47 protein-coding genes and 1 riboswitch (2 of these 48 cut by a window edge) are annotated in these 57671 nt (G+C 46.9%); of the genes, 40 read left to right on the top strand and 7 right to left on the bottom strand.

Features of this window, described 5'->3' with window-relative positions; translation table 11 throughout:
• Positions 1-612: the 3' portion of an aldo/keto reductase gene (locus E5329_RS03520; protein WP_135988217.1), read on the top strand. 516 nt of this gene lie to the left of the window's left edge; 612 of the gene's 1128 nt are visible here — the last part of the coding sequence; the start codon falls outside the window, past its left edge; its stop codon occupies positions 610-612.
• A 63-nt stretch (positions 613-675) separates the two neighbouring features.
• On the opposite strand, the gene E5329_RS03525 is transcribed toward E5329_RS03520, so the two are convergent.
• Together E5329_RS03525 and E5329_RS03530 are read right to left on the bottom strand one after the other, a co-directional pair.
• A complete protein-coding gene (locus tag E5329_RS03525) occupies positions 676-2214 on the bottom strand; it encodes a nitrite/sulfite reductase (protein WP_135988218.1) in 1539 nt (512 codons plus the stop codon).
• A gap of 141 nt (positions 2215-2355) precedes the next feature.
• Positions 2356-3234: a LysR family transcriptional regulator gene (locus E5329_RS03530; RefSeq protein ID WP_135988219.1), complete on the bottom strand. Its 879-nt coding sequence runs from the start codon at positions 3232-3234 to the stop codon at positions 2356-2358.
• A 219-nt stretch (positions 3235-3453) separates the two neighbouring features.
• On the opposite strand from E5329_RS03530, the gene E5329_RS03535 reads away from it, so the two are divergent.
• The 9 genes from E5329_RS03535 (at position 3454) to E5329_RS03575 (ending at position 16608) form a co-directional block, all read left to right on the top strand.
• Positions 3454-5076, top strand: a complete 1623-nt coding sequence (locus tag E5329_RS03535) for an FAD-dependent oxidoreductase (protein WP_135988220.1) — start codon at positions 3454-3456, stop codon at positions 5074-5076.
• Between the two features lie 169 nt (positions 5077-5245).
• Positions 5246-6196, top strand: a complete 951-nt coding sequence (locus tag E5329_RS03540; protein WP_135988221.1) for a 4Fe-4S dicluster domain-containing protein — start codon at positions 5246-5248, stop codon at positions 6194-6196.
• A gap of 20 nt (positions 6197-6216) precedes the next feature.
• On the top strand, positions 6217-7266 hold the full coding sequence (locus E5329_RS03545; RefSeq protein WP_135988222.1) for a YeiH family protein: 1050 nt from the start codon (positions 6217-6219) through the stop codon (positions 7264-7266).
• A gap of 150 nt (positions 7267-7416) precedes the next feature.
• Positions 7417-8643 (top strand): glutamyl-tRNA reductase, encoded by a 1227-nt coding sequence (hemA, locus tag E5329_RS03550; RefSeq protein WP_135988223.1) that lies wholly within the window; start codon positions 7417-7419, stop codon positions 8641-8643.
• 53 nt (positions 8644-8696) lie between these two features.
• Entirely contained in the window at positions 8697-11123 is a 2427-nt protein-coding gene (hemC, locus tag E5329_RS03555; protein WP_135988224.1) for a hydroxymethylbilane synthase, read from the top strand.
• 1 nt (position 11124) lies between these two features.
• Positions 11125-11916, top strand: a complete 792-nt coding sequence (locus E5329_RS03560) for a Cof-type HAD-IIB family hydrolase (RefSeq protein WP_168356503.1) — start codon at positions 11125-11127, stop codon at positions 11914-11916.
• A gap of 155 nt (positions 11917-12071) precedes the next feature.
• Entirely contained in the window at positions 12072-12572 is a 501-nt protein-coding gene (locus E5329_RS03565; RefSeq protein ID WP_135988226.1) for a MarR family winged helix-turn-helix transcriptional regulator, read from the top strand.
• A 24-nt stretch (positions 12573-12596) separates the two neighbouring features.
• Entirely contained in the window at positions 12597-14768 is a 2172-nt protein-coding gene (locus tag E5329_RS03570) for an ABC transporter ATP-binding protein (RefSeq protein ID WP_135988227.1), read from the top strand.
• On the top strand, positions 14761-16608 hold the full coding sequence (locus tag E5329_RS03575) for an ABC transporter ATP-binding protein (protein ID WP_135988228.1): 1848 nt from the start codon (positions 14761-14763) through the stop codon (positions 16606-16608). The genes E5329_RS03570 and E5329_RS03575 overlap by 8 nt, the downstream gene beginning before the upstream one ends.
• A 28-nt stretch (positions 16609-16636) precedes the next feature.
• On the opposite strand, the gene E5329_RS03580 is transcribed toward E5329_RS03575, so the two are convergent.
• The gene (locus E5329_RS03580; RefSeq protein ID WP_135988288.1) at positions 16637-17605 is read right to left on the bottom strand and encodes a beta-ketoacyl-ACP synthase III; all 969 of its coding nucleotides are present in this window, start codon (positions 17603-17605) and stop codon (positions 16637-16639) included.
• A gap of 230 nt (positions 17606-17835) precedes the next feature.
• Between E5329_RS03580 and E5329_RS03585 the strand changes: the two genes are divergently transcribed.
• The 6 genes from E5329_RS03585 to E5329_RS03610 all read left to right on the top strand — a co-directional run bounded on the left by E5329_RS03585 (position 17836) and on the right by E5329_RS03610 (position 30532).
• The gene (locus E5329_RS03585) at positions 17836-25392 is read left to right on the top strand and encodes an RHS repeat domain-containing protein (protein ID WP_168356504.1); all 7557 of its coding nucleotides are present in this window, start codon (positions 17836-17838) and stop codon (positions 25390-25392) included.
• Between the two features lie 90 nt (positions 25393-25482).
• A complete protein-coding gene (locus tag E5329_RS03590) occupies positions 25483-26229 on the top strand; it encodes a hypothetical protein (RefSeq protein WP_135988230.1) in 747 nt (248 codons plus the stop codon).
• An 89-nt stretch (positions 26230-26318) separates the two neighbouring features.
• On the top strand, positions 26319-28019 hold the full coding sequence (locus tag E5329_RS03595; RefSeq protein WP_135988231.1) for a Hint domain-containing protein: 1701 nt from the start codon (positions 26319-26321) through the stop codon (positions 28017-28019).
• A 231-nt stretch (positions 28020-28250) separates the two neighbouring features.
• Positions 28251-28505: a hypothetical protein gene (locus E5329_RS03600; RefSeq protein ID WP_135988232.1), complete on the top strand. Its 255-nt coding sequence runs from the start codon at positions 28251-28253 to the stop codon at positions 28503-28505.
• 116 nt (positions 28506-28621) lie between these two features.
• Positions 28622-29380 (top strand): N-acetylmuramoyl-L-alanine amidase, encoded by a 759-nt coding sequence (locus tag E5329_RS03605; RefSeq protein WP_135988233.1) that lies wholly within the window; start codon positions 28622-28624, stop codon positions 29378-29380.
• Positions 29381-29596: 216 nt separating this feature from the next.
• A complete protein-coding gene (locus tag E5329_RS03610; RefSeq protein WP_135988234.1) occupies positions 29597-30532 on the top strand; it encodes an ATP-dependent acyl-CoA ligase in 936 nt (311 codons plus the stop codon).
• Between the two features lie 53 nt (positions 30533-30585).
• Here the strand turns inward: E5329_RS03610 and E5329_RS03615 are convergent, their stop codons facing one another.
• Positions 30586-31107, bottom strand: coding sequence for a peptidylprolyl isomerase (locus E5329_RS03615; RefSeq protein ID WP_135988235.1), 522 nt, complete (start codon positions 31105-31107; stop codon positions 30586-30588).
• A gap of 251 nt (positions 31108-31358) precedes the next feature.
• Between E5329_RS03615 and E5329_RS03620 the strand changes: the two genes are divergently transcribed.
• From E5329_RS03620 to E5329_RS03690, 15 genes are all read left to right on the top strand, one after another.
• The gene (locus tag E5329_RS03620) at positions 31359-31985 is read left to right on the top strand and encodes a single-stranded DNA-binding protein (protein WP_135988236.1); all 627 of its coding nucleotides are present in this window, start codon (positions 31359-31361) and stop codon (positions 31983-31985) included.
• Positions 31986-32130: 145 nt separating this feature from the next.
• The gene (locus E5329_RS03625) at positions 32131-32613 is read left to right on the top strand and encodes a cob(I)yrinic acid a,c-diamide adenosyltransferase (RefSeq protein ID WP_135988237.1); all 483 of its coding nucleotides are present in this window, start codon (positions 32131-32133) and stop codon (positions 32611-32613) included.
• A gap of 57 nt (positions 32614-32670) precedes the next feature.
• Positions 32671-32842, top strand: a riboswitch (Lysine riboswitch).
• A gap of 93 nt (positions 32843-32935) precedes the next feature.
• On the top strand, positions 32936-33829 hold the full coding sequence (dapA, locus tag E5329_RS03630; protein WP_135988238.1) for a 4-hydroxy-tetrahydrodipicolinate synthase: 894 nt from the start codon (positions 32936-32938) through the stop codon (positions 33827-33829).
• A gap of 260 nt (positions 33830-34089) precedes the next feature.
• Positions 34090-34854, top strand: coding sequence for a 4-hydroxy-tetrahydrodipicolinate reductase (dapB, locus tag E5329_RS03635; protein WP_135988239.1), 765 nt, complete (start codon positions 34090-34092; stop codon positions 34852-34854).
• A 74-nt stretch (positions 34855-34928) separates the two neighbouring features.
• A complete protein-coding gene (locus E5329_RS03640; protein WP_135988240.1) occupies positions 34929-36884 on the top strand; it encodes a fructose-1,6-bisphosphatase in 1956 nt (651 codons plus the stop codon).
• Between the two features lie 231 nt (positions 36885-37115).
• Complete coding sequence (locus E5329_RS03645; protein WP_135988241.1) at positions 37116-38003, top strand: sulfide/dihydroorotate dehydrogenase-like FAD/NAD-binding protein; 888 nt, start codon at positions 37116-37118, stop codon at positions 38001-38003.
• Positions 38003-39388 (top strand): NADPH-dependent glutamate synthase, encoded by a 1386-nt coding sequence (gltA, locus tag E5329_RS03650; RefSeq protein ID WP_135988242.1) that lies wholly within the window; start codon positions 38003-38005, stop codon positions 39386-39388. The genes E5329_RS03645 and gltA overlap by 1 nt, the downstream gene beginning before the upstream one ends.
• A gap of 172 nt (positions 39389-39560) precedes the next feature.
• Complete coding sequence (locus tag E5329_RS03655) at positions 39561-40727, top strand: FprA family A-type flavoprotein (RefSeq protein WP_135988243.1); 1167 nt, start codon at positions 39561-39563, stop codon at positions 40725-40727.
• An 86-nt stretch (positions 40728-40813) separates the two neighbouring features.
• Positions 40814-41476 carry an L-serine ammonia-lyase, iron-sulfur-dependent subunit beta gene (sdaAB, locus tag E5329_RS03660; protein ID WP_135988244.1) on the top strand — a complete coding sequence of 221 codons (663 nt, stop codon included), beginning with the start codon at positions 40814-40816 and terminating at the stop codon, positions 41474-41476.
• A gap of 69 nt (positions 41477-41545) precedes the next feature.
• On the top strand, positions 41546-42421 hold the full coding sequence (gene sdaAA / locus E5329_RS03665) for an L-serine ammonia-lyase, iron-sulfur-dependent, subunit alpha (protein ID WP_135988245.1): 876 nt from the start codon (positions 41546-41548) through the stop codon (positions 42419-42421).
• A gap of 18 nt (positions 42422-42439) precedes the next feature.
• On the top strand, positions 42440-42877 hold the full coding sequence (locus E5329_RS03670; protein WP_135988246.1) for an Rrf2 family transcriptional regulator: 438 nt from the start codon (positions 42440-42442) through the stop codon (positions 42875-42877).
• A gap of 299 nt (positions 42878-43176) precedes the next feature.
• Complete coding sequence (locus E5329_RS03675; protein WP_135988247.1) at positions 43177-43713, top strand: RNA polymerase sigma factor; 537 nt, start codon at positions 43177-43179, stop codon at positions 43711-43713.
• Positions 43710-44393: a hypothetical protein gene (locus E5329_RS03680; RefSeq protein ID WP_135988248.1), complete on the top strand. Its 684-nt coding sequence runs from the start codon at positions 43710-43712 to the stop codon at positions 44391-44393. Before E5329_RS03675 ends, E5329_RS03680 begins: the two co-directional genes overlap by 4 nt.
• The gene (locus E5329_RS03685; protein WP_135988249.1) at positions 44390-44926 is read left to right on the top strand and encodes a hypothetical protein; all 537 of its coding nucleotides are present in this window, start codon (positions 44390-44392) and stop codon (positions 44924-44926) included. The genes E5329_RS03680 and E5329_RS03685 overlap by 4 nt, the downstream gene beginning before the upstream one ends.
• Complete coding sequence (locus E5329_RS03690) at positions 44923-45234, top strand: LiaI-LiaF-like domain-containing protein (RefSeq protein WP_135988250.1); 312 nt, start codon at positions 44923-44925, stop codon at positions 45232-45234. The genes E5329_RS03685 and E5329_RS03690 overlap by 4 nt, the downstream gene beginning before the upstream one ends.
• Before the next feature lie 108 nt (positions 45235-45342).
• Here E5329_RS03690 and E5329_RS03695 read toward each other — a convergent pair whose 3' ends face one another.
• Positions 45343-46194: an AraC family transcriptional regulator gene (locus E5329_RS03695; protein ID WP_135988251.1), complete on the bottom strand. Its 852-nt coding sequence runs from the start codon at positions 46192-46194 to the stop codon at positions 45343-45345.
• A 189-nt stretch (positions 46195-46383) separates the two neighbouring features.
• On the opposite strand from E5329_RS03695, the gene uxuA reads away from it, so the two are divergent.
• From uxuA to E5329_RS03740, 9 genes are all read left to right on the top strand, one after another.
• Positions 46384-47460 carry a mannonate dehydratase gene (uxuA, locus tag E5329_RS03700; protein ID WP_135988252.1) on the top strand — a complete coding sequence of 359 codons (1077 nt, stop codon included), beginning with the start codon at positions 46384-46386 and terminating at the stop codon, positions 47458-47460.
• A 1-nt stretch (position 47461) separates the two neighbouring features.
• Positions 47462-48862: a glucuronate isomerase gene (gene uxaC, locus E5329_RS03705; RefSeq protein ID WP_135988253.1), complete on the top strand. Its 1401-nt coding sequence runs from the start codon at positions 47462-47464 to the stop codon at positions 48860-48862.
• A gap of 57 nt (positions 48863-48919) precedes the next feature.
• Complete coding sequence (locus E5329_RS03710) at positions 48920-49762, top strand: SDR family oxidoreductase (RefSeq protein ID WP_135988254.1); 843 nt, start codon at positions 48920-48922, stop codon at positions 49760-49762.
• Positions 49763-50131: 369 nt separating this feature from the next.
• On the top strand, positions 50132-51544 hold the full coding sequence (locus tag E5329_RS03715) for an ABC transporter substrate-binding protein (protein ID WP_135988255.1): 1413 nt from the start codon (positions 50132-50134) through the stop codon (positions 51542-51544).
• A gap of 118 nt (positions 51545-51662) precedes the next feature.
• Positions 51663-52505, top strand: a complete 843-nt coding sequence (locus E5329_RS03720) for a carbohydrate ABC transporter permease (RefSeq protein ID WP_135988256.1) — start codon at positions 51663-51665, stop codon at positions 52503-52505.
• Positions 52505-53344, top strand: coding sequence for a carbohydrate ABC transporter permease (locus E5329_RS03725; RefSeq protein ID WP_135988257.1), 840 nt, complete (start codon positions 52505-52507; stop codon positions 53342-53344). The genes E5329_RS03720 and E5329_RS03725 overlap by 1 nt, the downstream gene beginning before the upstream one ends.
• A gap of 24 nt (positions 53345-53368) precedes the next feature.
• Positions 53369-54397 carry a LacI family DNA-binding transcriptional regulator gene (locus E5329_RS03730; RefSeq protein ID WP_135988258.1) on the top strand — a complete coding sequence of 343 codons (1029 nt, stop codon included), beginning with the start codon at positions 53369-53371 and terminating at the stop codon, positions 54395-54397.
• A 132-nt stretch (positions 54398-54529) separates the two neighbouring features.
• Positions 54530-56017: a 4-alpha-glucanotransferase gene (gene malQ, locus E5329_RS03735; RefSeq protein ID WP_135988259.1), complete on the top strand. Its 1488-nt coding sequence runs from the start codon at positions 54530-54532 to the stop codon at positions 56015-56017.
• Entirely contained in the window at positions 56014-56952 is a 939-nt protein-coding gene (locus tag E5329_RS03740) for a diacylglycerol/lipid kinase family protein (protein WP_135988260.1), read from the top strand. The genes malQ and E5329_RS03740 overlap by 4 nt, the downstream gene beginning before the upstream one ends.
• A gap of 77 nt (positions 56953-57029) precedes the next feature.
• On the opposite strand, the gene E5329_RS03745 is transcribed toward E5329_RS03740, so the two are convergent.
• Both E5329_RS03745 and E5329_RS03750 read right to left on the bottom strand, forming a co-directional pair.
• On the bottom strand, positions 57030-57503 hold the full coding sequence (locus E5329_RS03745) for a hypothetical protein (RefSeq protein WP_135988261.1): 474 nt from the start codon (positions 57501-57503) through the stop codon (positions 57030-57032).
• 26 nt (positions 57504-57529) lie between these two features.
• Positions 57530-57671: the end of a DUF6120 family protein gene (locus E5329_RS03750; RefSeq protein ID WP_135988262.1), read on the bottom strand. 239 nt of this gene lie beyond the right edge of the window; the window shows 142 of its 381 coding nt (coding positions 240-381); the start codon falls outside the window, past its right edge; its stop codon occupies positions 57530-57532.

Below are 57671 nucleotides of genomic sequence, written 5' to 3' on the forward strand. Positions count from 1 at the left end.
GAATTCTGCCAGATTCAGATGAATTATCTGGACTGGTCCTTCCAGAATGCAAAAGGCAAGGTGGAGCTTTTGGAGGAATATCATATCCCAGTGTGGGTGATGGAACCGCTGCGGGGCGGCCGGCTGGCAAAGCTTCCGGAGCAGGCAGAAGAAACCTTGAAGGCAATACGGCCAAAGGAAAAGATCCCTGCATGGGCGTTCCGGTTCCTGCAGTCTGTTCCGCAGGTAACTGTTGTGCTTTCCGGCATGTCTGATATGGAGCAGTTACAGGAAAATATCAGGACATTTGAGACGGAAGAGCCTTTGAAACAGGAAGAAATGGACACACTGCTGTCTGTGGCGGACGGCATGTTAAATGGGACGCTTCCCTGCACAGCCTGCCGTTACTGTGTCAGTCATTGTCCCAGGGATCTGGATATCCCGGCTTTGCTGGAACTTTATAATGAACATAATTTTACCGGAGGAGGGTTTATCGCGCCGATGGCGCTGATGGCAGTGCCGAAAGAGAAACATCCGGATTCCTGTATCGGATGCAGAAGCTGCGAGGCAGTCTGTCCCCAGCAGATTAAAATTTCAGAAGCTATGAAAGATTTTGCAGGAAAATTGAAATAAAACAGCCAAACCGATGGATGCGGCCCCAACAGCCGCCGCCGTCGGTTTCTGTTTTTTGGATAATCATAGAAAGGGGGCTGCGATTTCCAGGAAATCTTCATGACAGTCCCTTACAAATTCTGAATAAGTCATTTTCCGGGAAGTAATTTCTCTGCCAAGCGTAACAAGAAATTCAGGAATCTCAGATTCTGCCATTATCCCTAATTCGGATGCGAATTTTTCCTCTCCCTCAATGGGACAGCCCATTTCATAGACAGCAAAGGCGGGTTTAGGCCCTTCTGGAGTCTGTTTTACGCCGCCTCGGAATCCAAGGGAAGCCACCGGATGACCGGAGCAGGAAGAGGGGCAGCCGGAGATATGGATTTTAGGCAGGGTATCATCCGGAAATTGTTCCTTTCGGACTCTGTCAATACAGGCTTTTAAAAGGGCCTGAGAATCCCTGGCTCCTACCTGGCAGATGGAGGCGCCGATGCAGGAGACGGAAGTTTCAAAACAGGTCTGAGCGCCGTCCCCGGTCAGGGCCAGGATAGCTTTTGCTTCTTCGGCGGTCAGGTTGATCAGGTACAGACTTTCATCTGGAGAAACCCGCAGCAGAACTTCTTCCATAGGGAGGATTGCCTGGTACAGGCGCCGGAAAAAATCCGGTTTGGGGCAGCCGCCAATGGGATGGTAGCACACGGCGTACAGACCCTCCTGTTTTTGCGAAATGACCCGGGGATGGCGTAATGGCTGTCCGCCGCCCCGTTTTTTGACTGTGGGCACAGCAAGAGACAGGTCAAGAGTTTCAGAGTCAAACGCCTGGTTCAGCTTTTCTTGGTACGCCTTGATATATCCCTCGCTTCCCAGGGTATCCTGCATAAAGCGGGTGCGGGATTTTGCGCGGTTTTCATAGTTGCCGTAGGTAACGAAAACGTCAATCATGGCTTTGATGTAATACAAAGTTTTAGAAGGATCAATCTCAGAGGCCACCAGAACGCCCATTTTGGGTTCCCGTCCTAGTCCGCCGGCGCTGTATACATCAAAGGTTCCCCGCTCTGTGGCAGCGAAGCCCAGATCTCGAAAGGTTACATGGGTAATATTTTCTTTGGAATTGGAAAATCCCACTTTTAATTTCCGGGGCAGTTTGACTTTGTGGATAAAACCAAGCAAATAACCGGCGGCCTCTTTGGCATAGGGAAGCACATCGAAAAATTCTCCCTGCTGTACGCCGGAAAGCGGGGAGCACATCACGTTTCTGGGATAATTTCCCCCGCCGCCCCGGGTAATAATGCCGTGGTTGAAGGATTCTTCGATTAAAGCGCACACCTGTGCCTCTGATAGATTGTGGAGCTGGACGCTTTGGCAGGTGGAAAAGTGAACCAGGGAAATGTTATATTTTTCAATGCTTTCTGCGATAAACAGTAATTGTTCTTTTGTGATTTCTCCGCCGGCAAAGCGCAGGCGCAGCATACTGGCAGCGCCGCCCCTTTGGGCATAGCTGCCGAAGCCTCCGGAAAATTTTTTATATTGGGCAACGTTGATGTCTTTTTGGTAGAATTTTTTTGTCATTTCATGAAATTCTTTCAGGTCTCCCCGAAATTCTTCAATATAATTCTGCGGCATAATAACCTCCTGTGTCAAAAGCAGATCTGAATTGGCGCTGTAGCATGGCGGTTACAGCGCCTGATGTCTGTGGCATGATACAAGTATTCCCAAAAGGAAGAAAAATACTCTCCATGGCTTATGACGCAGTAAAATATTTTATCATTCCATATTTTTTATTAAATCAGAAAATTCCTGCATTTGTGAGGTGACAGGACGGCAGTGATTGTAACAGAGATAGAAATAGCGTTTCATGGATACATTTTCGATTTGGCAGACGAAAATGTCGCCTTTTTCTTCATATTCGGCGGCACAGCGACGGGATAAAACCCCCAGGCCAAGATTATGGCGCACAGCGTCCACAATGCCGCAGCGGCCGCTGCATTCCCATTTTATCGCAAAAGGAATGTGGGAATGCAGCATAATATTTTCGAAGATAGCCCGAGTGCCGTTTCCCTTTTCCCAGATTATAAAATCCTGATGCCGCAGTTCTTCTATGGCAATAGAGCTCCGTCCGGCAAAGGGATGGCCTTTTCCGCAGATGATGCACAAGGTGTCTTCCAGGACAGGTTCAGTCATAATTTCCTGATGGACGATAATCCCCTCCACCAGCGCAATATCCAGTTCATTGTGAATCATCCGGTGCTCAATGAGCTGTGTATTGTCTATAAATACCTTTACGTCAATGTCGGGGGACTGGAGCGTAAGGGTTTCCACCAGAGAGCCCATCAGGGTGTTTCCCACGGTAAGGGTGGCGCCGATGCGCAGGGGGCGCAGGGAGTTTGCATGCTTCATAGACTGCTCTAAATGCTCATGGCTGGCGGCAATCTCCCTGGCGCTTTCTAACAGCATCTGTCCAGAGGGAGTGATTTTCAGTTCTTTGGGAAAACGTTCAAAGAGCCTGGTCTGATATTCATTTTCCAGATCTGAAATAATCTGGCTTACGGTAGGCTGGGAAATGTACAGGCGCTTGGCTGCCTCGCTCATTTTTTTGTATTCGGCTACGGCAATAAAGGTTTTTAATTGTTTTAAGGTTGCCACTTGGAATCCTCCTGCTATTTGATAAAAATAGTGATGTTTTGTCCATGCTTTTCATAGATTAAAAATATTTATGAGAAAGTACAGGCGGTATTATAGGAAAATACCTATAGATTAGTTTATATTTTACTATTTTACGTCCAATTTAACAAGTGCTATCATAAAAACATAGAGAAAATTGTCGAATTTTTATCAATCTTTTTCAATTTAAGGAGGTAGGATATGAAAGTAGTGGTACTTGGCGGGGTTGCTGCCGGCACGAAGATCGCAGCGAAGCTGATGCGGGAGAACCGGGGGAATGAGGTTCTCGTACTGAATAAAGGGAAGAATATTTCCTATGCAGGCTGCGGGCTTCCCTATTATGTTGGGCATGTCATTGAGGACAGAGAGCAGCTGATTGTGAATACGCCGGAGAAATACGCCAAACTCACCGGCGTAACCGTGATGACTGAAACTGAGGCAACCAAGGTGGATCCTGAGGCAAAGAAAGTAACGGCAGTGAATCTGGCCACAGGTCAGGAGCAGACCTATGATTATGACAAGCTGGTAATTTCCGTAGGCGCAAGCCCCATCAAGCCGCCCATTGAAGGCTGTGATTTGGAAAACGTATTCTTTGTGAGAACGCCGGAGGACGCCATTAGAATCCGTGAAGCAGTAGATGCAGGCAATGTGAAGCGGGCCGTAGTGGTAGGCGCAGGTTATATCGGATTGGAGATTGCCGAGAACTTGAAATTACAGGGCGTCCGTCCTTTCGTGCTGGATATGGCAGAGCATGCGCTTCCAGGATTTGATGCTGAGATGGCCGAATATGTGGAAGGAAAATTACAGGAAAGCGGAATCCCGGTGGTAACGAAAGTTGCAGTAACCGGAATCGAGGGAGACGGCAAGGTTGAGAAGGTTCTGACCAGTAAGAAGGCTTATAAGGCTGATTTAGTGGTGCTAAGCGCCGGAATCCGCCCCAACACATCCTTCCTGGATGGAATCGGACTGGAAATGTTCAAAGGAACTATTCTGACCAACGGAAAGGGAGAGACAAACCTTCCGGATATCTATGCGGCAGGTGACTGCGCAATGGTACATAACGCGCTGACTGAGAAGGCAGCATGGTCTCCCATGGGATCTACTGCGAATATCAGCGGCCGTCTGATTGCCCAGAACATGATGGGCGCAGACTTTGGCTACCGTGGCGTACTGGGAACGGCAGTATGTAAGTTACCGGGCTTAAATGTAGGAAGAACTGGATTGACAGAAGCCCAGGCTGAAGCAGAAGGGTTCCATCCTGTCAGCGTGATTACAGTTGTGGACGACAAGGCGCATTATTTCCCGGGCGCAGGAGCCTTTGTAATTAAGATGATTGCAGACAAGGATTCCTTAAGACTGCTGGGCGTGCAGGTCATCGGCGCAGGAGCAGTGGATAAAGTAGTGGATATTGCAGTGACAGGCATTATGCTGAAAGGAACCCTTACCGATCTGGCAGATATGGATTTGGCCTATGCACCGCCGTTCTCTACTGCAATTCATCCTTTTGAGCACACATTGAATGTGCTGATGAATAAAATTAATGGCAAATTTGAGACATTTACTCCGGCAGAGTATGCAGCGGGCGCAGCAGAAGGCTATAAGGTAGTGGACGCATGTCTTGCGCCGTCCATTGAAGGCGCGCCTTATGTAGAGCTTACCACAGTGGAAGGCCCGGTAGAGGGACTGGATCCGGAAGAGAAGCTTCTTCTTGTCTGCAACAAAGGAAAGAGAGCTTATCTGCTTCAGAACCGGTTGAAATTCTATGGATACAAGAATACGAAAGTATTGGAAGGCGGAATTACTTTCAGCGATGTGGAAGCGTAAGAGATTGTCGTTATTTCCAGAATGGCGCGAATGTGCCCTGTATCATTCAGAGTAATGGTTCAGCGCCTGCAGAAATATGGAATCATATGTTTCAGCCAAAGGCAAATCCAAGACGCCTTTGGCGCAGGAGCTGCTGTTAAATAGAAAAAAGAAAAGGAGATTGAGGGTTATGGGATGTACAATTAAACCTGAAGAAATCAAAAGAGTGAAAGGACTTGGATTTCTGAATAACAAAGGAACAGATTTATTTAACGGACGTGTGATTACGGTAAATGGTAAAATCACGGCAGAGCAGACAAAAGTAATTGCAGAAGCAGCAGAAAAATTCGGAAATGGAGATGTGGAATTTACCACACGCCTTACTGTGGAAGTACGGGGCATCCATTTTGACAATATTGAGCCCTTCCGTGAGTATATTGCAAAAGCAGGCCTTGAGACCGGCGGTACAGGCTCTTTGGTTCGCCCAGTGGTATCCTGCAAAGGAACCACCTGCCAGTATGGACTTTATGACACCTTTGATTTGTCTGAGAAAATCCATGAGCGTTTCTACAAAGGATATCATACGGTAAAGCTTCCTCACAAATTTAAAATTGCAACCGGCGGATGTCCCAATAACTGCGTGAAGCCTGATTTGAACGATTTGGGTATCGTAGGCCAGCTTGTGCCAAACGTGGACGATGATATGTGCAACGGATGCAAGAAATGCCAGGTGGAAACAGCCTGTCCGATGAAGGCTGCAAAAGTGGAAGACGGCGAGCTTGTCATTGACAAGGAGGCGTGCAACAACTGCGGACGCTGCGTAGAACAGTGCCCATTTGACGTAATTGAAGACGGAACTCCGGGATACAAGATTTATATCGGCGGAAGATGGGGCAAGAAGGTTGCCCACGGACAGCCCTTATCTAAGGTATTCACCACAGAGGAAGAGCTTCTGGATACGGTAGAGAAAGCAATCCTGCTGTTCCGTGAACAGGGACAGACGGGAGAACGTTTTGCAGATACCATTGCAAGAATCGGATTCGAAGAAGTGGAAAAACAGCTTCTTGCCAATGATATATTAGATAGAAAACAGGAGATCCTGGATGCACAGCTTCATCTGGCAGGAGGAGCAACCTGTTAATTTTGGGAGGAATTTAGGAAATGGGTTCAAAGAAAAAATACGGCGCAATTCTGTTGTGCCTGGTGATTGGATTTCTGGCAACGAAATCCACAGATTTGCAGTCTTCCGTGTTCGGGCGCGTGGTTATGGGCGGACCAATGGTTGCATTGTTAGTTTCTATGATTATCTGCAATATTATTCCAAGCGTGGATAAGGACTTTAAAGAGGGAACGACTTACTGCAGCAAACAGTTCCTGAACTGGGGCATCATCATGACAGGCGGAACCTTAAGCTTTGCTGACATTATGGGAACTGGCGTCAGAGCGCTGCCGTTAATCTTGTTTAATATCTGTCTTTCCTTTGCAGTGGCAATGCTGGTGGGCAGAAAAATCGGCGTGACGAAGAACACCTCTGTTCTGGTAGGCGGCGGAACCTGCATCTGCGGCGGTACGGCCATAGCAACCTTAAGCCGGATTATCAAGGCAACGGACGCAGAAATCGCATTTGGTATGGCGGCAATTTTCCTGTTTGATACGATTTCAGCTTTTTCTTATCCGTATATTGCACCGGCAATCGGATTTACAGAGAACCAGTTTGCTTTCGTAGCAGGCACTGCAATCAATGACACATCCTCAGTTGCAGGCGCTCAGGCTACCTATCAGGCTATGATTGCCAATCCTGAATTCAGCGGCGCCTTGAATGTTAAGCTGGTGCGTACCACTATGCTGATCTTCGTGGCAATTGTCTGGACGGTTCTGATGGCGAAGGACGCCAAGAAGAACGGGGAGGCTGGAAGCAATGACAGCATCCTGGCAGTTGTAAAGAAAACCTTCCCTATGTTCATTCTCTGGTTTGTGGTAATGGCAGGCCTGAATACTTATGGCGTGTTCAGTGAAGTGGGAAGCGATCTTTTGAAGGTGGTAAGTAAGTTCCTGTTTGCATCTGCTTTAGCGGGCGTGGGATTTAAGATTAAGTTTAAGGATGTATTTTCCAAGGGATTGAAGCCTATTGCACTGGGCGGAATCACTTGGGCTTGTGTGGCAGCGTCTTCCTATATCTTTGCATTCCTTTTTGCAGGATATATCGGTTAGAAATTGCCAGAAAACAAAAAATATGTTATGCTGAATAAGCATAGGGGGCTGCCGGTATGCAGCCCCTTTTTTGCAGTCTTTACACAAATGTACAGAAAATACGCAGAACCATAGGAAATTTTAGCGTATCATACATAAGGAGAATCAGTCATGCAATTTGGATTCTTAGGGATAAATTACAGGAATGCGCAGCTTGCAGTCAGGGACAGGACAAGCTTTACGGATGCTATGAAGCTGGAACTTTTTCAGAAAGCGGAGGAGGCTGGGGTGGATCAGTGTATGGTATTGTCCACCTGTAACCGGAGTGAAGTCTATTATGTGTATGAGAGAAAAGAGCAGCAGGCGCAGATGCAGAGGATATACGAAGGAATGTTTCCAGAAGTGGAATTGCAGGAGTTTCTGATGAAATTGTCTGGAAATGAGGCTATGGCCTGGCTGTTTCGCATTGCAGCCGGACTGGAATCCCTTGTGCTGGGAGAGGATCAGATTCTGGGACAGGTGAAGGAGGCGCTGGATTTTTCCAGGACCATGGGATATAGTAAGAAAGAACTGAATAGAATCGTTAGGGATGCAATTACCTGCGCCAAGCAGATCAAAACAGAATTAAAAATCAGTGAGAAGCCCCTTTCGGTGAGCTATATTGGGATTAAGAAGTTAGAGGAAGCCTGCGGCGTCAGCGGGAAAAAAATTCTTGTGATTGGAAGCGGAAAGACGGCAGCCCTGGCTTTGAAATATATTTATGAATATTCCGGCGTCCGGGTCACCGCCTGCAGCAGAACCTATGCCCATGCAAGGAACTTGCGGGAACAGTTTCCGCAGCTTGAGATTATTTCCTACGAGGACTGGCGTCAGGCGGTGGGAGACTGTGATATTGTAATCAGCGCCACCTCTTCCCCGCATCTGGTGGTGCGCCGGGAGGATTTTACCCCGGCACGCCCGGTAACCTTGCTGGATTTGGCGGCGCCCAGGGATATTGATATATCCTTTGCTCAAGATCCTCTGGCAACGCTGATTAATCTGGATACCCTGCAGGCAATCGCAGGGGAGAATCAGAAGGAACGGGAACGGCTGGTGGAAGAGAGCAGGAAGCTGATAGGTGAGAAATTACAGGAAACCCAGATCTGGCTGTTACAGAGCCGTATGGATTCCACCATTGAATCTTTGCAGCAGAGGTGCAGCGGAATTGAGGAAGACAGCTTTCGCTATTTGAACCGGAAAATGGAGCTTGGGGCAAGGGAGCAGAAGCTTTTGAAAAAGGTGCTGCATGCCTCCCTGCAGCGTCTTTTGCGGGAGCCGATTCAGGAACTGAAACGGTTGGATTCTGAGGAGGAGCAGGAAGAATATAAACGGCTGGTCAGACAGCTGTTTCAGATATAGCATCTGTTTGTCCAGCAGACAGAACGGCAGTGTGACAGGATAGGAGAAGAAAAATGAAATATAGGATTGGTACAAGAGGTTCTAAGCTGGCATTGACTCAGGCAGAATATGTATGCGGCAGGCTGCGGGAAGCTTATCCCGGGGATGACTTTGAGATTCAGATGATAAAGACAAGAGGCGATGTGATTTTGGATAAGCCCCTCCATGAAATCGGCGATAAGGGGGTATTTGTAAAAGAAATAGAAGAACAGCTTTTGTCCGGCGCGATTCAGATTGCCGTACACAGTATGAAGGATATGCCCTCTTCTCCAGCTCCCGGGCTTGTGTTTACGAAGTCATGGAAGCGGGAAGATCCCAGGGACGTTTTGATTTTGCGGGAAAAGAAGTCCCTGCAGGAATTGCCCCAGGGAGCTGTGATCGGCACTGGAAGCAAGCGCAGGGAGTTTCAGTTAAAGCGTCTGCGGCCGGATATCCGGGTTGTGGGCATCCGGGGAAATGTGGATACTAGAATACGGAAAATGGAAGAGGAGAAGTTAGATGGGATTCTTCTGGCTGCCGCAGGGCTTCACCGATTGGGAATGGAGGACAGGATCAGCCAGTATCTGGAACCGGAGGAGATGATATCCGCACCGGCCCAGGGAATTCTGGCGCTGGAAATCCGTGAGGGAGAGCAGCGGCTTTTGGATATGTTAAATGAGCTCAGCGATGAGGAAACGGAGTTGGCGGCAAAAGCAGAGCGGGGATTTTTGCAGCAGATGGGAGGAAGCTGCCACATACCAGTGGGAGCAATTTTCCGGCCCAGAGAGGAAATAGAAGAACAATCGGATGCGCCAGGCAGTGAGGAAACAGAAGGGCGGCTGGATGTAATTCAGAAAGATCAAAAAGTGTACCGCCTGGACGCTATGTTTGGAGATGAAACAGGAACCAGGCAGGCTTATGTAACTGTATATGGAGCAAAACCGGAAGATATGGCGGAGGAAGCGGCAAAAGAGGTGCGAAGAAAAATGGCGGGAAAAGTAATTTTGCTGGGGGCAGGTCCGGGAGACCCGGAACTGATTACCGTGAAGGGATTAGAGGCAATTCGTAAGGCGGACTGTATTATTTATGACAGGCTGGCTTCGCCGGAGCTTTTGGCCCAGGCGAAGCCCCAGTGTGAAAAAATTTATGTGGGCAAGGCAAATCATCATCACACCATGAAGCAGGCAGAAATCAACCGCCTTCTGGTACAGAAAAGTATGGAATATGACAAAACAGTCCGGTTAAAGGGCGGAGACGTCTATGTATTCGGAAGAGGCGGAGAGGAAGGGCTTCATCTGCGCCGGCATGGGGTGGAATTTGAAGTGATTCCGGGAATCAGTTCCTGCATTGCCGGGCCGGCTTATGCGGGAATTCCCATTACCCATCGGGGAAAAGCGCTGGGATTCCATGTGGTGACAGCCCATGATCGCAGGGATGAGCTGGCGGATATTGATTTTGCGGCTATGGCAGGCGGAAAAGAAACCTGCGTATTTTTGATGGGGTTAAGCAAAGTGGGAGAGATTGCAGAGAAGCTGACAGAGGCTGGGATGCCGGGAAGCACAAAGGCTGCCGTAATTTCTCAGGCCACCACCTCAAGACAGCAGACCTGCGTTTCGGATCTTTTACATATTGCAGAAGAAGTGAAAAACGCCAATCTGGTTTCACCGGCATTGATTATCGTCGGAGAGGTGGTATCTCTGCGGGAAGAATTGAATTTTTATGAAAACCGCCCGTTATCCGGGAAACAGTATTTAATTCCCAGAATCGGAACTATGCCCACCAGATTGGGTGAATTACTTAAGGCCCAGGGCGCCCTTGTGGATGAAGTGCAGGTGGGAGAGATTGTAAGGGGCCCAGGAGATTTTACAGCAAAACAGCTAAGCCGTGCAGACTGGCTGATTTTTACCAGCAAAAACGGCGTAAATTCCTTTTTCCGGCAGTTTCGGGAGAAGGAGATGGATATGAGAAGCCTTGCTTTTGTAAAGATTGCAGCCATTGGCGGGAAAACGGCAGAGACGCTGGAAGAGATGGGGCTTTATGCAGATTTGATCCCGGAGGATTTCAACAGTGACGCCCTTGCAGAAGCGATGAAAAAGCAGCTGACCGGTTCCGAAGCCGTGTGGTATCTGAAAGCCGGGAATGGGGACGGCCATCTGAAAGAAACGCTGAGCGCGTATTGCAGATTCGAGGAAATTGTGGTATATGAAAACTGCAAAGTGGAGCCTAAGCTGGACGGCTTAGCGCCTCTGGAGGACTACGATGGAATTTTATTTACCTGCGCTTCTTCGGCAAAGCGTTTGATGGAAGCTATGGAAGATGTGCAAAAGCGGTGCAGGATATACAGCATCGGCCCCAAGACTACGTCATTTTTGAAAAAAAGCGGGATAACATCTGTGCTGGAGGCAGAATGTTCCACGTATGACGGGCTGGCAGAGCGAGTGATGCATGGAGAGGAAAATTAAGATGAGAAAGGCAATGTTTTTTGATATTGACGGCACAATCTGGGACGGGAGGCAATGGATACCGGACAGCACCAGGGAGGCGTTTCGGCTGCTGAAAAAGCAGGGGCACTATCTGTTTATCAGCAGCGGAAGAACCAGAATTTTTATTCCGGATAAAGCGCTGATGCCCCTGGGCTTTGACGGAGTTTTGGCAGGCTGCGGGACTTACGGGGAATTTCAGAAGGAAGTCAAATTCTATCACAGGATTCCTCTGGAGGAAATTCAAAGAGTGAATGAAATCCTGCGGGATCTGGGAGCGGCTTACATTCTGGAAGGAAGGCGGCTGTTGTATTTGGACGAGGAGCGCTTTACAGAGGAGTCTTCTTTTTCACAGAAAATAAAAAAAACTCTGGGTAAGAATCTGGTGCGGGTTACCGGCAACGAAGACAGCCTGGAGGTCAGTAAATTCTGTGTGAATTACATGAAGGATAAAGAGCGCCAGAAAGAACTGGAGAGGGAAGTGGGGAAAGATTATACCATTATCTACCGGGAAGGTACATTTATGGAGGTTGTGCCCAGAGGATTTAACAAGGCAACGGGGATACAGGAGATTTGCAGCATATTGGACATTGCCCCGGAAGAAACTTATTCTTTTGGAGACAGTACCAATGATTTGGATATGCTGGAATATACGGCTCATTCCATTGCCATGGGGGATGGCATGCAGCAGGCCAGGGATGCGGCGGAGTATGTGACAGCGCCTTTGGCCGAAGACGGCATTTATCAGGCATGCAAGCATTATGGGTTGATTTAAAGAAAAAAACAATTGACAAATGAATAAAACAGGAATAATATGTTAGGAAGTAAATAGATGATATTGTTAACTATTTACTTCCTAACATATTTTTTGACGATTCAGAGCAGAAGGCAGCAGCAATCTCCGCAGGATAAGGAAAGGAGTTCATACAGATGGATATGCCTTGCTCTGAAATGAAACAATTTATGGAAAACGGGGATAGAATTATGAGAGAAACAGAAGTGCACAGCAGACTGATGTACGCATTTCAGCGCATCCGGAAGGTAAACATCATGTCGGGGGCGAAGATTTCCAGAATGGAATTTTTGGCTTTGCAGGTAATTGGCGGCTATCAGCAGAAAACAGGGCTTTCCGGGATTTATGTGTCGGAGCTGGCAGGGCAGCTTAAGATTGCTTCCTCCCAGACTTCCAGAATGTTGAAAGGTCTGGAGGAACGGGAACTGATCGGCCGGAGCATAGACGCCAGGGACAGGCGGAATACCTGCGTATTTTTAACGGAAAAGGGAAAAGAAGCCTGCCAGGAGACACAGGAATATTTGAAGAATTTCATGGAACGTGTGCTGCAGGCTATGGGAGAAGAAAGGGTGGAAGAATTAGTCAGTCTTTGCGGTGAACTGGCAGAGATTATGGAACAGGAGGCAGGGAATAAGTGAAAAAGAAATCAGGAGGAATTGTGAATGGGAAAAATATTTCAGTATTTGAGCAGGTATAAGGCTTCTGTATTAGTCGTTATTCTGCTTTTAATCATGCAGGCATATTGTGATCTTTCCTTGCCTCAGTATATGTCTGATATTGTGGATATCGGGATTCAGCAGGGCGGCGTTGCCCATGCGGCGCCGGATGAAATGAGAGGGGAGACGCTGGACAATCTCAGTATGTTTTTATCCCAGGAGGATGAGGCGATCTTAAAGGACGCTTATGAGAAAAATGATGCAGGCAATTATGAGAGAAAGAAAATGAAGGGGGAGGAGTTAGAAGAACTGGATGAACTTCTGGGAATGCCCTGGGTGGTGATGTCCTCCATGACAGCGGAGATGGGGATGGAGCCTGAAGATTTACGGCTTATGCTGGAAAATGGGCAGATTACAACAGAACAGATTCTGGAAATGGAGGTAAAAGCCCAGGACAATATGGGGGATATGAGCGATACGCTGATTGCACAGCGGGCGAGCCTGGCGGTAAAGGAAGAGTATCAGGCTTTGGGCTGGGATCTGGGAGAATACCAGAACCGCTATATGTTCCGCACCGGCGCGAAGATGCTGGCTATGGCAGTTGTCATGATGGCAGTGTCGATTCTGGTTGGTCTGATTGCCGCAAGGGTAAGCGCCAGGCTGGGCATGGAGCTGAGGGGGCAGGTCTTTCAGAAGGTGGTTTCCTTTTCCCATCGTGAGATTGAACAGTTTTCCACGGCGTCTTTGATTACCAGAAGCACCAACGATATCCAGCAGATTCAGATGGTGGCGGTGATACTGCTTCGGATGGTAGTTTACGCGCCGATTATCGGTATCGGAGGAATCTTTAAGGTGATCCATACGAAAACAGGAATGGGATGGATTATCGGAGTTGCAGTAGGAAGCATTATTTTGCTGGTGGGAATTCTGATGTCCGTTACCATGCCCAGGTTTAAGAAAATGCAGACGTTGGTAGACCGGATGAATCTGGTATCCAGGGAGATTTTAACGGGTGTTTCCGTAATACGTGCATTTTCCAGGGAAAAATTTGAAGAGAAGCGGTTTGAAGGAGCCAATCGGGATCTGATGAAAACCCAGCTTTTTACCAGCCGTGTCATGTCTATGATGATGCCGGCCATGATGCTGATTATGAACTGCATTACCGTTTTGATTGTGTGGTTCGGTTCGAAGGGGGCAGATCTGGGAACCCTTCAGGTAGGGGATATGATGGCTTTTATCACATATACCATGCAGATCGTTATGGCGTTTCTTATGATTACCATGGTGTCAGTGATGCTTCCAAGGGCAGGAGTGGCTGCCAAGCGTATTGACGAGGTAATCACAACGGAAGAGACAATATTAGATCCTTTGCAGCCGGTGGAAGAAGCGCCTGAAGGCTGGAAGGGAACGGTGGCCTTTGAAGATGTGTCCTTCTCTTATCCAGGCGCTAAGGAGCATGCAGTTTCCCATATTTCCTTTACGGCGGAGCCGGGAAAAACCACTGCCATTATCGGAAGCACCGGATGCGGAAAAACTACGCTTTTAAACCTGATTCCGCGGTTTTATGATGTGACGGAGGGAAGAATTACCATGGATGGGGTAGATATCCGGAAGATGTCTCAGAAGAAGCTGCGGGATTTGATTGGGTATGTGCCTCAGAAGGGCATGCTGTTTTCTGGCACGATTGCTTCCAATCTGCAGTTTGCAGGAAATGTAACAGAAGAGGAAATGAAAGAGGCAGCCAGAATTGCTCAAGCGGAAGATTTTATCCTGGAAAAAGAAGAACAGTATGACAGCGCCATTGCTCAGGGCGGAACCAATGTGTCCGGCGGACAGAAACAGCGGCTTTCCATTGCAAGGGCCATTGCAAAGCAGCCGAAGGTATTTCTCTTTGATGACAGTTTTTCTGCGCTGGATTACAAAACAGACGTGGTACTGCGTAAGGCATTGGCAGAGAAAACAGGGGATGCTACGGTGATTATCGTTGCGCAGCGTATCAGCACGATTCTGCATGCAGATCAGATTATTGTGCTGGAGGATGGGCAGATAGCCGGAATGGGCGCCCATAAAGAGCTGATGGAACACTGTGAAATCTACCAGGAGATTGCAAAATCCCAGTTATCTGAGAAAGAGCTGAAAGAGACGTCAGCAGAGAAAGGAGGCGTTTTCCATGAGTGAACCGAAGCGGATGGGCAGAATGGGCCGCAGGCCTGGACATGGACCCGGCGGAGGGATGATGCCTGGAGAAAAGGCAAAGAATTTTAAAGGTACGGTAAGAAAACTGATTCAGTATATGGGGAAATATAAGATAGCCATATTGGCGGTGCTGACGTTTGCCGTTGCATCCACAGCCTTTGGGATTGCAGGGCCGAAGATTCTGGGCCAGGCAACCACAGAGCTTTTCAATGGACTGGTGGCAAAGGTATCCGGCACAGGGGAAATTGATTTTGGCAAAATAGGAAGAATTCTGTTGTTTTTAATTTGTGTTTATGCATTCAGCGCCTTGTGTTCCTTTGTACAGGGCTGGATTATGACAGGAGTGACCCAGAAAGTCTGTTTTCGCTTCCGGGAGGACATTTCTTCCAAAATCAACCGGATGCCTATGAAATATTTTGAATCCAGGACGGTAGGGGAAGTATTATCCCGAATCACCAATGATGTGGATACGCTGGGACAGGGGCTGAATCAGAGTGTGACGCAGCTGATTACGTCTGTTGCAACGCTGATTGGCATTTTAATTATGATGCTGAGCATCAGTCCGGTTATGACTCTGATTGCTTTGGTGATTCTTCCGCTGTCAGGTATTCTGATTGGAATTGTTGTGAAGTTCTCCCAGAAATATTTCGTGGCTCAGCAGAAATATTTAGGAGAAATCAACGGCCAGGTGGAAGAGACGTTCAGCGGCCATAATATTGTAAAGGCTTTTAATAAAGAAGAGGATATGTTAAAGGAGTTCCATGGAACCAACGACATGCTGTTTCAATCTGCCTGGAAATCACAATTTTTGTCCGGAATGATGCAGCCCATTATGGGATTTGTAGGAAATCTCGGTTATGTGGCTGTGGCCGTGGCGGGAGGAATGCTTGTAGTGAGAGGAAGCATCGAGGTAGGGGAAATTCAGTCCTTCATCCAGTATGTCCGTCAGTTTACCCAGCCCATTACACAGGTGGCCCAGGTTTCCAATATGTTGCAGTCTACAGCGGCGGCAGCGGAGCGTGTCTTTGAATTTCTGGGAGAGGAAGAGGAGGACTTGACGGCAGAGCATCCGGTGAAGCTTGAGAATATGGAAGGAAGGGTATCTTTTGAGCATGTGCAGTTTGGATACCGGCCGGATCAGGTGATTATTCATGACTTCAACTGTCAGGTGAAGCCAGGGCAGACGGTGGCAATTGTAGGGCCTACCGGAGCCGGCAAAACGACAATGGTGAAACTGCTGATGCGTTTTTATGATGTGAATCAGGGCAGCATTCAGGTGGACGGCCATGATTTGAGAGATTTTAACCGCAGTGAATTGAGGGAGAATTTTGGAATGGTCCTGCAGGATACCTGGCTGTTTAAAGGAACTATTATGGAAAACATTCGTTATGGAAGACTGGACGCTACCGATGAGGAAGTGGTGGCGGCAGCAAAGGCAGCCCATGCCCACCGCTTTATTTCCACTTTGCCGGGCGGCTATGAGATGGAGTTAAATGAGGACGCCAGCAATGTGTCCCAGGGGCAGAAACAGCTTCTTACCATTGCCCGGGCGATTCTTGCGGATAATCCGATTTTGATTCTGGATGAGGCCACATCTTCCGTAGATACCCGTACGGAAGAGCGGATCCAGAGAGCTATGAATAACCTGATGAAGGGAAGAACCAGCTTCGTGATTGCACACAGGCTTTCTACCATTAAAGATGCAGATGTAATTCTGGTGATGAAAGACGGGGATATCATTGAGCAGGGAAGTCATCAGGAACTTCTGGCGCAGCATGGCTTTTATGCAGAGCTCTATAATTCTCAGTTTGAGGCGGCGTAACTGGGGATAAGAAAGAGGAAGCATGATGTTACCACCTTAATAATGAAGCTCCCCAGGTAAGACCAGCCCCGAAGCCGGAAAGCAGAAGAAGATCTCCCTGGGAGAGCCTTCCCTCTTTATGCACCTCATCCAGAAGAATCGGGATGCTTGCGGCAGAAGTATTGCCGCAGTGCTCCACATTGGAAGGAAATTTTTCCAACGGCAGTTTTAACTTTCTGGCAATGGAGGAAATAATCCGGTAATTTGCCTGATGAAGCAGGTAATATTTGACCTCTGACGCCGAAATATCTGCCTGGGCCAGGAGGGACTGAATGCAGGCCGGAACTTTTTTTACAGCAAATTTAAATACCTCCTGCCCGTCCATATACAGATAGTCAGGGGTTGTGCCGGCGGTAATATAGGGGTTGTTGTTGTTGCGGTTTCTGCACATCAGAATCCCTCCGCCAGTTCCGTCAGAACCCTGCAGGGAGGCGATTATTCCCTCTTCGGAGGCTTTTGCAACGGCGGCTCCTGCGCCGTCCCCAAACAGAACGCAGGTGGAGCGGTCTGCCCAGTCGATAATTTTGGAAAGGGTTTCCACGCCGATAATCAGGGCAGTCTGGTAAATTCCCGCCTGAAAATATGCGTCTGCGGTATGGAGGGCAAACAGAAAGCCGGAGCATGCCGCATTCATGTCGAAAGCCACAGCCTTCGCTGCGCCAAGTTCTTTCTGCACCATACATGCAGTGCTTGGGGTAATATAATCAGAAGAAACTGTCGCTACAAGAATCAAATCAATCTCTTCCGGCAAAAGTCCGGAATCTTTCAGGGCAGCTTTGGCAGCTGTAACCGCCATTGACAGTGTTGTCTCTGTTTCTGAGGATACCAGGTGCCGGCTCTTTATGCCGGTTCGGCTCTGAATCCATGAGTCGTTGGTTTCCACAATCGTTGAAAGAAAATCGTTCGTGACAGATTTATCCGGAAGGCAGCTTCCGGTTCCAATAATTCTTGCTCTCATCATAATTCCTGTCCTTATTAGTTTGATAATCAAAATATTTACATGTCTACTATAAACGCAGACAGGGAATTTGTCAATCAAAAGTTTTCCTCATTCCCAGTTCTTATAAATTTCAAAAAAATCGGGATATTTCGACATTATTTGCCATTTTTCTGGTATATTGTATCTATAAAAAAGTTTGATATCTTTGCCGGCGGCGGGGCAAAGAAAACGGCATGAGGAGTGAGAATATGTCATATTTACAGGAAAGCGGGGATGCAAACAGCGGATATTTCAATGGGCAGAGAGGGAACAGCAGCGCAGACAGTGTGCTTGGCACGGTGGATCTGTTTTCCGCAAGTGTGAAGCTGCCTTTCGTTTTTGGAACTTTAGAGGGACGGGACCATCTGTCTGTTACCTTGCAGGCAAATTATATCCAGCAGGAACCGGAAGAATTTTTCAGGCAAAACAGGAAAAGCCCTCAGTCGGTGCTTGGCTACGGTTGGAGTATGGAGCTTCCATCTGTCGTAACCTTTGGCAGCAATGTGCGGCAGAGCTATCAGAGGAATTTCTTCCTGGTGGGGAATGGCGGCACATTTCCCTTATACCGTATCGGAAAAACAGAAAATAAGGTGGAATTTTTTGCCGTGGAACATCCTCTGTGGAAATTTTATTTCTGTGAAGAGGAAGAATCTTACTGGGAAGTCCACAGAGAAGACGGAAGCGTCTGGAAATATGGCGGCAGCAAAGATTCGAATGCGTTGTCTCTGTGCTGGGATAATTGGATTGGGCCGAGTGTAAGCCAGGGGGCCGCAGAGTTTGCCAGCGGATGGTATTTGTCTGAAATAAGGGGAGCCATGGGCGCAGCGGTGGAATACCAGTACGAGAATGTACAGGAGCCTTTGGGAGGAGGCAGTTATACAAGGACGATGCGTCTGTCACGGGTGGTCTCATCCTATGGGCAGCAGGCGCAGTTTTCCTATCTGCCCAAAGAGGACAGTGAGTACAGTCTCATGCATCCTGCCTGGAAGGGGCAGAATCCTTGGCAGGAAAAATATGAGGATCGCTATTTGGAGAGCATTACATTTTCAAATGAAAAAGGGGAATGTCTGTATCAGCAGAAGCTCTCCTATGAGCTGAGGGATTCTTTGGAGGGAGAAAAGAAACGCCTGCTGGCGTCAGCGGTCCAGGTTACGGCAGAGGGAGAGGCGTTAGAGCCCATGACATTTTCCTATGGAGAGACGGAAGGGACGTTTGGGCTGTTAAAAGAAATCCATTATCCCCTGGCAGGATGTGTGCGGTATGGCTATGAGACAAAGACGCTTCCCAAAAGCAGGGGGTTTGGCAGCGTTTCTCTTTTGGAGGGATGGGAGGCGCATGTGTATACCGGGGATGAGTTCTATCTTTGCCTGTTCCGGCAGGAAAACAGGATGAAAGGAAGCATCCATTACTGGGATATGGGATGGCAGGAGTTTTCTCTGGATTTTCTGGAGAATGTGCGGGCAGAAGATGTGAAGGCAGAGCTTGGGATGGGGTATGCGTGTTTGTCTTACCGGGATGTGTATACCAACCGCTATATACTGAAAGTGATCAAAAGATGTCCGCTGCGCCGGTTTCATTGGGAGACGCAGGAATGGGTGATGGAAAACAGTGGAGTGAGGCCGGCTTTGGCATGCGGAAGTGATTTTATTGGTTTTATGGAGAAAAGCGGAAATTGCCTTACCATTCTGCAGTATCAGTATACTGATAACTGCTGGCATGAAAATATCCTTTCTGTAGAAGGAAGGGAATTTCAGGCTCTTGGCGCAGGGAATGGATTTCTTCTGGGGGCTTTTGGAAAGGAAGGGAATCAGAGCGTACGATTTCTCAGCTTTTATTCAGATGAGGAGCATAACTGGCAGGTGGGGCAAGCTTTGGATATGTCTGTCAATGTGGACTGGAGCGTGGTGCAGAACGGATCTGTGTGGGCCATCGGAAGCTGTCATGCAGGGGCCTGCTTTGCAGCTTTGGAGGGAAACATGCTGCAGACAACCCTGGCTCTTTTGTCCTGGACCGATGATTACAAGCTGAATCGCTGTGAGATTCATAATCATTCTTATCCGGCAGATCTGGAAATGCCGGCGCTTTATGCTATTGCTACAGATACCTTGATAGGGTATGGAGAGCATGTATACCGTTATGAACCGGAGGGCTGGGTGGCCGGAAAATTGCTGACTCCGAAAAGCGGCGGACAGTACCGGTATTCCTACGGCAGCGATGTGGCCCTGGGTGCAGAAAAGACAGAAGGGGAGCATCGTTTTTACGGCATAAACTATAACCCTTATTCCAGGCAGTGGGAGCGGGAAGGCGCGCCCTATTGCAGCAATGTCAGCCAGTATGAAGGAGTCTGCCAGCCCCTGGCAGTGGGGGAATATGCGGTATTGGGAAGAAATATTTTCACCTTTTCCCAGGGGGGCTGGGAGCAGATCGGAAACCTGGAGGAGGGTGCGGATTATGAAAATGTGCAGACAGATGCATCTGGCTCTTATCTGCTGTACCAACAGAAAGCATACCGTCGATTGGTACAGGTTCCTCTTTTGGACAACCATATGGGAGAACATGAGACGTATGAAGAGCTTTGTCTGGATTCTGGCAGAGCTTTGGGATTTCAGTCTTCTGATTTTGGATTCTATGGATTTATGGACGCGGGGCGGGAACTGCAGATGTTTCGTGTGAGAGCTCACGGTTACCGCAGTTTGCAGGAAGCAGTGCTGGTGTCGGAAATCGGCAGTGATTATGGGATGGGGACAGACAGCGTATTTTTGGATTATGATCTGGACAGCGCCAGGTATGAGGGAGGAAGCCCTGCATTTGCCAAAGCTTCTGTTTCTCTGGCAGAGCCGGACGGAAGCTGGGGAAAAATAGAATACTGCTATTATCACGGAGCTTCGCCGGAACGTTTTCCTTATCCGGAGGATGAGTGGACGAATGCTGCAGATTGTTACAGCCATTTGAAGGGACAGATCAGACAGGCCATAGAATATGACGGCAGCGGAAGGAAGGTTTCTGCCAATCAGAACTGGTACCGCGCTATGGATGCCATGGGCTTTGTCCTGTGCAGAACAAGAATGCAGGAGCAGAAATTTTTGCCCTGCCGGGATGTTTTATCCGGCGCCGCTGCAGAGGAAAGCTGTATTCAGGAGACCAATATTTATACGGAGTACGAGGACAGATTTTATCAGAAACGGCGGATGCTGAAAGAAGCAATGGACGGAAAAGGGGAGAAAAAGGGCGTTTCCACGGAATTTATTTATGCCTGGGAAAAGATTCCAGAGATGCTCGCGGCGCGGCGTCTGACGGAGATGCATCAATCCTTGCAGAAGGAAGAAGATACTGGGAAAATTTTATCCTGGCAGCGGTATCAATACGCCTGTACTTCAAACGGAAGGTATTACCTTCAGAGGGAAGAGGCGTATGACGATACTTGGGAGGAGCCCTGGGTGTGCCAAAGGGAGGCTGTCCAGGTGAATGAATGGGGAGAGACTGTCTGTGAAAAGGACGCCCAGGGGCAGTTTCACTCTTATTTTTATGATGCTTCCGGGAATTTTCTGGTGGCTGAATTTTCCAACGCCGCGCCAAATCAGGCGCTGTACTGCGGGTTTGAGGATTATGAGAATATGGACAGGCATTCCATGAAAAAAGGCGGTCTCCGGGAGCGCGTCAGAGCAGGTACAGGATTTGGCGGAAACCGTTATCTGGAAATCGAAAAGGGAAATGCTCTGATTATGAAAGTAATGCCTGGAAAGGAAGGGCTTTTGGCAGCCTTCGGAGCGAAATCTGCCGGGAGCATTTATCTGTCTTTTCAGGGAAAAGTCCAGAAGGTTTCCCTGAAAACGGAAGGATGGGAAAAGATTTTTGGTACATATTTGCAGGAGTCTGAAGAAGAGATTAGGGTGGAATTGTATGGGGAAGAAGATCTGCTGGTGACCGGAGTGTTTTTATCCCCGCTGCTTTCAGAGGGAAAGGCGTATGTCTATACCGGAAGCTTTCGCCGGCAGACGGCGGTTTATACAAACCGCGGCCTGGGGAGCCGCGTCTGGTATGACAGGCTGGAGAATGAAATTGTCAGTTACCAGGAGGACGGCACATGTTCCAAGCTGGTTCGGATTTGCCGCAGACAGCAGGAAAATGCCGACAAACTGGATTCCTACGGGATACGACCCGAGCCTTTGCCGGAGAAAGATAAAGGTTTCGGTTTTATGCCGGATGAGACAGCGACCATTGTAATGCCCAAGGGAGGTTATGTCCAAAGAAGAGGGGAGGAAAGGGGAGACTCGTCAAAATGGTGGCGCAGACAGGGAATGGAATGGGTCTTTGCGCCGGCAGAGAATCAGGCGCTGTTTTTTGCGGACAGTAGAAAAGCGGCGGATTTTCAGCTAACTCTGGGTTCCCTTTCCCTGAAAAAAGAAAAAACGGCCTGGCAGCTTTTTGCTGGGAACAATAAGAAGCTGGCGGAAGGAGAGATTTCAAGTCCAGATTATTTTCTGCTGCTGCGGGTGAGCGACAGGCTGCAGCTTTCCTGGGGAGGAAGAATTTTGTATACAGGCGCAGTAAGTGGTCTGAAAGGCGCTTTAGAGGCGCAGCTTTCCTGGAAGGGAGAACAGGAGCCAGAGATTCTGGGCTTTGGGCCGGATCCGCAGATTACCGTTACTTTTACAGATTATGCGGGGAAGCCGATTCAGGATATTGGAGTTACAGAGCATGGGATTGTGGTGGGGGCCACCGTGTACAATGCTCTGGGACAGGGAGAAATTGTTCCGAGAAACGTTTATCTGGAAGGGGAATGCTGGGAATACCGCAGTGGTTTTGTGGAAAATTTTGACTGGAGCGCCGGAACACTGAGCGGAGAACAGGCCAAAATTTATCCTGAAGATGGGGGATATTCCTACAGCCAGGCACAGTGCACCAGGGAACCCGGGCCAAAGCCCTCCTGTGTGGGGCAGGCGGGAAAGAAATGGAATATTTCAGCAGGAGGAAAGGTGACAAGATATGAATATTTTAGTAATTTGACCTCCTTATGGGGAGTTCCAAAGATGGCCTGCTGCCTGAAACAGCAGATTTCTCCGGCGGGAAACCGGCTGCTGGAAGGAACTGATGGTTTTGGAAATACCATTTTAAGCATTGCCGGAGGGGAAACCAGCGGATTTGCCGTGACCAAAAGCGAATATGACCTGGCAGGCAATCGGGTACGGGTGTATTATCCAAATTATTTTGCAGGATCAGGCAGCGCAGAGTCTTTCAGCAGTACATATGCCTATGACGGAAGAAACCGGATGATCTCCCAGAAAGAATCGGATTCCCGGGAAGTAAGGTTTATCTATGACAAAACAGGGAAAATCCGGTTTAAATATACAGGAGAGCATGAGGGGGAATACCTTTATTATGTGTATGATTCCTACGGCAGAAAGACGCAGGAAGGATGGGCAAAGGGAGCCTGGGAGGAAGAAAAGCTTAAGAAAGAGGCGAATGTCCCACATACTCCTCCAGCAGAAAGCAGGGCGCGTTTCCAGTATATTTATGACGGCGACGGCAGCGATGCTGCTCTGCTGGGTCATTTGTGGCGAACCCAGTCCTTTGACGAGGAAGGCAGGCTGGTTTCCGAGGAAGAATATTTTTACGACAGTAAGGGCAGAGTCAGCCGCCAGAGGATATGCACTAAAGGGCATGTGGAAGAAATGGAAATTCAATGGGAGGAAAGAGGAAACGCAGTATCTTATACGATAGGGAATGAAACGATAGCTTACCAGTATGATCTTCTGGGACGGCTGCAGGAAATTGCCTGTCAGGGAACCTGTATTTATTCCTGTGTCTATAATTCTGAAGGAAATGTGACAAAGGAAATTTATGCGCCGGATTGTGAGGATAAACTGGTACGGGAATATAGTTACGACAGCGCCCAGTGGCTGACTGCAATCCGGGACAAATATTTTTCCCAAGAGTTATCTTATAATGATGATGGAAAGATCACCAGGATTGCCGGCGGGATGGCAGGAGATAGCCAGGTGTGGGATTATGCCTACGACAGTTTGGGAAGGCTCAACTCTTATGCAAAAGGCGGAGAGAAAAAGCAGATTGGATTGGATATCAATGGAAATCAGATCTTGTCTGACGGGGAAAAATATACCTATCATTCCGGCACGAACCGATTTGCACAGGGGGAAGGGCAAACCTTTGTTTATGGCAGCAGCGGCAATGTGGCCCGAATGCAGCGTTTTGGGGATGCATGGGAGTATTCCGCTTCCGGCAGTCAATCTTTTCCATACTCCCGGACACAGCCCTCACAAATTGTTTTGGAATATGACAGGGTGACTGGCCGTATTGCGTCTGTCCGGCAGGGAGAACATACCTGCAGTTACGACTATGGAGTTTCAGGCTGCACAGCCATACACAATGGTGAAAATACAATATGGCTGACCCAGGATGCCCAGGGAAGGCTCCTTAGCGAAACCCGCCAGGACGGCAGCAGGGTATGGTGTGTCTATGGGGCAAAAGGCGCGGCAGCTATGATTTTAGACGGGAGCGTATATTATCTGATCAAGGATTACCACGGCAGCGTCTGCGGCGTATATCAGGAGGGGAAAATGCTGGCGGAATTCAGTTATGATCCCAAAGGCAGAATTTTGGACAGGATCATTCGGGATGAAACAGTAAACCGCCTGATTCCCCTTCGATTTATCGGCGCCCGCTATGAGGAGGATTACGGACTGTACCGGATGAAATACCGCCTGTATGATCCCGTTATCGGCAGGTTTTTAAATATCGATCCGGAAAATCAGTATGCCAGTCCTTACATTTATGGAGGGGCGGATTGGGTTAACTATATCGATCCGGAGGGAGCCGCTTCTGCTGGATGGTCGGTTTTGAGTTTCTTTGCAGGGATTGCGTGTATTCTGGGCGGTGCAGCGCTGATGATTGCCACGGCTGGAATGGGAAGCGCCGCAGGAATTGCCCTTGGATTTGTAGGAGCGGGAGTCATCGGGGCAGGAATTGGCGTAACCACCTATAGCATCAGCGCTGTCATTTCCGATGATTTCAAGCTTACAGACTGCCTGATTTATGCGGGAATGGGTTTTTTGTCCGGGGCAGCCGGAGCAGGAATCGGAGCCGGAGTGTCTGCCCTTACTCCAGTGATTGGCATGACGGCTTCCGCGCTTGTGGATGTAGGCACAGGAATAGTGGTAGGCGGTGCAGACGCCTTTTTATCTAATGGATTGATCAATCTGAACCACCACAGGGATTTCTGCAAGAACTGGGGCGTAAATGTTGCTATCGGCTGTGTGGTGGGCGGCATTGGAGGATGTATTTCTGGTATGAGCAGCGCCCTGCGCAATCAACGGGCCTTTTTCGGAAGAACTCAGGATTATACATTGGGAATTAAAAATTATTCTCTTGTGGGAGCGCATGGGCATTTACGGTTACGGTACAATGAGCCCGGCATGCCGGATATGTATACAGATTACGGGTTTTACGGAGTGCGCAATGCAGAGTATCAGAGCCCAGGCGGATCGTCCCATATGTTCCAGGTAAATGAAAGGGCCATGAATCGTTTTAACCGTGATTTGCTGGGCGTTGAAGGAAAATACAACAGATATTTTAAAACAACGCCGGATGGAACCAGAGAATTTATTGTAAATCAAAATATTGTAGGACCCAACTGCACCACTTATGTGATGGAGCGTCTGGCCAGCGGTGGCATTAATATGCCGATCTGGATGCGGTCGCCGGCACTGGCGTCTCTGTGGAATGGGATGATCCGGAGGTTCCAGTAAAGCGTTTTTAGAAAAATGCAGGCTCCCTGGCTGAAGTCTGAGAGACTGTCTGCAGGAGTGATTTAATCATAAACAGAGAGGAGAAAAATTATGAGAAATGAATCAAGAACAACTTTTGTTACCAGGGATTGTCCGCTGATTGTGGAAGATCCTGGCCAGCCGATGGAATATACGGTGATTTATTTTGAGAAAGGAGGTTATATTGAGCTTCTCTGCGGCTCGGAATTTACCATTCACAAGCTGCTGCCCATAGAGGCTTACGATGGGCCGAAAGAAGAATTGCCGAAGCCTGTCTCAGACAGCAGGCGGCTGGAACAGTGGGATTATGATATCATTATTGCCGGAAGGGACGGTAAGAATGGAAAAAACGGCCAGAATGGACAAAATGGAGGCACCGCTTCCAATGGAGAAAACGGCAGATCCGGATACAATGGAAAGGACGGGCAGAAACGGCCGGATTTTGCCCTTACGATTAATGATTTGCAGATGAATTTGTCTCTTTTGAATATTGGAGGCAGAGGCGGGAATGGCGGCAAAGGCGGAGACGGCGGCAGAGGCGGCAGCGGAAGCAGCGATTATCCGGGCGGCAAAGGCGGAGACGGAGGAAACGGCGGAAACGGCGGAAAGGGAGGCGACGGATGTAATCTGACCCTCAGTGTGAAAAGTTCCAACGGCAGCGCTATAGAAACCCAGAGTTTTGGCGGCGAAGGAGGAGAACGAGGAATGGGCGGCCTTGCGGGGGCAAGCGGCAGTTACTATTCCGGTGACAACGGGAAGGACGGACAGCCTGGAAATGATGGGCTGACAGGCAAGGCAGGCAGTATTATAGTGAAATAAATGCAGGCAGTATTGTATAAGGTTCTGCGGGACGTTTAATATTCCGATCAAGTTTAAAGGAAGCAGGAATCGGGACAGGAGGAAAAGGCATGGAACAGAAAGCGGTAGAAATGGATTTTTATAAAGAAAATTATGCAGATGAATTTTTTGAGGATTTTGGGGGCGCTGAGGCTGCAAAGCTTAAATATCCGCTGGTGTACGCTGCCGTTCAGAAAACCCATCAGTGGGAGAAAGAAGCGGCGTTGCGAGGGAAGAGGCAGAATGAAAAAACAAACGGTGACGATATGGAAGAGAAGGGATTTGTGCTGGGAGCCATATATCCCACAACGGCCGGCAAAACGGACGCTTTTTTGGAAGGCCGGATGACAGAGGCGGAACCGACGGATCATGTGATTGCCTGCGACGCCCTGGGCACGGTAAAGGAAGCGGTTCAAATCGGGGTAACCATGGAACTGATGGATCTGACGTTGGGATCATTGCTGGATGTTACCAGCAGCTGTGTGGAAACAACGGACATCAAAGGCAGCATTGCATGCCTGACGAAAGAAATCGGGCTCTATAACGATCATAATCTTCAGGCGGACAGTGCATTTTATTATCTGTATCCCAATGGCGTCTGCGGCAAGGCCAAAATGAAAGCGACAAATTATGCGCTGATTAATGGAAACAGCATGGTTTCTGAATTTGTGGTGGATGATCCGAAAATTATGGCGGATCACACCTCCAATAAGCATGTGACGATTGTGTATGACAGAGAACCAAAGAATCAGGAAAAAGCGGATTATTCTTACAAAAAAGATGAAATTGAAATTCAGGGGGACTTGGTCAGAACCATCATTCCTGTAAACGGCAGTATCCACCTGGCAAAAAATCTGGAACCTAAGGGACTTTCCAGCGTCATTGGCCTGCTGCTGATATATAATGAAGAAACAGTGGTGTCTTACCATTACCAGAATATCGGGGAACTGAACAATTATCTGACGCCAGAGAAGCAGAGCGACGGTACCTATAAGCTTAAATTTGCCTTTGACAAGGACTGGGGCGCTTACCTGAAGAAAACCAGATATAATGACGGCACTTATATCACCGACTGCCAGCTTCGGTGGAGCTTTCGGTACGATTGTTACCGGTTAGGAAATGATGGAAAACGGCTGAAGGATGAAAATGGGGATGAGGTTATTTTTGAACTGGGTTTTTGCATCAACAGTGAAGCATCTGCCCCTTCTGGAGGACAGTATAATAAGTCCGGGGGAAATAAAGTGGTGATTCCCTATTTGTTTATCCAGTGGGGCTGTTTTGGCCGGGATACAAAAATAAAAATGGCAGACGGAACTCAAAAACCAGTCAGTGAAATAGAGCCGGGAGAATCTGTGATGGATGATAAAGGCAATTCGGCTGTAGTGAGAGAAGTGTATACCGGCCAGGAAGAATCCCTGTTTCAGATTCAGACGGAGTCAGGAAAAATATTAGAACTTACGGCCGGACATCCGGTATTAACAGAAATCGGCATGGTAAAGGCCTGCAATCTGGCGCCGGGGGCGGCGCTTTGTACCGAAGAAGGCAGAGAAGAAATCGCTGAGATCAATGAGAAAGAATATCACGGCACGGTATACAGCCTTGACTGCGGCGGCGCACATCTTATCGCAAACGGGCTTACAGCCGGGGATTTTGTCTGCCAGAATGAAGGAAAAAAGAAAAAAACACCGGAGATTTCAGAGGAAATGAGAGCGCTGATGGATGAGATGAAACGTATGCTTAAGGATTTCGCTTCATCTGCAAATGCAGTCTGATCCTCTTCCTGAAGTAAAAGGGCTGTCAGAATTCATGGATTTTGTGAATTCTGACAGCTGTTTTTCTCTGTAGAGTTTGCCGGCCGGGCGATTTGTTCGGGGCTTGCCTCCAACCAGGAGAGCGGGTATGGAAGTACGGGTTCGCGTTCCGAAGCAGCGAAGCGCTGTGAATGTCAAGTTTGTTTTCCGTTTTCTCATAAACATTAAGTTTGTAACTACGGATGAAACGTTGTGGTCAAAAAAATATGTAAAATTAAAACCAAAAAAGTTGTTTTTGATTTTAGTGATTCTGATTTGGAGATACGAAGAAATAAAGAAGAGCAATATTTGATAGAGTATGTCAGTATTATCGTTGCTTTAAATAAAAAGCAGGATGCGAATTTTTTCCTGGTTTTTTCCATTCATTATTCAGAGCTGCTGGATGAATTTACTAGAAATGACAGTATCTATATTATAATTAAGAACAGAGAGGGATCGCTAAGATGAGGAGGGAAATAGGAAATGGAAAGGACAAAAGAAAAATGGAAACTTCTCTTTACCGATGCATATGATAAAGGAAACATTATTTGCTTGTGCCCAAAGGAGCGCAGGAAGGAGAAACCATGGCAATTACGATAATTTTGGACGCCGGCCACGGGGGATATGACAATGGGGCTTCCTACAATGGAAGAAAAGAAAAAGACGATAATCTGCGGGTCACCCTTGCAGTGGGAGAAAAATTAGAAGAAGCGGGATACAATGTGCTTTATACAAGAACCACTGACCGTTACGATTCTCCCTTTGAAAAATCTCAGATAGCCAATCGTTCCGGAGCAGATTATTTCATTTCCTTCCACCGGAATTCCAGTGCAAATCCCAATACCTACAATGGAACCCAGGCTTTGGTATATGAACTTGGGACAGAGGCGGCAAGACTGGGAGCTTCCATCAATCAGGAGCTGGTAGATTTCGGATTTAAGGATCTGGATGTGGTGGAGCGTCCCGGACTTGTGGTGCTGAGAAGAACCCAGATGCCGGCAGTGCTTATGGAACTGGGATTTATTAACAACGATGAGGATAACCGGCTCTTTGATGAAAAATTTGATCAGATGGTAGACGCTATTGTAACCGGGGTGGAAAAGGCGCTGCCCTTAGAGAAGCCGACTCAGAAATACGGAGTGCAGGTAGGTCTGTACCGGTACGAATCTAATGCAGAATACATGCGGGAGCAGCTGGAAGATCAGGGCTATTTTGCGTCCATCCGCTGGGAAGATCCTTATTATGCAGTGATTGCAGGACGGGAAGAAAGTCTTGAGGACGCAATGGAGCTGCAGGCAAGGCTTCGGCAGGATGGATACGATACCCTTGTGGTAAGCATGTAATTCTAAATTATTTATAAAAACAGAAAAAAGTATTTACAATCCGGGCAGATTTTTGTATGATAAAACCATCTTTTGTTCAGTGTACAAGAATCTGTGTACAGAATTTTCAAATAACAATTCCAGATGAAACGGATCAGAATTATCTTCCTACTTTCCTTAGAATATCTGGCGGTGATATTCTCCTTTGCAAAATGAAAATACAGAGGAGAAGAAAGAATGAAAATAGCATTTTGGAGTGAAGAAAGGCAGGCGGAGACAACGTACCATACGGCTTTGGTTGCCTGTGCGTCTGCATTAATGTTTCCGGTACGCGCCGTTGTGGTTTCCGGCGGTTACAATGGGAAAGAGCTGGAGAGAAATTTTCCGGTCAGGAGAAGACGCCCGGGGCAAAGATGGAATACCGGATGGAAGCTTACAGAACTGGGCAATACGTCAGTGCTGAAACAGGATTTCAGACGGGAATCAGGAAGTTATGAGGCGTCTGTACTGGAAAGGGAAACTGCAGAGGCGGGCGTTTTGGCAGCGGAACAGCAGGGGTATATTGTTTCCAGAGGGCTGGACTGCCTGCTTGGAAAGCAAGCGCAGGAATTGACGGAGCAGGTAATCTTGGAAAATGTCCGTCAGGTAGTAAAAGGCAGGCTCTACTGTCTTCCTGGCAGCCGGAGGCAGGAGCAGGAATGGTGGCATGAAGATCCATTGTTTACCGGCTTAAAACAGGTGATTGATGGGGTGGAAAACTGCTTTGATGTGATGTTTGTGGATTGCGGCAGCAGAGAAGATGATTTTGCACGGAACATATTAAAGGAAGCGGATGTCTGCGTTTTGAATATGACTCAGGAAGAGGAACGTATCGGAGATTATTTCAGGAATCCGCCGAAATGGAGAGGGAAAACATTTTTTTTGGTGGGAAATTATTTTCCAGATGGATTGTATACAAGAAAAAATCTGGAACGTCTTTACCGGATTGACGAGAATCTTTTGGGAGCCGTTCCCTATAATCCGCAGCTGCAGGCGGCTGGCAGAACCGGCAGGACCGACAGCAGGCTTAAGGAATATATAGGGAAAGGCCCCAAGGGGAAGAACGTTGAATTTGAACAGGAATTAATCCGAACGACAAGGCTGATATTGAAGCTGGCGGGAGTTGTTTCATAATTCCGCGGCCTGGACCATACAGATCACAGGGATAACATGGAGGCCGTCCTGAATTAAACTTTCTCCGGTTCTGGATAAGCTTCCCCGAAGGTTTCAACGGTGACCTGTTTCAGAACCTGCGGTTCCATCGGGCGGTCAGAGTAGTCGGTGGCCGTCTCGGCAATGCGGTTTACGGTATCCATCCCTTCGGTGATTTTGCCGAAAGCCGCATATGCGCCGTCTAAATGAGGAGAATCTTTATGCATAATGAAGAACTGGGAACCGGCAGAATCCGGAGCCATGGTTCTTGCCATGGAAAGAATGCCGGGGCTGTGTTTCAAATCATTGGAGAAGCCGTTTTGGCTGAACTCTCCCCGGATGCTGTAGCCCGGGCCTCCGGTTCCGGTTCCTTCCGGGCAGCCGCCCTGAATCATAAAGCCTTGGATGACACGGTGGAAACAAAGCCCGTTGTAATAACCGCTCTGAATCAGGCTGATAAAATTATTCACCGTATTCGGGGCGATTTCAGGATAAAGCTCCGCCTTCATAATATCACCGTTTTCCATTTCAAAAGTTACAATTGGGTTTTGAGCCATAATATTTTACCTCTTTTCGATGTGATGATGAAATGCCTGACATTTTCACAATAAAAGCATTGTCAGTTTTGTCCGCCGCTATTGTGGATGCCAGCGCTCTCACAATAGATTATACTCTGGAACCTGTATTTCGTAAAGAGTAAATCCTGTCGACAAGAAGTGCGAATATTTTCAGAAGCCCAATGTTATCCTTTTAGAAAAATTCATACTTCATCGATTGCCATCGATATACGAAAGGGGACATAATACTCATGGCAGATAAAATTTTTGAAAACAATCAGGTTACAATCACTGGAGAGGTGGTTTCAGATTTCCAGTATAGTCACGAGGTATTCGGGGAAGGATTTTACATGGTAGAAGTATCTGTAAATCGTCTGAGCAATTTTGCAGACATTATTCCTATGATGATTTCTGAACGTCTGATTGATACACAGTGCAGTTATATTGGACAATACATTCGGGTAGACGGCCAGTTCCGTTCTTATAACAGACATGAAGAAAAGAGAAACCGTCTGGTGCTGTCTGTATTTGTCAGGGAACTTGAATTTGTAGATGAGATTCCAGAAGGGGAAAAGAGCAACCAGATATTTCTGGACGGATATATCTGCAAGGACCCTATTTACCGGAAAACTCCTCTTGGGCGGGAAATTGCGGATCTGCTTATTGCGGTGAACCGTTCCTATGGAAAATCAGACTACATACCATGCATCTGCTGGGGGAGAAACGCCAGATATGCTTCCGGATTTGAAGTTGGGGGCCATGTACAGGTGTTCGGAAGAATCCAAAGCAGGGAATATGTGAAAAAGCTTTCTGAAACAGAAGTGGAGCATAGAGTTGCATATGAAGTGTCTGTAAGCAAGATAGAATATTTGGAATAGAAAAGAAAACTTTGTAAATAATAAAAAATAGACAGAATACATAGTTAGAAAAATAGAATTTTAACACAATGATTTAACAAAAATTTGCATTTTCCCATGGTTTGTGGTATTTTAAAAAATATTTAGTCTAAGAAAGGAAAATGGCATGTGTAGAGAAAAAGTTACTGTTTATTGCGGAGACGGGAAAGGTAAGACGGCAGCAGCGCTTGGATATGCAATTCAATCCGCAGGTCAGGGGAACAGTGTGATTATTGTCCAGTTTCTGAAAGGAAAAAAGGAGGAAGAGGTAAAGCTTCTGCGGAGGTTGGAGCCGGAAATAAAGTTTTTCAGCTTTGCACGGTTAGAGAAAGATTTTACAGAACTTTCCGAAGAAGAGCAGCAGGAAGAAAGCATGAATATACGCAATGGATTCAATTTTGCAAAAAAAGTTCTGGTTACGGGAGAGTGCAGCATTCTGATTCTGGACAGCTTTCTGGAACTTTTGGACAATCAGATGCTTTCAGAGGAAGATTTGGAAATATTGATGAACGCCAGATCGGAGGATACGGAGATTGTATTTACCGGAAAGCATGTAAGTAAGGCATTGTGGACATATGCCGGGAAAATTTATGAAATTCATGCAGAATAATGAATATCACTGTTGACTTTGCAGCAGGAAAATGCTATATTAGCATTAAGAAAAATATGACTGGATAGAGGTTGCGCGATTCATGAGTAATTTATCGGATGTGGCAGGCACAGAGGAAGATAAGGGAAAGGGAAGAGCGCCGAAAGAATTCTTTACCTGTAAGAGATTCTTGGGCATATAATGAATAATTATATGACTGTCATCGAATGGATGGAGAGCTATCATGGATTTGTAAGCAGAGAACAGAGTTTTTTGCAAGTATCAGAATCTTTAAGCCGACTTGTCCAGTCGGCTTTTTTACATCATTGAAGGAGGAAGGTATATGGCGATTTTTAAAGGAGCCGGCGTTGCCCTTGTAACGCCAATGAAGGATAATCTGGAAGTGAATTATGATAAGCTGGCAGAGCTTTTAGAGGATCAGATTAAGAATGGAACAGACAGTATTATTATTACCGGAACTACCGGAGAGGCGTCTACCCTTTCCGTGGAAGAGCATCTGGAAGTGATTCGGCAGACAGTATCCATTGTGAATAAAAGGATTCCGGTGATTGCAGGAACCGGTTCTAACTGTACGAAGACAGCGGTAGAGTTGTCCCGTCAGGCTCAGCTTGCAGGAGCAGATGGACTGTTGGTGGTGACTCCTTATTACAATAAGGCGACCCAGAAAGGTTTGATGAATCATTATATTCAGGTGGCAGAACAGGTGGATCTGCCGATTATTATGTACAATATCCCGGGTCGGACCGGATGTAAGATTGAGGCGGAAACGGCAGCAAAGCTGAACCGGGAAGTGGAGAACATTGTTGGAATGAAGGATGCGGTAGGAGACATTTCTTATACCCTGAAATTAATGGAACAGACTCATGGGGAGTTTGACATGTATTCCGGGGAGGACGGTCAGGTAATTCCGTTTCTTGCCTGCGGCGGGATTGGAGTGATTTCTGTATTGTCTAATGTGGCGCCGAAATTTACCCATGAGATGGTGATGAATTATCTGAATGGGAATCAGAAAGAGGCTCTTGCGATGCAGTTAAAAGCCCTTCCGCTGGTGGATGCGCTGTTTTGTGAGGTGAATCCGATTCCGGTGAAGGCGGCAATGAATCTGATGGGCTGGAATGTGGGTCCGCTGCGTGCGCCGCTAAGTGAGATGGAGCCTGAGAATGTGAAAAAATTATCAAAAGCGATGCAGGAATTTGGTATTTCCTTGCCAGGATAAAGATTAAGGGGTTGCCCTATTAAGAATAAGAATGGTAAGATATAGGCAGGATGGTTTTGCGATGCCGTATCTGAGATTCTCACGCTTAAGGGGCAGCCCCGCTTGCATGTGATGGCAGCGTGCAGAATGGCAGGAAGTCTGTGTTAATCTGCAGAGAAAGATAAAATTGGACATGGCAGGGAAACAGGCAGAATATAATGGAAGTTACAGAGCATGATAAAGTTACAGAGCATAAGAAAGCTACTTAGGAGGAAACAGAAATGGTGAGAATGATTATGCATGGATGCAACGGTAAGATGGGGCAGGTGATTACTGAAATCTGCAGGAAGGATTCTGAAATTGAGATTGTCGCAGGCGTTGATCCCTATACCGGAGTTGAAAATGCGTATCCAGTATTTTCAAGTATTGAGGAATGTGAAGTGGAAGCAGATGTAGTGGTGGATTTTGCTGCCGCCGGGGCAGTGGACAGCCTGCTGGATTACTGTGTAAAGCGCCGGCTGCCGGTAGTTTTGTGCACCACAGGATTAAATGAGGCCCAGCTTGCTCAAGTGGAAGAAACAGGCAGGCAGGTGGCGGTGCTGAAGTCTGCAAATATGTCCCTGGGGGTGAATACCCTGATGGATTTGCTAAAAAGCGCGGCAAAGGTGCTGGCAACGGCAGGATTTGATATTGAGATAGTGGAAAAGCACCATAATCAGAAGGTGGATGCTCCCAGCGGCACCGCCCTGGCCCTGGCGGATTCCATCAACGAGGCGTTAGATCAGGCGTATGAATATAAATATGACAGAACCCAGGAAAGGAAAAAGCGGGACAAGAAAGAAATTGGAATTCAGGCAGTTCGGGGCGGCAGTATTGTCGGAGAACATGAAGTTATTTTTGCCGGGATGGATGAAGTGATAGAGATGAAACATACCGCTTATTCCAAATCGATTTTCGGAAAAGGCGCTGTGGAAGCGGCCAAATTTCTGGCAGGGAAACCGGCGGGAAGGTACGATATGAAAGATGTGATAGCAGCAGGAAAATAAGTGTGGTTTTTAAATGGTTTTTAATTTATAGGAACAAACAGTAAAATATTGGAGAAGTCAGGGAGATTAGTAAAATGGGAACGGCAGATATCAGATATTTAAAAGGATTGGCAAAGCAATATCCTACCATTCCGGCAGCAGCCACGGAAATCATTAATTTACAGGCAATTTTAAGCCTGCCCAAAGGGACGGAGCATTTTATTACGGATATCCATGGAGAATACGATCAGTTTCAGCATATTATGAAAAACGGCTCCGGGGCAATTAAACGCAAAATCGAAGAAGAATTTTGCAACAGCCTGTCCGTAGCGGAAAAAAAGAACATTGCCATTTTAATTTATTATCCGGAATTAAAATTAAAGCAGATAGTCAAGCAGGAGGAAAATATGGAGGATTGGTACAAGGTAACCCTGTACCGCCTGATCCGCATTTGTAAAAGCGCATCCTCCAAATATACCCGTTCCAAAGTCCGCAAGGCGCTGCCTAAGGATTTTGCCTATGTGATTGAGGAGCTTCTGACGGGCCGGCCGGATGTGGCAGACCAGGAAGCGTACTATAATGAGATCATTAATTCCGTCATCCGCACTGGAAGAGCTTCAGAGTTGGTGGTTGCATTCTGTAATCTAATCCGGCGGCTGATTGTAGACCATCTGCATGTAGTGGGGGACATTTACGATCGGGGGCCCTATCCGAACCTGATTATGGATACGCTGATGGAACACCATTCTGTGGATATTCAGTGGGGCAACCATGACGTACTGTGGATGGGGGCGGCGGCCGGCAATCCCGCCTGTATTGCCAATGTGATCCGAATTTCTGCCAAGTACGGGAATCTGAATACTTTAGAAGATGGATATGGAATCAACCTGATTCCGCTGGTAAGGTTTGCATTGGACAAGTATGAGAAGGATCCCTGTGATGTATTCCATCTGGATTACCGGGAGGATGAATATGATATCAAGGATGTCCAATTGGATGAAAAAATGCACAAAGCCATTACCATTATCCAGTTTAAGCTGGAAGGGCAGCTGATGAAACGGCGGCCAGAATTTCAGATGGAGCACCGTCTTCTTTTGGACAAAATGGATTTGGAGAAGGGAACGGTAGTTGTTGAGGGAAAAACCTATCCATTGAAAGACGCCTGCTTCCCCACCATAGATATGAAAAATCCCTATGAACTGTCTCCAGAAGAGGCGGATGTGGTGGAGCGTCTTGTCACAGCCTTTATTAACTGTGAAAAACTGCAGAAGCACATCCGGTTCCTGTTTACTAAAGGAAGCCTGTATAAGGTGTATAACGGCAATCTTCTGTATCATGGCTGTGTTCCCTTTAATGAAGATGGCAGCTTTAAAAAGGTGCGGATTTTTGACAAAGAATACAGCGGCAAGGAACTGTATGATGTGTTGGAGCATTACGCCAGAAAAGGCTATTACTCCATTGACTCTGCGGAGAAGCAAAAAGGTCTTGACATTTTGTGGTTTATCTGGCAGAATGCCAATTCCCCGGTATTTGGAAAGTCCAAAATGACTACCTTTGAACGGTATTTTATTGCAGATAAGGCCACCCATAAGGAGCCGAAAAATCCCTATTACCGTCTGCTGGAACAGGAGGAGATTGTAAACAAAATCTTAAAAGAGTTTGGCCTGGAAGATCCGGATTCCCATATTATTAACGGCCATGTGCCAGTAGAAACCAAACGGGGAGAATCTCCGGTGAAATGCAATGGAAAGCTTTTGATTATTGACGGAGGATTTTCCAAAGCGTATCAGCCCAAAACGGGAATTGCAGGGTATACTTTGATTTATAATTCCTATGGTTTGCTGCTGGCTGCCCACGAGCCTTTTGAATCGGTGGAAAAGGCGGTGCAGGACGGCAATGACATCCATTCCCATATGATGCTGGTGCAGCATGTGAATCTGAGGAAAACGGTTGCGGATACGGATGTCGGGAAGGAAATCAGGGAAAATATTGTGGACCTGGAGAAGCTGCTTTGCGCTTATCGGGAAGGCACGATTGTGGAGCGGCAGTAAAACATGAAGCTCAAATGGAGAGGGCTGCTGAGAAAGAAATCAGATTTCTGTGTTAACGGAATAAAAACCGGGCATCCAGCCATGGAGGAGTTTTAGAAAGGCGCGAAGAAGGCTACAAAGTAATTGAAATTTTATAGAAAGTATATTAGAATAAGAAATGGCGGCAGGCAGTATTGGAGGAGCTGCCGTCTCCAAAAGCACGTAGAAGATTAAGTAGGCGGAGGTTTAAGTATGTACCCAATTGTAAAGAAGAGAAAGCTCGCAGATAAGATTTTTCTTATGGATGTCAAAGCGCCCCGTGTGGCTAAGTCCTGTCTGCCCGGGCAGTTTGTAATTGTGAAAATGGATGAAGAGGGCGAGCGGATTCCGCTTACCATCTGTGATTATGACAAAGAAGAGGGAACGGTTACCATTGTGTTTCAGATTGTAGGCGCATCTACCCAGCGTATGGAATCCTTAGAAGAAGGCGGCTCTTTCCAGGATTTTGTAGGGCCTTTGGGATGTGCGTCGGAACTGACGGAAACTCCTTTGGAAGAGCTGAAACAGAAAAAGATCGTATTCATTGCCGGAGGCGTTGGAACAGCCCCAGTGTATCCCCAGGTAAAATGGCTCCATGAACAGGGGGTAAGCTGTGATGTGATTATGGGTTCCAAGACAAAGGAGCTTCTGATTCTGGAAGAAGAAATGAAGCAGGTTGCCGGGAACCTCTATGTGACAACCGATGACGGAAGCTATGGATTCCATGGAATGGGAACCAATCAGCTGGAAGAATTGGTGAAGAATGGAAATACATATGATTTGTGTATTGCAATCGGTCCGATGATTATGATGAAATTTGTCTGCCTTCTCACAAAGAAGCTGGAAATTCCAACCATCGTTTCTTTGAATCCTATTATGGTAGATGGAACCGGAATGTGCGGCGCATGCCGGGTAACTGTTGGGGATCAGGTGAAGTTTGCCTGTGTGGACGGTCCGGAATTTGACGGCCATCTGGTAGATTTTGACCAGGCGATGAAACGCCAGCAGATGTATAAGACAGAAGAAGGAAGAAGCATGCTGAAGCTGACAGAGGGAGATACCCATCACGGCGGATGCGGACAGTGCGGAGGTGACAAATAATGGATGTAATGAAGAAAGTTCCGGTACGGGAGCAGGACCCACAGGCGCGCGCTAAGAATTTTGAGGAAGTGTGTCTGGGTTATAATAAAGAAGAGGCAATGGAAGAGGCAGAGAGATGCTTAAACTGCAAGAACGCCCAGTGTGTTAAGGGATGTCCGGTAGCCATTGACATTCCCGGATTTGTCTGTCAGATTAAGGAAGGAAAGTTTGAAGAAGCTTATCAGACCATCAGCAAATCCAGCGCCCTTCCGGCAGTCTGCGGACGTGTATGTCCTCAGGAAAGCCAGTGTGAGGGAAAATGTGTCCGGGGCGTGAAAGGCGAGCCGGTTTCCATTGGAAAGCTGGAGCGTTTTACTGCAGACTGGGCAAGGGAGAACAAGATCAAACCAGAGCCTGCAGCAGAGAAGAAAGAGCATAAAGTAGCAGTGATTGGTTCCGGTCCTGCAGGATTGACCTGTGCCGGAGATTTGGCAAAGATGGGCTATGACGTGACAATATTTGAAGCTCTCCACGAGCCAGGCGGAGTTTTGATTTATGGAATTCCGGAATTCCGTCTGCCTAAGAGCGATGTGGTGGCAAAGGAAATCGAAAATGTAAAATCTCTGGGCGTAAAGATTGAGACAAACGTGGTAATTGGCAAAGCAGGAACCATTGATGAGCTGATGGAAGAGGAAGGATTTGAAGCCGTATTTATCGGTTCCGGCGCAGGACTTCCAAAATTTATGGGAATTCCCGGCGAACAGGCCAACGGCGTATTTTCAGCCAATGAATTCCTTACCAGAAATAACCTGATGAAAGCCTTTAAGGATGAGTATGACACGCCTATTATGAAAGGAAAGAAGGTTGCGGTAGTGGGCGGCGGAAATGTAGCCATGGACGCAGCCAGAACAGCGCTCCGTTTGGGCGCAGAGGTTCATGTGGTATACAGAAGAAGCGAAGAAGAGCTTCCGGCCCGTGTGGAAGAAGTGCATCACGCTAAGGAGGAAGGGATTATCTTTGATCTTTTAACCAATCCGAAAGAGATTCTGGTGGATGACAACGGATGGGTAAAAGGCATGACTTGTATCCGTATGGAACTGGGAGAACCGGATGAGTCCGGCAGAAGAAGACCGGTGGAGGTTCCAGGATCGGAATTTGATTTGGAACTGGATACGGTGATTATGTCTCTGGGAACCTCTCCTAATCCGCTGATTTCTTCCACCACCAAGGGACTGGATGTAAACCGCTGGAAATGCATTGTGGCAGAGGAGGAAAATGGAGCCACCAGCAAGCCAGGCGTTTTTGCCGGCGGCGACGCTGTAACAGGAGCCGCTACCGTAATTCTTGCCATGGGAGCAGGAAAAGCTGCTGCAAAAGGTATTGACGAATACCTTTCCGGCAAATAAGGTATTGACGAAAGGCCTTTGGGTAAGTAAAATATAATAGTTGGAAATGGAGACTGCCAGTTTCTGGCAGTCTTTGTTTTACGATACATATGGAACCTTTGCTGCAGGATAGGCAGTTTTCCTATAACTGCCTTACAGAGAATAAATTATAAGATTCAGGAGGAAAATAAGTATGAAAGACGTAACAATCACAGATAATATTTTGTATATCGGCGCAGACGATAAGGATTTGGATTTGTTTGAAAGCCAGTACATTATCCCAAACGGAGTATCATATAATTCCTATGTTATTTTAGATGAAAAAGTAGCTGTGATGGATACCGTGGATGCGAGAAGGAAAGAAGAATGGCTGAATAACCTGGAACAGGCATTGTCCGGGCGGAGGGTGGATTATCTGGTGGTTTCCCATATGGAGCCGGATCATGCAGCCAATGTCCAGGTCCTTGCAGAAAAATATCCGGACATGAAGGTTGTGGGCAACGCCAAGACCTTCCAGATGATTCAGCAGTTTTTTGATATGGATTTAACGGAACGTTCCGTAGTGGTAAAGGAAGGGGACGTATTAAGCCTGGGAACTCATGAACTGACATTTGTGATGGCTCCCATGGTACACTGGCCGGAGGTTATGGTTTCTTATGAGAAATCAGAGAAAATCCTTTTTTCTGCAGACGGATTCGGAAAATTCGGCGCGCTGGATGCAGAAGAGGACTGGGCGTGTGAAGCAAGAAGATATTATTTTAACATTGTGGGAAAATACGGCCCGCAGGTACAGGCGCTCCTGAAGAAAGCGGCAAATCTTGACATTGCCATGATTTGCCCGCTGCATGGCCCGATTCTGAAAGAGAATCTGGAATATTATATTGGAAAATATAATACCTGGAGCAGCTATGAGCCGGAGGATGAAGGAGTTCTGGTAGCTTATGCGTCCATCCATGGAAATACCAAAAAGGCTGCAATCAAAATGAAAGAAATTCTGGAAGCAAAGGGCGCCAAAAAGGTGGCTATTACCGACCTGTCCAGGGACGATATGGCAGAGGCCATTGAAGATGCATTCCGTTATGATAAAATGGTGCTTGCGGCAGCCAGCTATGACGGAGGCGTATTCCCCTGTATGGAAGATTTTCTGCACCACTTAAAGAGCAAAAATTTCCAGAAACGTACCGTTGCCCTGATAGAAAACGGAACCTGGGCGCCGGTGGCAGCCAGAACCATGAAGGTTGTGCTGGAGCAGATGAAAGAAATTACCCTTTGCGATCAAGTGGTTTCCATTAAATCAGTCATGAAGGAAGCAAATGTTGCAGAAATGGAAGCTTTGGCAGAGGAGCTGCTTGGAAAATAATTCTGCAGGAGCGCAAAGTTGGATGGCAGAAGGCGGTATGCTTTTCATGGAGAATGCTTTCTCTGTGGCGCAGGATAGGAGTAAACATGAATTTATTTGATATTGTGGGACCAGTAATGGTTGGCCCTTCCAGTTCCCATACTGCAGGGGCAGTGCGGATCGGCAATATTGCCAGACGGCTGTTAAATGAGCCGGCGGTAAAAGCGGATATTTGCCTTCATGGTTCCTTTTTGGCAACCGGCAGGGGCCATGGGACAGACCGGGCGTTGGTGGCGGGGCTGCTGGGAATGGATACCGATGATGAACGGATTCCAGACAGCTTTGCCTGGGCGGACAAGCAGGGGCTTGCCTATTCTTTTGCGGGAATTGAACTTCGGGACGCCCATCCCAATTCTGTGCTGATGAAGCTGACAGGGAAGAGGGGCCGGTATCTGGAGATTGTGGCGGCTTCCTTAGGGGGCGGCCGGATTAAAGTCTGTGAGATAGATGGCTTGCAGGCTAATTTCTGTGGGGATTACCCTACGCTGATTGTCCGAAATCGGGATCAACCGGGCCATGTGGCGGAAGTTACTTCCATGCTGGCTCATAAATCGGTCAATATTGCAACCATGCAGCTATACCGGGATAAGCGGGGCGGAAGCGCGGTGCTGGTGTTAGAGTGCGATAAGGAAGTGCCGGAAGAATCCATCAAGTGGCTGGAGAAATTAGAAGGAATCTATAAAGTGACATACTTAAGCCTAGAGGATTAAGGAATAGGTATGACAACAGGAAATGTAACCGCAATTATAAGATTCAGAAAGCAGGAACAGGAGGGCATCATGAGTTTTCATTCGCTGAAGGAAATTATAACAACTGCCGAAAGTCAGAAAAAAACTTTTTTCCGCGTTGTTTTGGAAGATGATATGTCGGAGCGGATGGCGTCGGAGGAGGAATCCTTTTCGGCCATGCAGGCCATGTATGATACTATGCGCAGTGCGGATAACGCCTACGATGGTCAAATGAAATCAGCCAGCGGCCTGGTGGGAAATGACGGGCAGAAAATGGAGGAAGCCATACAAGCAGGGAAAACCATTTCTGGCGGCTTCATGGGTGAGGTGATGGCAAGAGCCCTGAAAATGGGGGAGTCCAATGCCTGCATGAAGCGGATTGTGGCGGCGCCCACGGCAGGTTCCTGCGGCGTTATGCCTGCAGTTTTCCTTACTTATCAGAAATATTTTAACGTATCTGATGAAAAGATGACAGAAGCCATGTTTACTGCTGCCGGCATTGGAACCGTGATTGCAGAGCGGGCGTTCCTGGCCGGAGCCACCGGAGGCTGTCAGGCGGAGATCGGCAGCGCCAGCGCCATGGCAGCCGGAGGGCTGGCTTACCTGATGGGCGGCGGGAATCAGGAAATCGCCCATGCCAGCGCCATTGCCCTGAAAAACCTGCTGGGGCTGGTGTGCGATCCGGTGGCCGGGCTGGTGGAGGTGCCCTGTGTCAAGCGGAATGTCATTGGGGCGGTGAATGCCGTTACCAGTGCGGATATGGCAATCGCCGGGATTGTCAGCCGGATACCTCCGGATGAGGTAATTGACGCCATGCGGGCCGTTGGACTGGCAATGCCTGGTTCTCTGAAAGAAACTGGGGAAGGAGGCCTTGCCGCAACGCCGGCAGGAGTGGAGATCAGCAGGAAATTGATTTCAGATTTTTGAAAAAGACAGAGGTGAAATATGCAGATTTCAAGCAGATTTACAATTGCTGTCCATGTACTTATATGTATTGAGACATTCAAAAATGAATATAAAGTAACCAGTGATTTCCTTGCGTCCAGCGTTAATGTGAATCCAGTTGTAATAAGAAGATTACTGCAGCAGCTAAAGAAAGCGGGGATCGTAAGGGTCATACGAGGCAGCGGGGGAACAGAACTGGAAAAACCTTTAGATGAGATTACGTTGCTTGATTTATATCACGCTGTGGAATGTGTGGAGGAGGGTGAACTGTTTCATTTTCACGAAAATCCGAATCCTCTTTGTCCAGTGGGGAAAAACATTCACTCTATTTTAGATGTGAAGCTGGATAACATTCAAAAAGCGATGGAAATGGAAATGAAATCCATAACCATGGAGGATATTATGAAGGATGCAGGCAGGCTGATAGAAATATCATAAATCATTCCGCAGTTCAGATGGAAAAAGAAAGTAAGCGTCTGGCATAAATTTTATAATGGATAGAAACAGAGGCTGTCGGAAAATGAAATTCAGGCACAATATATGGTTTTCAAGAATTCATGGCGTATATTGTGTATAAATTTCATTTTCTGGCAGCCTTTCGTAAGATGGGGCTGTCGGAAAATGACAGAGGAAGAAGCGGTATGTTTTTGCTTTTATAAGGATTAAAAATTTTTCAGGAATTTTTAAAAATTTGAAGACGTCTGCCAAAGCATTTCGTTATAGATAAATGACAGGTAGTGAAGAAAGGAAAGGGGGCGGATAGAATCGATAAAGAAGCATATTTCAGTTATCTGCTGGATACATACGAAAGACTGGTTTATTCCATTTGTTTTAAGATGACAGGCAACCAGTTTGACGCAGAAGATTTGACGCAGGAAACTTTTTTATCTGTTTATAAAAATCTTGCCACTTTCCAGAAGGATTATGAAAAGGCATGGGTTTGCAAGATTGCAACCAACAAAGGGCTTGATTTTTTAAAAAGCGCCAAACGGCGCAGCGAGCCGAAAGAAGATACGTATTTTGAAGAAATCAAAGATGAGAAAGCAAGTCCGGAGGAAACCTATCTGAGAAGGGAATCCAAAGAGTATGTCTACACTATCTGTCAGAGCTTGAAAAGTCCCTACAGGGAAATTGCCACGGAGCATTTTTACCGGGAGAAAACCGCAAAAGAAATTGCAAATGAGCAAGGCAAAGGAATCAAGACGATCCAGACTCAGATTTACCGAGCCAAAGCAATGATTCGGAAAATAATGGAAGGGAGGGCGGCCGGATGATGAAAAAGCATATGGAAGAAGGAAACCATACCAAACTGGTAAAACAGGAAGGTGATGCCTTAAGTGCCGGGCATATCAGCAGAAAGCAGTTCTGCGACTGGCAGGAAGGCAGGCTGAAAGGGCGGGAAGAAACGGATTTTTTCACCCATATCGGGGCCTGTACCTTCTGTGCGGAGCAGTTTGGAAACTGGATGGAGGAAGGGATTTTGGATAAATTGGAGCCGGATATGGAACCAGGTTCTGATGGGGAAGCGGAATTGGAACTGGGGAAGAATTTCCTCCTGGAGGAACCGCCACGGTACCTGAAAGAAGAAATTCTAAACAGAACCCGTCAGTTCGATCTGCAGGCTTCTGTGAAGCTGAAGGAAACTTCCAGAAAGGTGCAGCTTATGGTTTACAGCCTGAAAGTGGGGCTTGCGGTTGCGGCTTCTATTTTCATTCTGACCGTTACCTGTGATATCCGGAATATGAATCTGGAACTGTCAAGGGATCAGCAGATGGAACAGGCGCAGGAAGAAAAAACAGAACCTGGAAAGCGGGAAAGGGAAGAAAGCCTTGCAGGGAAGCTGCGGCGGGGAAGTAAAGAGATTTCGGCAACATTAAATGAACTCAGCAGCGGATTATTCCGCATAGAAATGGATACATCGGAAAGTAAAAGAAATCAGGAGGTAACAAGATGACGAAGAAGAGAAATGGATTTTTTGCTTTATGCTTTTCTCTGGTGCCGGGAGCAGGAGAAATGTATATGGGATTTATGAAGCAGGGAGTTAGCATTATGTCTGTGTTCTGGATACTGATTTTCCTTGCGGCGTTTCTGGATATAGGGCCGGTGCTGTTTATTCTGCCGATTCTGTGGTGTTACAGTTTTTTCAATGTGCACAATATCAGAGGAATGTCGGACGAGGAATTCTATGCGCTGGAGGATGATTATTTATTTCATCTGGAAAGAGTGCTGCCTATGGAAAAATGGAGTCAGAAGCAGAACGCCATCCTGGCTTTAGTTTTAATTATTATCGGGGCTTCAATGCTGTGGGATTATCTGATGGATTATCTTCGCTGGCTGATTCCCAATGATATTTACTGGAGCATGATGGATGACGTTCCCCGGGTATGTATCAGCCTGCTGTTAATTTTCGGCGGCATGTATTTGATCCGAGGAAAGAAGAAGGAGCTGGAGGAAAAAGAAGAGAATGGGGAGGAGCTGATGAAATGAGAGTCAGAAGAGTTGGAAGCGTCACATGCGGAATCCTGATGATATTGTTTGGAATTTTGTTTCTGGTGCACATGTTCTATCCGTCTCTGTCTCTGGAAGTTATTATGAAGCTGTGGCCGCTGATTCTGATTGCTTTGGGCGCAGAGATGCTTGCGAAGAATATTAAGAAAGATGAGGAAAAAGAAATCCTCAAATATGATAAAGGCGCCATTTTCCTTGTGTTTTTACTGACCTGTTTTGCGGCGGGCATGGGGCTTTTGGAGTACTGCATGACTTATTATGCACAGTATGGGGTGATTTATTACTGACAGGTTCCTGTTCCCGATAAGTTTCCGCCTTCTGGATGGAGCGGCGGCAGGTTCCATCCCCTGGACTGGAGCCACGTCTCGATAAGTTCCGGAGGGCAAAGAAGCAGACTATGCTTTGGAATAAGCGCTTGGGGTTTTTCCAAATTCCCGTTTGAATGCTTTCAGGAAGTTGGAATAATCCCCAAAACCGCATTGAAAGCAGGCGTCCATGACTGTGCTGCCGCTTCGCAGCATGTTTCGGGACACAATCAGCCTTTTTTTCATAATATATTGATAAAGTGATAAGCCGGTAAATTGTTTGAATTGCCGGCTTAAATAATATTTGCTGGTATAGTGCCGGGCAGCCAGATGCTCTAAGGACAAATCTTCTGTCAGGTTTTCATTGATATACAGAAGGATCTGGTTCACTTTTTCATTCTCAGTGACGTCATATTTGACGGAATCAGGCGCATCATAATAGGCGCGGCTGATGTGCACCAGAAATTCAGTCAGATACGCAGAAGCCAGGGCGTAGCTGCCCAGTTCCCGGCTGCGTTTGGCTTCTGATATTTTTGCACAGAGCTGTTTCAGATGAAGGATATTCTGGCTGTCAGGGCGTATCAGGCGGTAATCCTGAATGGCGGAGTCCGTAAAGCAGGCAGTCAGGTCTTCTCCGTAAAATTCCAGCAGATGTCCGAAAAAATCGTCTGCCAGCCAAATAACAATTCTCTCATAGGGCCTGCCAGGGCGGATATCCGGCCGATGGATGTCGGAACTGCTGGTCAATAGCACGTCTCCGGGCCGCAGGTTATAATTTTTCCCTTCGATAATGTAATTCACATTTCCCGACAAAAAGAAAAAAATTTCATAAAAAGGATGCTGGTGAAATTCCACAGTGGGAGGCATCTCGTTATATGTATGGTGAAATTCGAAGTATTTTTCCGTCATTATCTGGCTGGGATTAAATTTTTCTTTGTACATAGTTAACAAAAAATCTCCTTTGGTTTAAGATAAAATGCACGAAATTGAAAGTTATATAAGATATTATATAGCAAGATTCACCATATTTCAAGCCTGAACTACCACGTAACATATGGGATTTTTTGGTATACTGAACCTATCAATAACAAGGCCGGTTTTGTTTTGAAAATCAAGAAGGAGGATGATGATATGCAGATGACATTTCGATGGTATGGAGAAGGAAATGACAGTATTACGCCGGAAATGATTAAGCAGATTCCGGGTGTGACGGGCCTTGTGTGGGCCCTGCATGACAAGCAGGCAGGTGAAGTATGGGAGACAGAAGAGATTGAAGAGGCAAGGCGTCAGATTGAAGGCGCAGGCTTCCACATGGAGGTAGTGGAAAGCGTCAATGTGCATGATGACATTAAGATTGGCCTGCCTACCCGTGACAAGTATATTGAAAATTATAAGACTACGCTTCTCAACCTTGCAAAATTCGGCGTAAAAGTTGTGACTTATAATTTCATGCCTATTTTTGACTGGACCAGAACAGATTTGTTCCATCCCTTAGAGGACGGCTCCACCGCGCTGTTCTACGAGAAAGACAGAATACAGGACGATTACAAAGAGATGGCAGATTATATCCTGAATAATCTGCATGGAATGACATTTCCCGGATGGGAGCCGGAGCGGATGGCTAAGCTGGATGAATTGTTTGAAGCTTACCGCCCAGTCACCAAGGAAAAGCTGTGGGAGAATCTGAAATATTTCCTGGAGGCCATTATGCCTACCTGCCATGAGACAGGGATTAAAATGGCAATCCATCAGGATGATCCGCCATGGGATATTTTCGGAATTCCCCGCCTGTTATGCGACAAGGAGTCTATCGGCCGTTTTCTTCATATGGTGGATGACGAGTACAACTGTCTCTGCCTGTGTTCTGGTTCTTTAGGGGCTAATCCAAAGAACAATGTGGCTGATATTGTGCGCACTTACTGTGACAGGATTGCATTTGCCCATATCCGAAATGTGCGCCATTATCCCAACGGGGATTTTACAGAGGCGTCTCATCGGGATTGTGACGGCGATACAGGCATCCTGGATATTATGAAGGCTTACCATGACTGCGGCTACACAGGCTATGTACGTCCGGATCACGGGCGCCATATCTGGGGCGAAGCGTGCAGGCCCGGCTACGGCCTCTATGACCGGGCGCTGGGAATTATGTATCTGTGGGGCTGCTGGGACATGCTGGAAAAAACGGAAGGCGAGGTGAAAGAATAAGATGGTAAAATTTATGGATCAGGATTTTTTGTTGTCTACCCCTACGGCACAATGGCTGTATCATGAGGCGGCAGAGAAGCTGCCGATTATTGACTATCATTGTCATATCAATCCTCAGGAAATTGCCGAGGATCGCAGGTCTGACAATATTTCTCAAGTCTGGCTGGGCGGAGATCATTACAAATGGAGGCAGATGCGGTTTGGCGGCGTACCAGAAGAAAAGATTACCGGCGCTGCCGACCCGAGAGAGAAATTCCGGGCCTTTGCCTCTGTGCTGCCCAGGCTGATTGGGAACCCTATGTATCACTGGAGCCATCTGGAGCTGAAGCGGGCTTTTGACATTGAGGAACCTTTGACGGCGGACAATGCAGATGAAATCTATGACAGATGCAATGAAAAATTGTCCGGGTACACTGCAAGGGGACTGATGCGGAAATTTCATGTCAAAGCTGTCTGCACTACAGACGACCCTTGCGATGACCTTCACTGGCATGAGATGATTGCCGCCGATTCCACAATGGAAATCAAGATTTTGCCTGCTTTTCGTCCGGACAAAGCCGTGAACATTGAAAAAGAAGGGTTTGCTGAGTACATCGGCAGGCTTTCACAGGCCACAGGCCGTAACATTCAATGTACGGAAGATGTGATAGCGGCTCTGGGGGATCGAATTGAATATTTTGCCGCCCATGGGTGCCTGTGCGCAGATCACGGACTGGATTACTGCATGTATGCAAAGCCGGATCAGGCGGAAGCTGACAGGGCGTTTCGGAAAGCGATGGAAGGAATCTGTCCTTCCAGGGAAGAGGCAGATACATATAAGACCAGGGTTACCATTGCATGTGCTGGAAAGTATGCAGAGAAGAACTGGGTGATGCAGCTTCATTTCGGATGTCTCAGGGATAATAACAAGCTTCAATTTGCAAAGCTGGGGCCGGATACCGGATATGACGCTATAAACAGCCAGTCAGGGGTGGAACATGCGGCGCCCCTACTGAATGCGTTTGCAGAGAATCAGGGGCTTCCGAAAACCATTCTCTATTCCCTGAATCCCTGCGACAATACAGCCCTTGTCACCATCGCAGCGTGTTTTCAGGGAGACGGCGTAGTGGCCCGGGTGCAGCAGGGCAGCGCCTGGTGGTTTAATGACAACCGCGCCGGAATGCGGGCGCAGCTTACAGAACTGGCAAACAATGGGATGCTGGGATGCTTTGTGGGCATGCTGACAGATTCCCGTTCCTTCTTAAGCTATACAAGACATGAGTATTTCCGCCGGATTCTCTGTGAACTTATGGGAGAGTGGGTGGAAAGCGGGCAGTATCCGCAGGAGAAAAAGCAGCTGATCAAATTAACAGAGGATATCTGTTTTCACAATACCAATGAATTTTTCCGGTTTGGCGTATAGGATTTCGGAAGCGGGAAGTATCCGAGGTGAAAGACAGGATTAGAAAGGAGAAAAAGTATGAATTTACCATTGAATATTGATTTTACAGGAAAAGTAGCAGTAGTTACTGGCGCAGGCGGCGTTCTCTGCAGAATCATGGCCCAGGCCTTTGCCCAGGCAGGAGCGCAGGTGGCGGCTTTGGATTTGAATGAGGAAGCAGTGAAAAAGCTTGCGGAGGAATGCAGGGCAGAGGGATATATCTGTGAAGGATATCAGGCGAACGTATTAGATCGGGACATGCTTGAACAGGTGCATGAACAGATTTTGAAGGATTTAGGGCCCTGTGACATTTTGATTAACGGAGCCGGGGGCAATAACCCCAGGGCTACCACAGACAATGAGTATCAGCATGAAGCGTCCGAAGGCCAGAAAACCTTTTTTGACCTGGATTCAGACGGGGTGGATTTTGTGTTTAAGCTGAACTTTCAGGGCACCTTAATTCCCACCCAGATTTTTGCAAAGGATATGGCAGAGAGGAAGGCAGGATGCATTCTGAACATTTCCTCCATGAACGCTTATACGCCATTGACAAAAATTCCTGCATATTCTGCAGCAAAGGCAGGAGTTTCCAATTTTACCCAATGGCTGGCAACCCATTTTGCGGGAACAGGGATTCGCTGCAACGCCATTGCTCCTGGATTTCTTGTTTCCAACCAGAACAGGGGACTGCTGTTTCACGAGGATGGTGCGCCTACTCCCCGGTCTCATAAGATATTAAACGGCACTCCCATGGGACGGTTTGTAGATGGAGAAGAGCTTTTAGGCGGCGTATTCTTTCTGTGTGATGAGAAGGCGGCAAGCGCAATCACAGGAGTGGTACTGCCAATTGACGCAGGGTTCTCCGCTTATTCCGGAGTATAATTGTTTCTTTGCATTTTTTTGAAATTGCGCCATTCCCGTTAAAATTATACGGGAATGGCGCAGTTTTTCTCTGCTTTTCAAAAGGTGCGTTCTGCCCTCCATATTTCTCCAAGCGTAGGAAAGGAATTGTGCATAATTACTAAAAACAAACATGCTAAAATGTATATAATTAACAAAATGACAACAAAAATGAAAAACGATATTGCATTTTTATAGAAAAGAGGTTATACTAGCTATATCAATTGAAAACGTTACCGGGAAAGATACCGGAAATGTTACCGGAAATGTTACCGGAAATGTTATCGGGAGATATCCGAATGCGAGGCGGCGTTTTCGAAGTGAAATTTTCAAATTATAGGAGGATGTAAGATGAAAAAGAAATTAGTATCATTGATGCTGGTTGCAGCAATGGCAGCAACAATGGCAGCCGGATGTGGCACAAATAACGGCGGCGGCAATAACGCCGGCACAGATGACAAGCAGACTGAAGACACAAACAGCGGCGATGATAAGGAAGAGGCAGGAGATGACAGCCAGACAGCAGCCAGCGGTGACGGTGCTGTTTATTATCTGAACTTTAAGCCGGAGCAGGCGGATCAGTGGAAAGCGCTGGCAGAGACTTATACTGAGCAGACCGGCGTTCCTGTAACCGTAGAGACGGCAGCTTCCGGAACTTATGAGTCCACACTGAAGTCAGAGATGGCAAAGGATGAAGCTCCTACCCTGTTCCAGGTAAACGGCCCCGATGGTCTGGCTTCCTGGAAAGATTACTGCTATGACTTAAAGGACAGCGCAGTTTACAAGAATTTAAAGAGCGATGATTTCGCGCTGATTTCTGATTCCGGAGAAGTGCAGGGCGTTGCATATGTAATTGAAACTTATGGTTTGATTTATAACAAGAAGCTGTTGTCTGACTACTGTGCATTAGACGGGGCGAAGATCAAAGACGCTTCTGAAATTAACAGCTTTGCAAAGTTAAAAGAGGTTGCAGATGATATTCAGGCAAAGAAAGATGACCTTGGAATCGTTGGGGCATTTACCTCTGCAGGTATGGATTCTTCCTCTGACTGGAGATTCAAAACACATTTGGCAAATCTTCCAATTTACTATGAATATCAGGCAGACGGCATTGAATCTACAGATGCAATCAAAGGAACTTATCTGGACAATTACAAGAATGTTTGGGATTTGTATATCACAGACTCTACCGTAGAATCTACCATGTTATCCAGTGCTACCGGCGAAGATGCAGCAGCAGAATTTGCAATGGGCGAAGCAGTGTTCTATCAGAACGGAACATGGGCTTATGCTGATATCAAAGACAATGAAGTAGCAGATGAAGATCTTGGTATGATGCCGATTTACATTGGCGCAGAAGGAGAGGAAAACCAGGGACTTTGCACCGGTTCTGAGAACTACTGGTGTGTAAATAAGAATGCTTCTCAGGAAGACATTGATGCAACCTTGGCATTCCTGGAATGGGTGATCACTTCTGATGAAGGACGTACCTCTTTCCGTGACGAAATGGGATTCGTAACTCCTTTCACTACCTTTACAGATGAATATCAGCCTGCAAACCCATTAGTGGCAGCTTCTCAGGAAGATATTGACGCAGGTCATCAGACCGTTGCATGGTGCTTCACCACAATGCCTTCCGAAGAATGGAAGAACGGCGTTGGAAGCGCATTGCTTGAGTATGCGCAGGGTACCGGCCAGTGGGATGCAGTAGTAAGCGCATTTGTTGACGGATGGACAGCAGAGGTTCAGGCAGTCAGCGAATAAGAGTTTACAGAATTTTAGATTCAGTCAGCAAATCAGGCGTTGCTGCTGAAAGAAGAGAGAAAAAGAAATACGGGGGTGGTAAGCGCCACCCCCATTTTCATAACATGGGAGGTAAATTATGCAAAAATCAATTAAAAAATATTTTCCTATTTTTGCACTGCCGACTCTGGTGGCGTTTACAATTGGATTTATAATTCCTTTTCTTTTGGGCATCTATTTATCATTCTGCAAGTTTACGACAGTTACCGATGCCAAATTTGTAGGCTTCAGTAATTATTTAAAGATATTTACGGACAAAACATTCGGCCATGCGCTCTGGTACACTGCATTATTTACAATTGTATCGGTGCTGCTGATCAATGTGCTGGCCTTTACCGTTGCGATGCTTTTAACAAAGGGAATTAAAGGCACAAATATTTTCCGGACCGTATTCTTTATGCCCAACTTAATCGGCGGTATCGTTTTGGGATATATCTGGCAGTTATTGTTAAACGGTATTCTGGCACACTTCCAGAAAACCCTGACCTACAGTTCCTCATACGGGTTCTGGGGCCTGGTGATTCTGATGTGCTGGCAGCAGATTGGATATATGATGATTATCTATATTTCCGGCATCCAGAACATTCCGGGAGAGCTGATTGAGGCGGCAAAAATTGACGGCGCAACCAACAGCCAGATTTTAAAGAACGTAACAATTCCCATGGTAATGCCTTCCATTACCATCTGTACATTTTTAACCTTGACCAATGGATTCAAGCTTTTTGACCAGAACCTGGCATTGACCAATGGAGAACCTTCCAATATGTCGGAATTGCTGGCATTGAATATTTACAATACATTCTACGGCAGAACAGGATTTGAAGGAGTAGGTCAGGCGAAGGTCGTTGTATTCTTCATTTTGGTTGCTCTGATTGCAGTGGGACAGAACTATCTGACAAGAAGTAAGGAGGTGCAGCAGTAATGGGCGTAAGAAAAGCAAAACACGGATGGATTTATACAATATTTTTCAGCCTGCTGTCTATTGCATGGGTATTCCCCATTATTCTGGTATTAATTAACTCTTTTAAGAAGAAGGTGTATATCAGCCGGAAGCCTTTTACCATTCCCACCGACAAAATGTTTGTAAAATGGGATAATTATGTAAATGGCATGGAGAAAATTCATTTCTTTGACGCATTTAAAAATTCATTGTTTATTACGGTTTTGTCCGTAGCGGCAATTATTTTATGCACCTCCATGTGCGCCTGGTATATTTCCAGGGTAAAATCCAAATTTTCATCCGGAATGTACTATTTATGTCTGTTTTCCATGATTGTGCCGTTCCAGATGGTAATGTTTACGTTATCAAAATTAGCAAATATGTTGCATTTATCCAGTCCAGTTGGTATTATATTAGTATATTTGGGATTTGGAGCCGGCCTTGCGGTGTTCATGTTCTGCGGATTTGTCCGGAGCATTCCGCTGGAAATTGAGGAAGCGGCCATGATTGACGGATGTACGCCGATTCAGACCTTCTTCCAGATTGTATTTCCGATTCTGAAACCTACCTGCATTACCGTGGCAATTCTCCAGGCAATGTGGATCTGGAATGACTATCTGCTTCCCTATCTGGTATTGGATATTAAGCGCTGGAAGACTATTCCGATTGCGATTCAGTATCTGAAGGGCGGTTATGGTTCTGTGGATATGGGAGCTATGATGGCAATGCTGGTATTGGCAATTATCCCGATTATCGTATTTTACATGGCGTGCCAGAAGCATATTATTGAGGGCGTTGTGGCAGGCGCAGTAAAAGGCTAGACTTAAGATAAGGTGGAAAATGATATGTTGACCATTAAAGATATTGCAAAAGAATCCGGATATTCGGTCAGTACCGTGTCCCGGGTATTAAATAACCGCAGGGATGTGAGTCCGGAAGCAAAGAAGAGGATTACGGAGATCGTGGCAGCGCGTCATTTTGTGCCCAATAACAATGCCAAACATTTAAAGCAGAACAGCAGCAAGACCATTGCAGTACTGGTGAAAGGCACTTCCAATATGCTTTTTGCCAGTATTGTGGAGGCCATTCAGAAAAAGGTAGAAGCCACCAGATATACGGTGAGCATCAATTATATTGATGAAGATGACAATGAAGTAGAGGAAGCTTTAACTGTCTGCCGGGAACACAAGCCCCTTGGCATGCTGTTTTTGGGAGGCAATCCAAAATTTTTTGAAAAAGCCTTTGAGGCGGTGAAAATACCGTGTGTTCTGGTAACAAACCAGGGGGCTTTGCTTGGATTTGATAATTTATCCAGTGTGGCTACCGATGATGAGGCGGCAGCGGAATCTGCCATTGACTATTTGATTAGGCAGGGGCATGAAAAGATTGGAATACTGGGCGGTGATTTTGCATTGTCCCATACCAGTAAACAGAGATATTTGGGATGCGTGAAAAGTTTTCAGAAGCATCAGATTTCCTTTGACGAAGAACAGTATTATGAGAAAGCGCGGTTTTCTTATGAAAGCGCTTATGAGGCGATGAAACGCCTGCTGAAAAAAGCAGAGGGCATAACAGCGGTTTTTGCCATGAGCGATGTGATTGCAATTGGGGCAATCCGCGCCATTATTGATGGCGGCAGGCGGGTGCCGGAGGACATTTCCGTCATGGGCTTTGATGGAATTACCATGGCGGAATATTATAATCCGAAGTTAACTACCATACAGCAGCAGTACAGTATTCTGGCAGCGAGAAGCGTGGAAATATTATTGCAGAATATTGACTGGAACATTGCGCCGGTGCATGAGGTTATTCCTTTTCATCTGGTGCAGGGAGAAAGTGTAAAGAAAATAAATGCATCTTTGGCGGAAAACTGAAGAAGACAGCCGGAAGCGAAGAAGTATCTGCGCTTCCGGCTGGAAGTTTCGAAAGGCAACGTCAAAGGGCAGTGAATAAAAAATAGATAAGATGCGCCCTTACAGCAGGCGTGTCGCAGGAGGTACCTAATTATGCGCAGCAGTGGAGTTTTAATGCATATTTCTTCCCTTCCATCTCCCTATGGAATTGGAACCCTGGGGAAGGAAGCGGTAAAATTTGTAGATTTTCTTGTGAAGGCAAAACAGAGTTACTGGCAGGTGCTGCCTATTTGTCCTACCAGTTACGGGGATTCCCCCTATCAGTCTTTTTCCAGTTTTGCAGGAAATCCTTATTTTATTGATCTTGATATTCTCTGTAAGGAGAAGCTTTTAACAAGAAAAGAGTGTCAGTCTTATGAGTGGGGGAAGGATATTTCCAAAGTGGATTACGGCATTCTCTATGAGAACCGTTATCTGTTGTTACATAAAGCTTTTGAACGGTTCCGGAAGAATATTCCGGAGGATTATGAAGAATTTTGCAAAGAGCAGGCAGACTGGCTTGAGGATTACGCTTTGTTTATGGCGTTGAAGGACGCCCATGACGGCGTTTCCTGGAGCCAGTGGGAAACAGACTTAAAGCTGCGCAGAGAGGACGCCATGGCGAAGGCAAGGGAGGAGCTTGCAGATGAGATTGATTTCTGGAAAATGCTCCAGTATCTTTTCTACCGGCAGTGGAATGCACTGAAGGCCTATGCAAATGAAAAGGGAATCCGGATGATTGGGGATGTGCCCATCTATGTGTCTATGGACAGTGCGGACGTGTGGGCCAATCCTTCCCAGTTCTATCTGAATGAGAAGCTGGAGCCTATAGATGTGGCAGGATGTCCGCCGGATGCATTTTCGGCAGACGGGCAGCTGTGGGGCAATCCCCTGTTTCGCTGGGATGTGATGAAGAAGGACGGTTACCGCTGGTGGATTCAGCGGATGGATAAGATGTCCAGGCTGTTTGATGTGATAAGGATTGATCATTTTCGGGGATTTGATTCCTATTACGCCATTCCCTATGGCGATAAAACAGCGAAAAACGGAGAATGGCGGAAGGGTCCCGGCATTGAATTATTCCGTGCCATTGAACAGGAGTTGGGAGATCTGGACATTATTGCAGAGGATCTGGGCTTTTTGACAGAGTCGGTTTATGAACTTTTGGCTGCTTCCGGATATCCGGGAATGAAATTGCTTCAGTTTGCCTTTGACAGCAGGGAAGACGGGGATTATCTGCCCCACAATTATGATACTAAGAATTCCGTGGTTTATGCAGGCACACATGACAATGATACGATTCTGGGATGGATGAAAACGGCTCCAAGAGCCTGCGTTACTTATGCGAAAGATTATCTGAATCTCAGCAAAGAAGAAGGATATAACTGGGGCGTAATGCGTGGCGTCTGGTCCAGCATCAGCGATACGGCTGTGGTGACGATGCAGGATTTGCTGGGAATTGGAAGTGAAGGAAGAATGAATACCCCGTCTACCTTAGGCTGCAACTGGATGTGGCGCATGAAGCCGGGGGCAATCGATGCAAAGCTGATTCGGCGTATCTGCAAGCAGGTGGACTTATACGGAAGAGCGCCGAAAGGATGACTATGACCTATTATTTTATCGTGAACGTTGCTTCCAGAACCGGGAAAGGAAGGAAAATCTGGAACCGGCTGGAAGCGGAATTAAAAAGACAAAAGACAGACTACCGGGCATACCTGACAAAATATCAGGGCCATGCAGGGGAGCTGGCAGAGAAACTAACAGGGAAACATCGGGAACAGGTGATTTCCCTTGTTGTCGTTGGCGGAGATGGTACGGCTAATGAAGCTATCAACGGTATCCGGGATTTTGAAAAGGTACGGTTTGGATATATACCGATTGGTTCCGGCAACGATTTGGGGAGGGGACTGGGACTTCCCAAAGATCCGCTGGCGGCGCTGAAGGTGATTTTAGAGTCCAAAGAGCTGTATCTCATGGATCTGGGCAGGGTGTCCTGGGGATCGAAATTGGAAAAGAGTGCGTATTTTAATATCAGTTCCGGAATAGGAATGGACGCGGAGGTCTGCAGGCGGGTCAATGCGGCAGGCATGAAGGCGTTTTTAAATAAACTGCATCTGGGAAAAATGTCTTATTTTGTCCAGACGGTGCTGACTTTGGCTGAGATGCCAAAGGTATTAGGCAGCATCCAGTTTGAAGATAAGGAAAAAAAGAGAATTGGCGGGGTGATTTGTGCAGCGGTTATGAATCATCGCTGCGAGGGCGGCGGATTGCCGATGGCGCCTAAGGCCTCGGATCAGGATGGCAAATTATCTGTCTGTTACATTCATGGAGTCAAAAGGCTTCGGGCGCTTTTCCTGCTGCTTATGCTGGTTAAGGGAAAGCATCTGGAATTTCGGGGAATTGAATTGGAGGAGTGCGCCTTTTGCACTCTTTGTCTGAAGGAGCCTTTGCCGGCCCATGCGGACGGGGAGGATCTGGGGGATTTGGTGCGGGTGAAATATGAGTGTTTGCCCGGGGCTTTGAAAATTATGCGGTGACAATTTATCCTGAAAATTGCTTGTGCAGCTTAGAGCGTGTTTGAAAAATTCTGATGCTGCACAAGCAGATGTTAGATCTAAGATAGAGTACCATTAACACTGCAAGTCAAGGTTACAGTTTTTGTAATAGAATCAATAGGGGCTGAATTACGGTATTGCGTTCCGGTTGCGGCAGCGCTTGCACTGTTTCCGATTTTAGAGGCTGACGAGTTAGTTATTTTCCAAAAAGTGGAATAAGTGTTTGATGAAACCGTTGATTTGATACATGCAGCCTGGGAGCCGGTTCCGTATGTAAAAGTCCCGGTTACGGTAACAGACCATAGTTTACTGCCGGAACTTGAATGGTATGTAGTAGTTTTACTTCCAGAGCGTGTAGCTGAAAAAGGAGCAGCTGATCCGGAAGTATGATTGGTTGTAACTGTAACAGTGAAATAACTTCCATCTTCAAGATATTCGATAAAATCATGTACGGTATATTCTGTAGCATATGTAGTAGTTGTAAAACCAAAAAAGATAGAAAGGCTTAAAAGTAAGCATAATAACTTGTTCATAATCTAAATCCCCCGGTCATTCATTTTTAATTAAGATATTCAATCGTAGTTTTCTCTATGGCAGGCAGATTCTCCTGAAAAGCTTTATAAGAGAGATAATTGGTCATACTCCAAACAGCTAACATAGCAATAATGCCAAAAATAATAAAACAACAGGAAATACGGATG

Origin of the sequence: Petralouisia muris (assembly GCF_004793545.1) — a bacterium.
In the GTDB taxonomy this organism is placed as follows: domain Bacteria; phylum Bacillota; class Clostridia; order Lachnospirales; family Lachnospiraceae; genus Petralouisia; species Petralouisia muris.

Bases quoted from the DNA above. Each gene is read 5' to 3' on its own strand.
- E5329_RS03525 (WP_135988218.1), bottom strand. From the start codon at position 2,214: ATGCCGCAGAATTATATTGAAGAATTTCGGGGAGACCTGAAAGAATTT.
- E5329_RS03535 (WP_135988220.1), top strand. From the start codon at position 3,454: ATGAAAGTAGTGGTACTTGGCGGGGTTGCTGCCGGCACGAAGATCGCA.
- E5329_RS03540 (WP_135988221.1), top strand. From the start codon at position 5,246: ATGGGATGTACAATTAAACCTGAAGAAATCAAAAGAGTGAAAGGACTT.
- E5329_RS03545 (WP_135988222.1), top strand. From the start codon at position 6,217: ATGGGTTCAAAGAAAAAATACGGCGCAATTCTGTTGTGCCTGGTGATT.
- hemA (WP_135988223.1), top strand. From the start codon at position 7,417: ATGCAATTTGGATTCTTAGGGATAAATTACAGGAATGCGCAGCTTGCA.
- hemC (WP_135988224.1), top strand. From the start codon at position 8,697: ATGAAATATAGGATTGGTACAAGAGGTTCTAAGCTGGCATTGACTCAG.
- E5329_RS03560 (WP_168356503.1), top strand. From the start codon at position 11,125: ATGAGAAAGGCAATGTTTTTTGATATTGACGGCACAATCTGGGACGGG.
- E5329_RS03565 (WP_135988226.1), top strand. From the start codon at position 12,072: ATGGATATGCCTTGCTCTGAAATGAAACAATTTATGGAAAACGGGGAT.
- E5329_RS03570 (WP_135988227.1), top strand. From the start codon at position 12,597: ATGGGAAAAATATTTCAGTATTTGAGCAGGTATAAGGCTTCTGTATTA.
- E5329_RS03575 (WP_135988228.1), top strand. From the start codon at position 14,761: ATGAGTGAACCGAAGCGGATGGGCAGAATGGGCCGCAGGCCTGGACAT.
- E5329_RS03580 (WP_135988288.1), bottom strand. From the start codon at position 17,605: ATGAGAGCAAGAATTATTGGAACCGGAAGCTGCCTTCCGGATAAATCT.
- E5329_RS03585 (WP_168356504.1), top strand. From the start codon at position 17,836: ATGTCATATTTACAGGAAAGCGGGGATGCAAACAGCGGATATTTCAAT.
- E5329_RS03590 (WP_135988230.1), top strand. From the start codon at position 25,483: ATGAGAAATGAATCAAGAACAACTTTTGTTACCAGGGATTGTCCGCTG.
- E5329_RS03595 (WP_135988231.1), top strand. From the start codon at position 26,319: ATGGAACAGAAAGCGGTAGAAATGGATTTTTATAAAGAAAATTATGCA.
- E5329_RS03605 (WP_135988233.1), top strand. From the start codon at position 28,622: ATGGCAATTACGATAATTTTGGACGCCGGCCACGGGGGATATGACAAT.
- E5329_RS03610 (WP_135988234.1), top strand. From the start codon at position 29,597: ATGAAAATAGCATTTTGGAGTGAAGAAAGGCAGGCGGAGACAACGTAC.
- E5329_RS03615 (WP_135988235.1), bottom strand. From the start codon at position 31,107: ATGGCTCAAAACCCAATTGTAACTTTTGAAATGGAAAACGGTGATATT.
- E5329_RS03620 (WP_135988236.1), top strand. From the start codon at position 31,359: ATGGCAGATAAAATTTTTGAAAACAATCAGGTTACAATCACTGGAGAG.
- E5329_RS03625 (WP_135988237.1), top strand. From the start codon at position 32,131: ATGTGTAGAGAAAAAGTTACTGTTTATTGCGGAGACGGGAAAGGTAAG.
- dapA (WP_135988238.1), top strand. From the start codon at position 32,936: ATGGCGATTTTTAAAGGAGCCGGCGTTGCCCTTGTAACGCCAATGAAG.
- dapB (WP_135988239.1), top strand. From the start codon at position 34,090: ATGGTGAGAATGATTATGCATGGATGCAACGGTAAGATGGGGCAGGTG.
- E5329_RS03640 (WP_135988240.1), top strand. From the start codon at position 34,929: ATGGGAACGGCAGATATCAGATATTTAAAAGGATTGGCAAAGCAATAT.
- E5329_RS03645 (WP_135988241.1), top strand. From the start codon at position 37,116: ATGTACCCAATTGTAAAGAAGAGAAAGCTCGCAGATAAGATTTTTCTT.
- gltA (WP_135988242.1), top strand. From the start codon at position 38,003: ATGGATGTAATGAAGAAAGTTCCGGTACGGGAGCAGGACCCACAGGCG.
- E5329_RS03655 (WP_135988243.1), top strand. From the start codon at position 39,561: ATGAAAGACGTAACAATCACAGATAATATTTTGTATATCGGCGCAGAC.
- sdaAB (WP_135988244.1), top strand. From the start codon at position 40,814: ATGAATTTATTTGATATTGTGGGACCAGTAATGGTTGGCCCTTCCAGT.
- sdaAA (WP_135988245.1), top strand. From the start codon at position 41,546: ATGAGTTTTCATTCGCTGAAGGAAATTATAACAACTGCCGAAAGTCAG.
- E5329_RS03670 (WP_135988246.1), top strand. From the start codon at position 42,440: ATGCAGATTTCAAGCAGATTTACAATTGCTGTCCATGTACTTATATGT.
- E5329_RS03680 (WP_135988248.1), top strand. From the start codon at position 43,710: ATGATGAAAAAGCATATGGAAGAAGGAAACCATACCAAACTGGTAAAA.
- E5329_RS03685 (WP_135988249.1), top strand. From the start codon at position 44,390: ATGACGAAGAAGAGAAATGGATTTTTTGCTTTATGCTTTTCTCTGGTG.
- E5329_RS03690 (WP_135988250.1), top strand. From the start codon at position 44,923: ATGAGAGTCAGAAGAGTTGGAAGCGTCACATGCGGAATCCTGATGATA.
- E5329_RS03695 (WP_135988251.1), bottom strand. From the start codon at position 46,194: ATGTACAAAGAAAAATTTAATCCCAGCCAGATAATGACGGAAAAATAC.
- uxuA (WP_135988252.1), top strand. From the start codon at position 46,384: ATGCAGATGACATTTCGATGGTATGGAGAAGGAAATGACAGTATTACG.
- uxaC (WP_135988253.1), top strand. From the start codon at position 47,462: ATGGTAAAATTTATGGATCAGGATTTTTTGTTGTCTACCCCTACGGCA.
- E5329_RS03710 (WP_135988254.1), top strand. From the start codon at position 48,920: ATGAATTTACCATTGAATATTGATTTTACAGGAAAAGTAGCAGTAGTT.
- E5329_RS03715 (WP_135988255.1), top strand. From the start codon at position 50,132: ATGAAAAAGAAATTAGTATCATTGATGCTGGTTGCAGCAATGGCAGCA.
- E5329_RS03720 (WP_135988256.1), top strand. From the start codon at position 51,663: ATGCAAAAATCAATTAAAAAATATTTTCCTATTTTTGCACTGCCGACT.
- E5329_RS03725 (WP_135988257.1), top strand. From the start codon at position 52,505: ATGGGCGTAAGAAAAGCAAAACACGGATGGATTTATACAATATTTTTC.
- E5329_RS03730 (WP_135988258.1), top strand. From the start codon at position 53,369: ATGTTGACCATTAAAGATATTGCAAAAGAATCCGGATATTCGGTCAGT.
- malQ (WP_135988259.1), top strand. From the start codon at position 54,530: ATGCGCAGCAGTGGAGTTTTAATGCATATTTCTTCCCTTCCATCTCCC.
- E5329_RS03740 (WP_135988260.1), top strand. From the start codon at position 56,014: ATGACTATGACCTATTATTTTATCGTGAACGTTGCTTCCAGAACCGGG.
- E5329_RS03745 (WP_135988261.1), bottom strand. From the start codon at position 57,503: ATGAACAAGTTATTATGCTTACTTTTAAGCCTTTCTATCTTTTTTGGT.